General features: G+C 39.7%; 45 protein-coding genes, 1 tRNA gene, 5 pseudogenes and 2 riboswitches. Of the genes and pseudogenes, 18 read left to right on the forward strand and 33 right to left on the reverse strand.

The annotated features are described in order from the left end of the window. Positions 1-141: 141 nt before the first annotated feature. Positions 142-1,815: an alpha-keto acid decarboxylase family protein gene (locus tag AC1DVK_RS06190; RefSeq protein ID WP_477626054.1), complete on the reverse strand. Its 1,674-nt coding sequence runs from the start codon at positions 1,813-1,815 to the stop codon at positions 142-144. 383 nt (positions 1,816-2,198) lie between these two features. Here AC1DVK_RS06190 and AC1DVK_RS06195 point away from each other — a divergent pair, with 383 nt between their 5' ends. Next, positions 2,199-3,602 carry a sigma-54 interaction domain-containing protein gene (locus AC1DVK_RS06195; protein WP_284472119.1) on the forward strand — a complete coding sequence of 468 codons (1,404 nt, stop codon included), beginning with the start codon at positions 2,199-2,201 and terminating at the stop codon, positions 3,600-3,602. A 64-nt stretch (positions 3,603-3,666) separates the two neighbouring features. On the opposite strand, the gene cobT is transcribed toward AC1DVK_RS06195, so the two are convergent. The 4 genes from cobT to AC1DVK_RS06215 all read right to left on the reverse strand — a co-directional run bounded on the left by cobT (position 3,667) and on the right by AC1DVK_RS06215 (position 6,943). After that, complete coding sequence (gene cobT, locus AC1DVK_RS06200; RefSeq protein ID WP_410861253.1) at positions 3,667-4,713, reverse strand: nicotinate-nucleotide--dimethylbenzimidazole phosphoribosyltransferase; 1,047 nt, start codon at positions 4,711-4,713, stop codon at positions 3,667-3,669. Positions 4,714-4,847: 134 nt separating this feature from the next. Continuing rightward, complete coding sequence (gene lepB / locus AC1DVK_RS06205; RefSeq protein ID WP_289320932.1) at positions 4,848-5,396, reverse strand: signal peptidase I; 549 nt, start codon at positions 5,394-5,396, stop codon at positions 4,848-4,850. A gap of 308 nt (positions 5,397-5,704) precedes the next feature. Next, the gene (locus tag AC1DVK_RS06210; RefSeq protein WP_477626055.1) at positions 5,705-6,412 is read right to left on the reverse strand and encodes a nitroreductase family protein; all 708 of its coding nucleotides are present in this window, start codon (positions 6,410-6,412) and stop codon (positions 5,705-5,707) included. Positions 6,413-6,526: 114 nt separating this feature from the next. Next, entirely contained in the window at positions 6,527-6,943 is a 417-nt protein-coding gene (locus tag AC1DVK_RS06215; RefSeq protein ID WP_089365044.1) for an RrF2 family transcriptional regulator, read from the reverse strand. Between the two features lie 459 nt (positions 6,944-7,402). Between AC1DVK_RS06215 and AC1DVK_RS06220 the strand changes: the two genes are divergently transcribed. Together AC1DVK_RS06220 and AC1DVK_RS06225 are read left to right on the forward strand one after the other, a co-directional pair. Then, positions 7,403-7,645, forward strand: a complete 243-nt coding sequence (locus AC1DVK_RS06220) for a hypothetical protein (protein WP_477626056.1) — start codon at positions 7,403-7,405, stop codon at positions 7,643-7,645. Between the two features lie 114 nt (positions 7,646-7,759). After that, positions 7,760-8,305 (forward strand): NADPH-dependent FMN reductase, encoded by a 546-nt coding sequence (locus tag AC1DVK_RS06225; protein ID WP_284471646.1) that lies wholly within the window; start codon positions 7,760-7,762, stop codon positions 8,303-8,305. A 128-nt stretch (positions 8,306-8,433) separates the two neighbouring features. Here AC1DVK_RS06225 and AC1DVK_RS06230 read toward each other — a convergent pair whose 3' ends face one another. Together AC1DVK_RS06230 and AC1DVK_RS06235 are read right to left on the reverse strand one after the other, a co-directional pair. Beyond that, on the reverse strand, positions 8,434-9,219 hold the full coding sequence (locus AC1DVK_RS06230; RefSeq protein ID WP_477626057.1) for an SDR family oxidoreductase: 786 nt from the start codon (positions 9,217-9,219) through the stop codon (positions 8,434-8,436). A 15-nt stretch (positions 9,220-9,234) separates the two neighbouring features. Next, positions 9,235-10,089: a RhaT/GlcU family sugar-proton symporter gene (locus AC1DVK_RS06235; RefSeq protein ID WP_061461839.1), complete on the reverse strand. Its 855-nt coding sequence runs from the start codon at positions 10,087-10,089 to the stop codon at positions 9,235-9,237. Between the two features lie 383 nt (positions 10,090-10,472). Between AC1DVK_RS06235 and AC1DVK_RS06240 the strand changes: the two genes are divergently transcribed. Next, entirely contained in the window at positions 10,473-10,655 is a 183-nt protein-coding gene (locus tag AC1DVK_RS06240; RefSeq protein ID WP_477626058.1) for a hypothetical protein, read from the forward strand. A 335-nt stretch (positions 10,656-10,990) separates the two neighbouring features. On the opposite strand, the gene AC1DVK_RS06245 is transcribed toward AC1DVK_RS06240, so the two are convergent. The 4 genes from AC1DVK_RS06245 to AC1DVK_RS06260 form a co-directional block, all read right to left on the reverse strand. Continuing rightward, on the reverse strand, positions 10,991-12,817 hold the full coding sequence (locus AC1DVK_RS06245; protein ID WP_284471649.1) for an APC family permease: 1,827 nt from the start codon (positions 12,815-12,817) through the stop codon (positions 10,991-10,993). A 134-nt stretch (positions 12,818-12,951) separates the two neighbouring features. Next, positions 12,952-13,095: riboswitch (cyclic di-AMP (ydaO/yuaA leader) on the reverse strand. A gap of 409 nt (positions 13,096-13,504) precedes the next feature. Then, a complete protein-coding gene (locus AC1DVK_RS06250; RefSeq protein ID WP_410861261.1) occupies positions 13,505-13,960 on the reverse strand; it encodes a GtrA family protein in 456 nt (151 codons plus the stop codon). After that, on the reverse strand, positions 13,920-14,942 hold the full coding sequence (locus AC1DVK_RS06255; RefSeq protein ID WP_089364585.1) for a glycosyltransferase family 2 protein: 1,023 nt from the start codon (positions 14,940-14,942) through the stop codon (positions 13,920-13,922). Before AC1DVK_RS06255 ends, AC1DVK_RS06250 begins: the two co-directional genes overlap by 41 nt. A 15-nt stretch (positions 14,943-14,957) precedes the next feature. Beyond that, positions 14,958-16,628 (reverse strand): DUF6044 family protein, encoded by a 1,671-nt coding sequence (locus tag AC1DVK_RS06260; RefSeq protein WP_410861263.1) that lies wholly within the window; start codon positions 16,626-16,628, stop codon positions 14,958-14,960. A gap of 173 nt (positions 16,629-16,801) precedes the next feature. Between AC1DVK_RS06260 and galU the strand changes: the two genes are divergently transcribed. The 3 genes from galU to AC1DVK_RS06275 all read left to right on the forward strand — a co-directional run bounded on the left by galU (position 16,802) and on the right by AC1DVK_RS06275 (position 20,005). Beyond that, complete coding sequence (gene galU, locus AC1DVK_RS06265; protein WP_089364586.1) at positions 16,802-17,662, forward strand: UTP--glucose-1-phosphate uridylyltransferase GalU; 861 nt, start codon at positions 16,802-16,804, stop codon at positions 17,660-17,662. A 692-nt stretch (positions 17,663-18,354) separates the two neighbouring features. After that, a complete protein-coding gene (locus AC1DVK_RS06270; protein ID WP_477626059.1) occupies positions 18,355-19,752 on the forward strand; it encodes a cytochrome P450 in 1,398 nt (465 codons plus the stop codon). Between the two features lie 79 nt (positions 19,753-19,831). Then, complete coding sequence (locus AC1DVK_RS06275) at positions 19,832-20,005, forward strand: hypothetical protein (RefSeq protein ID WP_477626060.1); 174 nt, start codon at positions 19,832-19,834, stop codon at positions 20,003-20,005. Positions 20,006-20,080: 75 nt separating this feature from the next. On the opposite strand, the gene AC1DVK_RS06280 is transcribed toward AC1DVK_RS06275, so the two are convergent. After that, positions 20,081-20,251, reverse strand: coding sequence for a YjcZ family sporulation protein (locus AC1DVK_RS06280; RefSeq protein ID WP_410861268.1), 171 nt, complete (start codon positions 20,249-20,251; stop codon positions 20,081-20,083). Between the two features lie 1,522 nt (positions 20,252-21,773). On the opposite strand from AC1DVK_RS06280, the gene AC1DVK_RS06285 reads away from it, so the two are divergent. From AC1DVK_RS06285 to AC1DVK_RS06295, 3 genes and pseudogenes are all read left to right on the forward strand, one after another. Further along, positions 21,774-22,451, forward strand: a complete 678-nt coding sequence (locus tag AC1DVK_RS06285) for a FadR/GntR family transcriptional regulator (protein WP_477626061.1) — start codon at positions 21,774-21,776, stop codon at positions 22,449-22,451. A gap of 14 nt (positions 22,452-22,465) precedes the next feature. Then, positions 22,466-23,704 carry a CynX/NimT family MFS transporter gene (locus AC1DVK_RS06290; RefSeq protein ID WP_477626062.1) on the forward strand — a complete coding sequence of 413 codons (1,239 nt, stop codon included), beginning with the start codon at positions 22,466-22,468 and terminating at the stop codon, positions 23,702-23,704. A 202-nt stretch (positions 23,705-23,906) separates the two neighbouring features. Next, positions 23,907-24,252: pseudogene (locus AC1DVK_RS06295) on the forward strand (transposase); the annotation flags it as partial. A gap of 238 nt (positions 24,253-24,490) precedes the next feature. Here the strand turns inward: AC1DVK_RS06295 and yhbH are convergent. Both yhbH and AC1DVK_RS06305 read right to left on the reverse strand, forming a co-directional pair. Next, a complete protein-coding gene (gene yhbH, locus AC1DVK_RS06300; protein WP_477626063.1) occupies positions 24,491-25,660 on the reverse strand; it encodes a sporulation protein YhbH in 1,170 nt (389 codons plus the stop codon). A gap of 516 nt (positions 25,661-26,176) precedes the next feature. Next, positions 26,177-26,356: a hypothetical protein gene (locus tag AC1DVK_RS06305; RefSeq protein ID WP_089364592.1), complete on the reverse strand. Its 180-nt coding sequence runs from the start codon at positions 26,354-26,356 to the stop codon at positions 26,177-26,179. 118 nt (positions 26,357-26,474) lie between these two features. On the opposite strand from AC1DVK_RS06305, the gene AC1DVK_RS06310 reads away from it, so the two are divergent. Continuing rightward, the gene (locus tag AC1DVK_RS06310; RefSeq protein ID WP_061461829.1) at positions 26,475-26,684 is read left to right on the forward strand and encodes a hypothetical protein; all 210 of its coding nucleotides are present in this window, start codon (positions 26,475-26,477) and stop codon (positions 26,682-26,684) included. A 154-nt stretch (positions 26,685-26,838) separates the two neighbouring features. Here AC1DVK_RS06310 and AC1DVK_RS06315 read toward each other — a convergent pair whose 3' ends face one another. The 3 genes from AC1DVK_RS06315 to AC1DVK_RS06325 form a co-directional block, all read right to left on the reverse strand. Further along, on the reverse strand, positions 26,839-28,734 hold the full coding sequence (locus AC1DVK_RS06315) for a PrkA family serine protein kinase (RefSeq protein WP_061461828.1): 1,896 nt from the start codon (positions 28,732-28,734) through the stop codon (positions 26,839-26,841). A 545-nt stretch (positions 28,735-29,279) separates the two neighbouring features. Beyond that, a complete protein-coding gene (locus AC1DVK_RS06320; protein ID WP_061461827.1) occupies positions 29,280-30,914 on the reverse strand; it encodes an APC family permease in 1,635 nt (544 codons plus the stop codon). A 199-nt stretch (positions 30,915-31,113) separates the two neighbouring features. Then, positions 31,114-32,124 carry a glutaminase gene (locus tag AC1DVK_RS06325; RefSeq protein ID WP_061465973.1) on the reverse strand — a complete coding sequence of 337 codons (1,011 nt, stop codon included), beginning with the start codon at positions 32,122-32,124 and terminating at the stop codon, positions 31,114-31,116. 314 nt (positions 32,125-32,438) lie between these two features. On the opposite strand from AC1DVK_RS06325, the gene AC1DVK_RS06330 reads away from it, so the two are divergent. Beyond that, complete coding sequence (locus AC1DVK_RS06330; RefSeq protein WP_284149580.1) at positions 32,439-33,758, forward strand: sensor histidine kinase; 1,320 nt, start codon at positions 32,439-32,441, stop codon at positions 33,756-33,758. 4 nt (positions 33,759-33,762) lie between these two features. After that, a complete protein-coding gene (locus AC1DVK_RS06335; RefSeq protein ID WP_061461826.1) occupies positions 33,763-34,710 on the forward strand; it encodes a response regulator in 948 nt (315 codons plus the stop codon). A gap of 98 nt (positions 34,711-34,808) precedes the next feature. On the opposite strand, the pseudogene AC1DVK_RS06340 reads toward AC1DVK_RS06335, so the two are convergent. The 4 genes and pseudogenes from AC1DVK_RS06340 to AC1DVK_RS06355 all read right to left on the reverse strand — a co-directional run. Further along, positions 34,809-35,390: pseudogene (locus AC1DVK_RS06340) on the reverse strand (FecCD family ABC transporter permease); the annotation flags it as partial. Positions 35,391-35,683: 293 nt separating this feature from the next. Further along, positions 35,684-36,433: an oxygen-insensitive NADPH nitroreductase gene (nfsA, locus tag AC1DVK_RS06345; protein ID WP_410861281.1), complete on the reverse strand. Its 750-nt coding sequence runs from the start codon at positions 36,431-36,433 to the stop codon at positions 35,684-35,686. An 86-nt stretch (positions 36,434-36,519) separates the two neighbouring features. Then, complete coding sequence (gene trmL / locus AC1DVK_RS06350; RefSeq protein WP_089364594.1) at positions 36,520-37,008, reverse strand: tRNA (uridine(34)/cytosine(34)/5-carboxymethylaminomethyluridine(34)-2'-O)-methyltransferase TrmL; 489 nt, start codon at positions 37,006-37,008, stop codon at positions 36,520-36,522. A 67-nt stretch (positions 37,009-37,075) separates the two neighbouring features. After that, positions 37,076-37,939: an amidase domain-containing protein gene (locus tag AC1DVK_RS06355; protein ID WP_317778574.1), complete on the reverse strand. Its 864-nt coding sequence runs from the start codon at positions 37,937-37,939 to the stop codon at positions 37,076-37,078. A gap of 272 nt (positions 37,940-38,211) precedes the next feature. Between AC1DVK_RS06355 and AC1DVK_RS06360 the strand changes: the two genes are divergently transcribed. Beyond that, a complete protein-coding gene (locus AC1DVK_RS06360) occupies positions 38,212-38,904 on the forward strand; it encodes a DUF421 domain-containing protein (protein WP_477626064.1) in 693 nt (230 codons plus the stop codon). Positions 38,905-39,367: 463 nt separating this feature from the next. Here AC1DVK_RS06360 and queG read toward each other — a convergent pair whose 3' ends face one another. Further along, positions 39,368-40,507, reverse strand: coding sequence for a tRNA epoxyqueuosine(34) reductase QueG (gene queG / locus AC1DVK_RS06365; protein WP_061461821.1), 1,140 nt, complete (start codon positions 40,505-40,507; stop codon positions 39,368-39,370). 105 nt (positions 40,508-40,612) lie between these two features. Here queG and AC1DVK_RS06370 point away from each other — a divergent pair, with 105 nt between their 5' ends. After that, positions 40,613-41,281 carry a B3/B4 domain-containing protein gene (locus tag AC1DVK_RS06370; protein WP_477626065.1) on the forward strand — a complete coding sequence of 223 codons (669 nt, stop codon included), beginning with the start codon at positions 40,613-40,615 and terminating at the stop codon, positions 41,279-41,281. 584 nt (positions 41,282-41,865) lie between these two features. On the opposite strand, the gene AC1DVK_RS06375 is transcribed toward AC1DVK_RS06370, so the two are convergent. From AC1DVK_RS06375 to mgtE, 5 genes are all read right to left on the reverse strand, one after another. Further along, positions 41,866-41,939 (reverse strand) — tRNA-Gly (locus AC1DVK_RS06375). A gap of 185 nt (positions 41,940-42,124) precedes the next feature. Beyond that, the gene (locus tag AC1DVK_RS06380) at positions 42,125-42,538 is read right to left on the reverse strand and encodes a YbjN domain-containing protein (protein ID WP_061461819.1); all 414 of its coding nucleotides are present in this window, start codon (positions 42,536-42,538) and stop codon (positions 42,125-42,127) included. Between the two features lie 155 nt (positions 42,539-42,693). Then, positions 42,694-44,640: an FUSC family protein gene (locus AC1DVK_RS06385; RefSeq protein ID WP_477626066.1), complete on the reverse strand. Its 1,947-nt coding sequence runs from the start codon at positions 44,638-44,640 to the stop codon at positions 42,694-42,696. Between the two features lie 383 nt (positions 44,641-45,023). After that, complete coding sequence (locus AC1DVK_RS06390) at positions 45,024-46,052, reverse strand: NADP-dependent oxidoreductase (RefSeq protein WP_477626067.1); 1,029 nt, start codon at positions 46,050-46,052, stop codon at positions 45,024-45,026. Positions 46,053-46,552: 500 nt separating this feature from the next. Further along, complete coding sequence (gene mgtE / locus AC1DVK_RS06395; protein ID WP_410861290.1) at positions 46,553-47,911, reverse strand: magnesium transporter; 1,359 nt, start codon at positions 47,909-47,911, stop codon at positions 46,553-46,555. 281 nt (positions 47,912-48,192) lie between these two features. Continuing rightward, positions 48,193-48,358: riboswitch (M-box (ykoK) riboswitch) on the reverse strand. Between the two features lie 348 nt (positions 48,359-48,706). Here mgtE and AC1DVK_RS06400 point away from each other — a divergent pair. Both AC1DVK_RS06400 and AC1DVK_RS06405 read left to right on the forward strand, forming a co-directional pair. Continuing rightward, positions 48,707-50,044 (forward strand): alpha/beta hydrolase family protein, encoded by a 1,338-nt coding sequence (locus AC1DVK_RS06400; RefSeq protein WP_410861292.1) that lies wholly within the window; start codon positions 48,707-48,709, stop codon positions 50,042-50,044. 479 nt (positions 50,045-50,523) lie between these two features. Further along, positions 50,524-50,805, forward strand: a pseudogene (locus AC1DVK_RS06405) (transposase); the annotation flags it as partial. On the opposite strand, the pseudogene AC1DVK_RS06410 reads toward AC1DVK_RS06405, so the two are convergent. After that, positions 50,802-51,167, reverse strand: a pseudogene (locus AC1DVK_RS06410) (transposase); the annotation flags it as partial. The pseudogenes AC1DVK_RS06405 and AC1DVK_RS06410 sit on opposite strands and share 4 nt — an antisense overlap. 1 nt (position 51,168) lies before the next feature. Between AC1DVK_RS06410 and AC1DVK_RS06415 the strand changes: the two are divergent. Beyond that, positions 51,169-51,348: pseudogene (locus AC1DVK_RS06415) on the forward strand (transposase); the annotation flags it as partial. Positions 51,349-51,572: 224 nt separating this feature from the next. Here AC1DVK_RS06415 and cuyA read toward each other — a convergent pair. The 5 genes from cuyA to AC1DVK_RS06440 form a co-directional block, all read right to left on the reverse strand. Then, positions 51,573-52,568 (reverse strand): D-cysteate sulfo-lyase, encoded by a 996-nt coding sequence (cuyA, locus tag AC1DVK_RS06420; protein ID WP_477626068.1) that lies wholly within the window; start codon positions 52,566-52,568, stop codon positions 51,573-51,575. Between the two features lie 91 nt (positions 52,569-52,659). Next, complete coding sequence (locus AC1DVK_RS06425; protein WP_061465969.1) at positions 52,660-53,037, reverse strand: Rid family detoxifying hydrolase; 378 nt, start codon at positions 53,035-53,037, stop codon at positions 52,660-52,662. A gap of 98 nt (positions 53,038-53,135) precedes the next feature. Beyond that, positions 53,136-54,614: an amino acid permease gene (locus tag AC1DVK_RS06430; protein ID WP_477626069.1), complete on the reverse strand. Its 1,479-nt coding sequence runs from the start codon at positions 54,612-54,614 to the stop codon at positions 53,136-53,138. 239 nt (positions 54,615-54,853) lie between these two features. Beyond that, on the reverse strand, positions 54,854-56,299 hold the full coding sequence (locus AC1DVK_RS06435; protein WP_410861297.1) for a sigma-54 interaction domain-containing protein: 1,446 nt from the start codon (positions 56,297-56,299) through the stop codon (positions 54,854-54,856). 62 nt (positions 56,300-56,361) lie between these two features. After that, on the reverse strand, positions 56,362-57,543 hold the full coding sequence (locus tag AC1DVK_RS06440; protein WP_477626070.1) for a MalY/PatB family protein: 1,182 nt from the start codon (positions 57,541-57,543) through the stop codon (positions 56,362-56,364). Positions 57,544-57,671 lie beyond the last annotated feature (128 nt).

Here is a 57,671-nt window from a genome sequence, read left to right on the forward strand (position 1 = left end):
CATAGTGGGCTCGTAGAGCCCCAATCTCTTAACTTCAGGCAAAAATTCAAAGGGAATCTCAAAAAGGGGTTCGGAATTTTTTAATTCCGAACCCCTTTTGTCTACAAACTGAGGCCTTCTCCGATAGAAGGCCTATAGGTATTAATTTTGTTTTTCTTGCGTCTCAAGATACTGCCTTATTTTATTAAGATACTCTGGTCCATCCATTTGATCTTTCACGATCATTTCTATAAGGGAAAGTTTTTCGGCGTTCATTTCCTGAGCCTTCTTGATGGCATCATCCAGTTCTCCATTCGTCCTGACTCTCGCAGTGAAGGCCTCCTCGCCAAATGCTTCAGCTAGCTTTGTATATTCCCACTCTGGTATCTCGTTATATTCCTGTTTTTCTATATCGACTTTTACGTTTAAGAATTTTTCTATCGTATAGCCGTTATTGTTGAGGATGAACACGATGGGTTTGCAGCCGTTCTCCAACATCGAGCTTATTTCCTGTGCTGTCAGCTGTATCGAGCCGTCACCAGTAAACAAAAGTACACGACGGTTTCTATCCGCTATACAAGCCCCAAAAGCAGCGGGTGTCGCATAACCAATACTCTGCCAGCCTCCCTGAGCTATATAGGTCGCCCCTTTTGGCAATCTAACCTGTGACATACCATAATAGAATGTTCCTGTTTCAGTGACCACAATGTCATGTTCCTTCAACATTTGCTGAATTCGAGGATAATAAGAGGCCGCTTCCAGTGGTGCTGTTGGGTCTCCGACCATTGTGTCATACGGAAACGAGGTTGTTCCAACAGATTCCTTCTGCCGGTAACCAATTTCTTTTAGAGCATTTAGAACATCTTCACCATTGACATTCATATAGCTGGCAACTCCCACTTTTAAGGAGTCAGGTTGAACCTCTATCATTTTCAGCGGATTAAGCTTTGCTGTGCCTTTGGATGTATTGACGTCTGACCAAACAGCACCTACTGCAATGATACAATCCGCTTCCTCAACGGCCTGAGCTACCTCCTTACTTCCAAAAGCTCCGCCGTATACACCAATATAAAGGGGATGACTCTCATCAAACACGCTTTTCCCCTGCATTAACGAAGCGACTGGAACATTTAACTGCTCAGCCAGTTGCTGCACGGATCCTTGCAAGTTATAACGAAGTGTTTTCATATCTACAAGCAGGACTGCTTTTTTCACATCCTCTAACATTTTCCTTATATGCTCCACTGCTGACTGCAATGCATCGTCATTCGTTTTGGTCTTATTTTGGGAAGGTTCGGTGTGGGAAATCACCGGTTTTGTAATGAGATCGATGGCCACTACCAAATAAACGGGCTTTTTCTTTTCCTTCGCAATTCTGATCGCTTCCGGTATCTCCCTACCCGCGTTTTCTGGTGTAAGAATCGCCGTATAACTGGTGATATGCTCATAAACCTTACGGAAAACATCAAAATCTCCATCCATTAACGTATGATGGGCAAGCTCTTTCTCCTTTTGGATCATGGACTTTGGTGAGCCGACAATATGAATGAGCGGCACATTTTCACTGTACGCACCAGCGACTGCATTGCATGCACTCATCTCACCAACGCCAAAGGTGGTGATAAGTGCCGACATGCCCTTCACCCGGGCATAGGCGTCCGCAGCGTATCCAGCATTGAGTTCATTTCGTCCATTTATGAACTCAATCCCATCGTACTCTTCCAAAGTATCTAGCAATGAAAAATTATAGTCTCCGGGTACACCAAAAATCTCTGTAATGCCCTCTGCTTTTAAGCAGTCGTATAAATATTGTCCCAAGGTTCTGTTTCCAGCCAAGTCAATCACTCCTTCAATTGATTCATCTTACTTTATTAATACCCAAACATAAGTAGGTTAACCGTATAAGTATCCATATAAATAAGAGCTGCCTTCGCTAACCTACTAATCTATTTTGAACTTTGAGGGTGATATTGTCCTGGAATGGTGTGGAAATCTTTAACCACTCAAAGGGAAGAGGATGCTTTTAAAGGTGTTGAAGAAAATTCATTATTCCCAACCATTCCAAAAACGAACTGCTACCTCGGAGCTACTGCCTCCTATAAAAATGCGGATTTCAAAAAAAACGATTCAATTCCAAATCAAAGAATCTGAAAATTCTTGATTTCACCTCTAATTTTGATTTATATTTGAATCAACCGAAAAAGCGGACAAGGGGGAAAATGATGAGTGAAAACAATGTAAAAAGAGTTTTGGAAACCATCATCAGCACATCGAATAATAATATTACCGTGACTGATGAAAAGGGATTCATTTTATTTACGAATCCTAACCATTGGTGGATTTATGGAATTGAACCCGACCATTATCTTGGAAAATCCGTATATCAGCTCGAAACGGAAGGAATACTTACGCCTTCAATATCTGCCATGGTATTGAAAGAGAAAACACCTGTTCAAATCATGCAGCATACGAAGACGGGAAAGATCGTCATGTCGACTGCCTATCCCATCTTTGATGATGATGGTGAATTGATTCGGGTCGTCAGTTATGCCCAAGATCAAACTGAAATCAGAAACCTCCAGGACCAGTACGGTCAATTGGAGAAAAAGATTCAAGAATATCAATCGGAGGTCGAGGAACTGAGGGAACAGGAGGAGCTGATCTATCGCAGCAAGGAAATGCGGCAAATCGCCAAAACGATACTCCGTGTTTCCAAAACGGATGCTACTGTCATGCTTCTTGGGGAATCGGGGGTGGGCAAGAGCGTTTTCGCCCGCCGGCTACATAATCAGAGTTACCGCAGCAAAGAGCCATTCATCGAAGTCAACTGCAGTACCATTCCAGAAAGTCTCTTTGAATCTGAAATGTTTGGATACGAAGCGGGATCCTTCACCGGTGCGCAAAAGCACGGTAAGCAAGGGCTGATTGAACAGGCAGACAATGGAACCTTATTTCTGGATGAAATCGGGGAGCTCCCCCTGGATATGCAAGTGAAATTATTAAATGTCCTACAGGAGAAGACTTTTAAAAGGGTGGGCGGAAAAAAAGAGCATAAGATAGATTTCCGGCTTGTAACCGCAACGAATCAAAACCTTGAGGAAATGGTCGAAAAGGGCACATTCAGGCTCGATTTGTATTACCGCTTAAATGTGATTCCCGTCCATATACCGCCTTTACGGGAAAGAAAAGAAGATATTGCCATTTTAATCAATCATAATCTCGAAATCATCAACAAGAAATACAAAACAGATAAGAAGTTGCATCCTTCCACTTACGAAATCCTGATTCAGCATAAATGGTCAGGGAACGTGCGTGAATTGGAAAATCTGATTGAACGGCTCATTCTGACCTCGGAAGACTCCATCATTTTCCCAGGCTTCCTCCCTTCCCATTTCCATGGACAAGTATCTATGGAGAAAAAAGATGATACCTTAATGATCGACCAAATGATGGTTGAGGACCGTGATCTCAAAACCGCTCTTGAACAAGTGGAAAAATGGATGATGATGAAAGCAAGTAAACAATGTAAATCCACATATGAAATGGCAAAATTCTTAGGTATAAGCCAGCCTTCAGTCGTTAGGAAAATGAAGAAATATAAAGGTCAATTACCCATTACGTAAAAGTAAACTAAAAGAATATTTCACTGCTAATAAGAGACCTTCACATGAAGGTCTCTTATTTCTCTTATTTATTTGACACGCCTGCCGAGTCAAATGTTGCCATTTCTTTAAGGACCAATGTCGCTGCCTTTAGGATCGGGTATGCCACTGCGGCCCCTGTTCCTTCTCCGATTCTCATTCCTATATCGAGGATCGGCTCCTTACCAAGCAATTGTATGGCTGTTCTATGACCTGGTTCAGCCGATCGATGTCCAACAAACATATAATCTGCTGCATGTTCAGAAATGAGGTTGGCCAATACAGCGGCCGTGGTTGTAATGAAACCATCAACAAGAATGGGTATACGGTTATTCGCTGCAGCGATCATGGCCCCTGCCATACCTGCAATTTCGTATCCACCGATTTTCATCAAAATATCGATTGGATCATCAGGACTAGGTTTTCTTAACGAAATCGCTTTTTCAATTATTCTTTGCTTATGTAAAATGCCTTCAGACTTCAAACCTGTTCCCTGTCCCACTAGCAATTCGGAGCTTTTCCCGCTTACGACGGAAATGATGGCGGAACTGGATGTCGTATTTCCGATTCCCATTTCACCAAGAATCAGGCAGTTCACTCCACGGGCAATCATTTCCTGTGCACGATCATATCCAATTTCAAGCGCTTGAAGTGCTTCTTCCTTTGTCATCGCATCTTCTTTATAAAAGTTTCTAGTTCCACGGCGGACTTTTCTCGAAGTTAATTCCGGAGCCTCGATATCTGCATCGATCCCTATATCGACAATGTCCAAGTAAGCATCTATCGCACGGCTGAGTACATTGATGGCGGCTCCATCATTCAGGAAATTGAGTGCCATTTGTTCCGTCACTTCTTTTGGATATGCCGACACCCCTTCTTCCGTAATTCCGTGGTCGGCTGCAAACACGATAACACCCGGTTTAGAAATGTCCGGAAAGGCCTCTCCTGTCATCTTGGCCAATTCGATTATCCATTCCTCAAGTCGTCCTAAGCTTCCCTGAGGAACCGTCAGTGAATCGACATGGCCTTTTACCTGCCGTCCCATATCCTCATCCAGCATCGGGATGGAAATGGCGGCTAACCCATTCGTCATATTAAAAACCTCCATAATCCAAAATGAAAAACCTTAACCATCGGAAAAGGTTCTTATCCATCATTTTCTATAAATACAACTTAGTCAATATAATTATCCTCTAAACTTTAACATGTGTACACACTAAGATCCATTTACTTTGGGACCCCTATTTCATTTAATGGATAGATGCGAAATTCCACTTTGCCCACAAGTGATTCCTCTGAAATAAAACCAAATCTTCTTCCATCCCAACTTTTCCTGCGATTGTCCCCCATGACAAATAAGTGACCAACAGGTACCTTGGATTTCCCAAGTAAATCATTCAAGGTGAAATTCTCCGTCAGATTTTCTTCAGGTGGAATTTCCTCTTTTTTCGTTTTCAAATATGGTTCTGTATACTCTATTCCATTAATAAACAGCATATCATCCTTCATTTCGATACTGTCACCTGGTAAACCGATCACCCTTTTTATATACTTCGCATCTGCGTCCGGTGCATTAAATACAACCATATCGAAACGTTCTGGCTTTCCGATTTTAGTTACCACGATCCGGTCATCGTTTTCATAAGTCGGCTCCATTGATTTACCCTTGACGGTAACTGGCGTAAATAAAAACTGTTGGCAAATAAACACGATCATAAAAGCGAATAAGATAGATTTCAACCAAGAGAACACTTCAGTTTTCATATCATTCTTCATAGCGACTCCCTCCCATCTATTGTGAACGGCTAACATTTGAAACCAATGCATGCAGCGTCAAGACCAATTTTTTAGCTCTGTTACTCCCTTAATGCTGAGTTTTGCCGGTCGGTGTTCAGAGGAGATATCCTAAAAGAAATATCTGGAAAAATTGTAACATATCCATTTATCGCTTGCGAGAATTAATCATTTTTATTATCGGGGGCGCAAAGCAAATCTAAAAATATATCGAAAAAAGGATAGCGAATTTCAGCTATCCTTTTACTTGGTATCTAATCCTTGCTCCAAAAATCCTTATATGTTGAACCTTAGTATTTATTCCAAGTCAATAAAGTATCTAGTGGCAAACGGACTTTTTCAAATCCTGCTTTAGTTCCTTTTCCAAGGGAGATTAACATGACAGGTTTGAAGTTTTCCGGTACATTGAATGCATCCACAAATTTGGCTTCATCGAACCCTCCCATTGGGACTGTATCGTATCCTTTTGCTTTTGCTGCTAACATGATCTGCATGGAAACCAAGCCACCGTCAATCATGGCTACACTTAAAGCCTTTTCAGCAGAAAAGTTACCGTAATTATGGATGATGGAAGCTACAAATGGCTCTTTGATTTCATTCTTCATGATCCCTTTATCCACCAATTCACCATAAATTCGCTCTGCATTTTTGTAGCCTTCTATATCAGCTAAAACGGCAATGACCGCAGAGGCATCAACAATTTGTTGTTGGTTATTTGCGATGGGCAGCAATTCTTGTTGGGTTTGCTTATCTTGAATCACAAGGAATCTCCATGGCTGTAAGTTTGAAGAAGACGGCGCTTGAATCGCAACCTCCAGGATTTCTCTAATTTCTTCTTCAGTCATCATGTATTCAGCATCGTATTGGCGAACAGATCTCCGTTCTTTTGCGACCGTAAGGAAGTCTGTATCAGTAAGGACCTTTGGCTTTTCTAGCGGTATATTCAATTCTTTCGATTTATTTAGGTACTCTTCTTTACTCATTGTATTTTTTGTCATTTATAATGACCTCCATTTAACTGTGTTTATTACAGGAACAGTATATTACGAATACTGTTCTTTTGTCAAATACAGTTTAAGAAAAACGAAACCCTATTAGTTTCGTTTTTCACTTTAAGATTTTGATAGTAAATCAGCAATCGTCTTTTGTTCCAAGCCTTGTATAATCCAGCTCTCCATCTCGTTTTTCAAACCGCATAAAGCGTCGCGAGAAGAAGGCTGAAAGCATTTTTTATCATTCACATCAAGGAAGCCCTTTGAAAAAGGTTCGGATTTAATTGCAGCGTATATATCTGCAAGTATGATTTGTTCGGGATTTTTGGCTAGTGAATATCCGCCATCCCTGCCTTCTTTAGCTTGAATCAGCCCTGCCTTAACTAAATTACTTAATATTTTTCTGAGAAAACCCGACTCCGAATCAAGCTTATCGGCCAATTTAGCACTATTACATAATCCATCCTGATCTGCAAGAACGAGCAGAGCTTGCACTGCAAGACTAAACCACATTATACTGGATACCTTTTCAGACATTTCTTTCACCTCTCCTCTACTTTAAACTATTTTTCAATGAATATAAAACGCTGCATCGAACAATTCTTCCTAAAACCTCTTTTAAATGAACAGCCATGCGGAAAAGCTTGCAGACCCTTTTAGACCGATCGGAGTTTTTCGGAGCAGTGATAGTAATGGGAAGCGGAATCTGTCACCAAAATGATGGATAAACACAGTACTCCCACTTGGCGTATTTTATATCACCTTCCATTAAATGCTTTTCCCCATTTTACAAAAACCAGGAAAAAAATGGACTAGTTATTTGTCCAAAATAGGTTTTTTGGGAATATGGTAAACTAACTTAATAGAATTTTCACTCAGGAAGTGTTAATGAATGATGCTAAAGACCCTCTCATCACGACTATAAGCTGGTTATTGGCTTGGAACGGAAATTAATGATCATGGCCCTCTTGGTTTTGTTCATAGCTGCTTCAGGGTATGTCCATTCTTGGGTGGTCGGTAAAATTTTCAAGATGGGGAAAGGGGGATATCATCACCTTGACATTTACAGGAGGAATGCCAAGCATCAGTGCAGGATCCGTTCTTGCGACTACCTATTTCCCTGCTGCCGTCGCTGTACCCCTTGTACTTGGTATGCTTTTTCAGCAAATGCTCGCTTCCTTTTTTGGCTTCATTATGGAGAAGCATTCCACCGTTGTTCGAAAGAAGGGTGATCAGTGAAAGATTATTTCCTAAGCATCCTTTTTCCCTTTCATTTAATTTCCAATTATAATAGACTAGTGGAGCTTATTAACATGATTATCCATGAAAAATAAACAATCGGAGGTAATGAAGATGAAAATTGTTGCAATAGTGGGAAGTATTCGTAAAGAGTCTTACAACCTAAAGCTTGCCAAATATATTCAAACTAGATATCAAGATCGTTTTGATCTCGAAATCTTAAACATTCGGGACCTTCCTTTTTATGATCAAGATATTGAAAATGAGCCTCCTGCAGTCGTGAAAGAATTTAAAAGCAAAGTGGCTGATGCAGACGCAGTCCTATGGGTAACGCCTGAATACAATGGGACGATTCCAGGCGTATTGGGCAATGCCATCGATTGGTTGTCACGTGTGGATAAAGTCTTGATTGGTAAACCTTCATGGATCATGGGTGCGTCAATGGGGCAATTAGGAACGGTTAAAGCTCAATTGCATTTACGTGAAATCCTATTCGCTCTAGGCATCTCCTCCCCGCTCCTTCCCGGGAATGAAGTATACGTCGGAGCCGTGCATGACAAAATCAATGACGAAGGCAGTCTTACACATGAGTCGACTGTCCAGTTTATCGATACGGTCGTCGATAACTTCATTAGCTGGTATAATCATCATACTCGTTAATGCTTTTAAGACAAGAATCCCAGCAGATCGCTCTGCTGGGATTCTTGCTGCTTCATTCATGAGTTAAATGAGCCTTGATGGCAGTGCTCCTTCTCGATTTAAATCCTGCCTTTTCCAGGCAGATACATTCATCCTCTTCCAGCTTGGAATGAAGGATATTTCGTCATCCCGCCATCAGCAAATAAAGTGATGCCCGTTACATAACTGGATTCCGAAGATGCCAGCCATACGGCAACCGAGGCAATCTCCTCAGGCTTTCCGATATACCCCATTGGAATCATGCTTTCCAGATCCTTTTTCTTTTCGGGATCTTCAAGTTTGTCGGCATTAATTGGCGTGGCGATGGCTCCAGGTCCAATGCTGTTCACACGAATCCCTTTCGGTGCATATTCAAGCGCCAGGGTTTCCGTAAGCAACTTCACACCGCCCTTGCTTGCCGCGTAATGTACGAATAAAGGCCAGGGAATCATCTCATGTACACTGGACATGTTTATCACATTCCCTTTAACATTGTTCTCGACAAAATACTTGATCGCTTCACGGCAGCCTAAGAAATTACCGGTTAAATTGGTGTCGATTACCCTATTCCAGTCGCTTAACGGCATCTCGTGAGATGGAACGGCATTTTCTACTCCTGCATTATTAATGAATATATCAATTTTCCCGAATTCCTTTACCGCAGATCGAACAATGTTAATCATATCTTCTTCAACCGTGACATCACATTTCACTGCAATAGCTTCCCCACCATTGTTTTTGATTTCTTCCAATACACTGTCCGCTTCCTCTGATTTAGTGCGATAATTAACCACGACCTTTGCCTTTTCCTGAACAAAGCGAATGGCCATCGCCTTTCCTAAACCAGTGGATGAACCGGTTATAACAACGACCTTACCCTCTAAATCTGTATACATTTAATCACCCTCCAATTAACTTTTTGCCAATCCGAGCATAATCCCGGCTATGATAATCAAGATAATTCCTATAACGATTCCAATTAGTTGGCGCTTCGTTTTCTTTTCACGTAATATGATGATCCCGCCGAGAGTTGATATGACTATGCCCATTTGAGAAAGGGAAAAACTCGTAGCCACTCCAACACGGGGCTGGGATATGAATAAAAACATGTTCCCTGCAGCCCATATCAGTCCGGGAATGATATTGCGGATCGTATATTTGTTAAACGGTTTATGTTTAAAGGTCAATAATAGACCGCCTATCACCATCCCGATCGCTTGAGGGAATAATGCTGACCAGCCATTAACATTGAAAAGCCGGGCTACGACCACATAGACCAAATAACCGAACGTCGAGATGAGGAGAATAATGATACCTTTCTTCAAGTTTCCCGATTTGCCCTCTTTTGATTCTTTATCTTCCAAGGAGGTCAAAACAATTCCTATAATAATGAAAACTAGTGCCAAAACGCCTAAAATGACCGCTTTCATAGTAGACCATTCGTGAAAAACAATGACCCCGAATAAAGTCGTTGAAATGAGCTGTAATCCAGTTGATATCGGCATCGTTTTGGAAACACCCATTAAATCAATGCTCTTAAGCTGATTAGCTTGTCCAACGGCCCAAAACAATCCAGAAACGATCCCGACGCCAAACACCAAAAGTGACAACTTGATATCGGCAAAAATATAAACACCAATTGAGAAAATCAAAGCGCCAATCGTTGTACCTAGTGTTTGACTATAGGGTCCCCCCCCAAGTTTCACATTAAATAAAACGATGCTTCCCCAGAATAATGCAGGCAAGAGAGCTAATAATATATCCATCTTCAACCCCCATATACGTATGTACTAACGGAAATTTCATTTTATATTCTCTTAATATGTTGTTCGCATTATTTGAATTGAACCTAGGTAATTTTATCCAGTTCCCGCAGAAATAGTGTTCAACACAAAAAGGGCTGCAGTCTCAGCCCTTTTTGACGATAGTGATATTAATTGTGTTATGATGTTGCATGTCCATTTCCTAATCATCACTACCTTGAAATAATCACTTTCCTAAACAGCCGTCGTACCGATAAAGATGAGGGAGAACAAGAGAGTCACAAAGAAAGGAGCAAATCCCTCCCGCTTTTTGTTTCTTTTACATCCTCTCTCTTTATATAAAAAGTCACAAAGAATATACTGGGAAGGTATTCAGATTCACCGAAATGATCATGAAAGTTTGTGAATCAAGAGCCAGCATGACCCCAAGCATGGATCCTATCAGTGTTGTTGATAGAGACTCCATAACCGCTGTTAAACCGAATGGCCTTCCGCTGATTGATGCTGCCACTGCACATATTGAGATGGCCAGAACGGTAAAACCGCAGCTTGCCGGGCAACAGGAATGACAGCATTAAACTTGCCGTTATGCTTAACATCATGACCATGCATTTACCCAGGCTAACACCAATATGATTATGGTGAAATATTCTAGTTAGCAAATGCAAAATCCAGTAGCCTATATGTTATGAAAGATGAAGTATCCTTGCACCTTACTGAGCAATAATAGTTATTGTGAATTTAATGAGTTATTAATGAATGATCTTATTATATCGGGGGCGTTAGTTGGAAAAAAACAGCTGTAGTGCTGTCTTTTTATTATGAGATTATAAATATATACGAACAGAGCCCAATAAAAAAGCAAACCATATGTAGGTTTGCTTCTTTTCTTAGATAATGGAACTTACTTCTTCAAATGATAGGGAACTGTCGCAACAACTACATTTCTTCTATAAAGCAAGTAGGCCTTAATCAGTAAACTTGATTGGTTATGAAGAATATTGTGCCAGCCTTTCTTCGGAATAAATTGCGGGATTATTACCGTAACTTTATAGTTGGATTCACTCGCTTTATGTTCAACTGTATCCACGAATTTAGTTAATGGCTGTATGATACTCCTGTAATAAGAGTTTAGTGTGACGAGTCTAACATCTGGCTGCCACTTTTTCCACTTTTCTTCAAATTTCTTTTCATCTTCTCTTTCGAAAGCAACATAAACGGCAATGACCTGATGTGCTGATAGAGATTTAGCATAATTTAAAGAGTTCTCAACCACATGAGTTATACCGGCCACAGGCACAATAATGATATTCCCTTCTATTGGCAAGATAGGCTCACAAGTTGTAATCCTTAGCTGGTCTCCGACTGCTTCATAATGCTTCCTAATTCGATGAAAAATTAAAATGATGATAGGTAAAAAAATCAAAACAGGCCAAACCTGAGTAAATTTGGTTAAAAAGAATATCATCGTGACGATAAAACTAATAGTGGCACCAATTGAATTAATGGTTAATTTCATGATCCAGCCTTTTGGCTTTTCGCGTATCCATTTGACAATCATCCCTGTCTGGGAAAACGTAAATGGAATAAATACCCCTACCGCATAAAGTGGAATAAGATTTTCTGTATGTCCCCCAAATGCGACTATTAAGATGATGGATGCAAGTCCTAGTATGATAATTCCATTGGAATATCCTAATCGGTCCCCTCTAATCGTAAACGCCCTTGGTATGAATTTATCTTTTGCAAGATTCACCGCAAGCAAGGGGAAAGCGGAATAGCCAGTATTGGCAGCAAGAATCAAGATCAATGCAGTCGTACCTTGAATGAAGAAATACATGAAATTCCGACCAAAGATCTCTTCAGCAATCTGCGAGACGACCGTTACCTCTGCGCTAGGAACAATGCTTAAATAGTAGGCTAAGAATACGATTCCCGTAAATAATACAGCCAGTAAGGAACCCATAGCTATTAAAGTTTTTGCAGCATTATTCGGAGCTGGGTCTTTAAAGTTCGGAATCGCATTGGAAATCGCTTCGACTCCTGTCAATGCGGAGCTTCCTGATGCAAATGCCCTTAGCAGTATGAATAAACTGATGCCCGCTACTGGAGTCCCGATTGGCGCGTGTAATTCCGGTGAGACTCCACCTGTCAGGATTTTGTAAATTCCTACACCAATCAAGATGAACAACGCTAAAACGAATAGATACACCGGATAGGCCAAAACAGAGGCCGACTCTGTAACCCCTCTTAGGTTAAGGATGGTGAGCAGAAATACAAAAACGATGGCTATGCCTACATTATATGCATGAAGGCTGGGAAAGGCGGACGTGATGGCATCCGTACCTGCAGAAACACTTACAGCTACAGTTAAAATATAATCGACCAATAAGGATCCTCCAGCTATCAACCCTGGATTGATACCTAAATTGTTTTTTGAAACCACATAGGCTCCCCCGCCATGAGGATAAGCAAAAATGATTTGTCTATAGGACAAGATCAATGCAGCCAACAGTAACAATACTCCGATGGCGATGGGTATGGAATACCAGAATGCCGCAGCACCGACCGTGATCAGAACGATTAATATTTGCTCCGGTCCATAAGCAACCGAAGACAAAGCATCAGAAGATAATATTGCCAAAGCCTTGGTTTTGTTAAGCTTTTGATCACCTAGTGCATTTGATTTTAAAGGTCTCCCGATCAAAAACCTCTTTATAGAAGATAACATCAAGAATTCACCACCATTTTTAAGTTATAAGTTTATATTACCCAGCTATAGGAAAAACAAAAAAATGGAAAAATGCCCACAAGTCATAACTAAATAGACCTGTAGACATCCACTTTTTTGTCTAACAAGCTCCACTTCCCTCTCATATAACGCTTACGAGGTTAGCTGTCGGATTCGGACCTAAGAGTAGCCCTACCTTGAAAGGATTCACCCCTTGGATTGTTAAAATAATCCCATAACGGGTCCCCCGTACCATAAGGTTTAAGCGATTTAGAAATACGAAACTGTTGATTATCATACTCCGGTGAAATAGAAAAGTAAATGAAAATTTTGCACAGTAAAATAATAATTTATTTTGAGTGAGGCTTTGTTCTGACTTATATAACATAAGTCATCCAAGTGCATGATTCGAAGGTAGGAAAAAGGTGAATAACTTGTTAAAAAAGAGAAACTTCCCAATCAATTTTTAAGAAATGAAAGAACAAAACGGTGGGTACTTAAAGGGGAAAATTACCGAATTACGAAACTGTTTAAATCTCTAATTTATTAACGGTTCACCTTTCTTATTAAAAGGATCTGCCCCCGCTTGGATAGGTTTGCAATATATAAACTCCACGCTGAAAATCAAAAATTCGCTTCATGAAATCCACTTTGATTTCCATCCAAAGGGGCATTCTTTGATTCTAATCAGTTCCTTCCTTCTTGAATTGTTCCCAAATTGCTTTTTTTAAAGACAAAGTATTTCTGGCCAATATAGTTCAGTACTGTATAAAAGATTGTTCCGATAAGTACAGCCACATTTTGCTGAATGGAAAAATGAACGGATGCTTCCAAGGATTCTGCAATGGCTTGTCCTAAAGAATAAGCGGCGTAATAACAAATCAGGATGACGCAAAAGAAACGGGCAACCCCTCTCCGCCAATCTATATCGCTTCTAAAAGTAAAAGTCCTGTTCAACAGAAAACTCGTTACTGCTCCCATACCATTGCCGAAAAAGGTAGAGATCCAGTAAGATAATTCAAGAACATTCATGAGGAAAAGCATGATGGAAAGTCCAACCCCTGTATTGACCATTCCAACCAATAAAAAGCGGATAAAGGAGTTAGTGTGTTTTAGATAGTTTTTCAATACTTGTCCGTTCATTATCTAGTTGCTCCCGTTTATTTAAATCGAGTGGATTAAATAAATCCAGATCCACAATATATTTAGGCCGGCGTTTGGATTCATTATAGATTTTACCGATATATTCCCCAATCAAGCCGACAGCAATCAACTGGAGTCCGCCGATCAACCAGATGGAGGTAATTAATGAAGTCCAACCAGTTTCGGTCTGCCCAAAAAACTTTAACCATAAAAAGTATGACCCAAAAAGTAAGCTAATGAAAAAGGAAAGACATCCTAGCCATAATACAAGCCGGATCGGTGTTACTGAAAAGGAAGTAATGCCATCAAGAGCAAAAGCAACCATCTTCTTAAATGGATATTTCGTTTCCCCTGCCAATCTTTCTTTGCGGTCATAATAAACAGAGTCCGTCTTAAACCCAATAAGCGGGACGATTCCCCGTAAAAAAAGATTCGTTTCTTCAAATCGTTCCAACTCCACGATCGCCCTTTTGCTCATTAGCCGGAAATCTGCATGATTATAGACAAGGTTGACCCCCATTTTGTTCATCATTTTATAAAAACCAGTTGCAGATGTTCGTTTAAAAAATGAATCAAGGTCCCTTTTTTGGCGGACGCCATATACAATTTCACATCCTTCAGTGAATTTCCGAATGAATTCAGGGATGACTTGAATATCATCTTGTAAATCTGCATCAATTGAAATCACACAATCCGAGGCTTCCTTGGCTGTAAACAATCCGGCAAGGAGGGCATTTTGGTGGCCTGCATTCCGTGAAAGCTTCAGTCCACGAACATATTCATTGTTAATCGTTTCCTTATATATGATCTTCCATGTTTGATCTTTACTTCCATCATCAACCAATAGAATTTTACTTTGACCAGACACAACATTTTCTTCGACTAAACCCCTCACCAATCCACAAAGCTGGGAAATGGTATCCTGTAAAACACTTTCTTCGTTATAACAAGGTACAACAATCGTCACTATCGGTGAATTCACAATATCCCCCCCTTTTCAAATGACTCTGTATAAATGAATTTTCCATACGGTCCCTTTCTTTGTGAAAATCCTATCCAGTTCCAACCCGTTTTCCTTCGCGTTGTTGATTGGTATGGCAGAAAATATATACTTGCCGCCTAATCCTTTAAACGCATCTACATTAATCTCCAAATTATCCAACTCTTTCTTCGAGCTTTTTTTGAACATATAATGCTTACCAAGCTCATCGGCAAATAGGTAACAACGTCCTCCCCATTCATCAAAGTAGATTCTGATGGTTTTATTCTTTGCCAATTCGTTTTCAATTATTTGACGAAATTGATGTTTGTATGTAAGCGGATAGAAATTGTTATAGCTATCGAGCGTGTAAAACCCATTAAATTGGGCGATAGCAGGATGTAGACCGATGCTTGCAACCCGATATTCTTCCTGTGGGAGGCCAATATGCTCTTCTATATCCTGAAAAAGGCTTTCTGCATAGAACTCTTTAAAAGATGGTTTTTTATTGTTAGTGATTTCTTCATTGAAACCCATTAAAACCATGATTTGAACGGCAATGAAGATTAAAAGGGTTTTCTTAGCAAATTCACTGTATTCCCAGATGATTTTTATGGCGAGGGCAAACCCCAAGTAAATCACCATCGGCCTTAAAAAGTGAAATCTGGCAAAATTAAAAGTATCCAAGGTATGGAACCTTTCTGTTAAAGGAAGCCAGCCTTTATAAAACCAAAATGCATACCATGCGGAGAGCATAAAATTCAAACCGAACAAAAAAACAAAAACCTTTTCCTGTCTCCACAGTTTTTTGATCAAAATAATATAAAGGGCAAAAGCTGTAATCGGCAGGATGATAAGCGCATGTACAGTCATGACATGCGTATGTCCAAGAACGAAATTTTTGAAAGTAAGCTTAATGACCCACTCGAGCGGCAGCCTTGCGTGAAAATATTCATCCCTGCTGTTTGGCTCCGAATCAAAAATGAAAGAAGCAACCAAACGATACTCCACAAGACCAAAAATGAAGGTCATATAAACGATTGAAAGAAAAAACCTTAAATTCCAACCTTTTCTCCTAATCACATCCGTTATCCAAAGAAGGCCCATTGCAACCAGGAAAAAGAAAAAGCCAAGTACGATGCTTGAATATAGAGGTAAAAGTGTAAGGACCAAATAATTCTTCCACGAGTGGTCCTTGTTGCGGATATTCAAAAAAGCCCAAAGGGCTAGCGGCATCCCAAGCGTGCTGAGCATTCCCGATGGCCAAAATGGAGTAAGGGCAAAGGCTAAGGATGTTCCAACCCTAATCCATCCCGATTGGCTCCCTGTAATGAAATGTTTTTTTAATAGGATATACATACCAAAGAAAGCAATAAATCTTGTTAATGCCTGGCTTATTGCATATGCAACCATTGTTGGAAAAAGGGCATGCAGCCAAACGATAATACTGAATTCACTGCCAAACGCATTTCGGGGCAGCCCATTCATAATCTGTGGAATTTTGGCGTTTATTGAACCAAATAACTCACCGCTTTCTGAAAGCACTTTATACCAGGCAAGGTTGGAATCCAAATTATCATGTACACGAATATGTGCATTTTCTCCAAGGATGAGTAGAGGAGAGAGATATAAAATTATGACGAGTAAAGCAAAAAGGATTTGTTTTCGCTCTTGATTTTCAATTGGCAAAATATACACCTCTTGACGAAATTCATATATCCATAATATTTACTTCAATGGTAAATCTATTCTTTTTCAGGGATTTATTTTCACCTTTTTTTGATATAGGTCAACCAATGACTACATAAAATGAAGGGTAGAACAAAAAGCGGAATAAAAGAACCTTAAAAAGGGGCTAGGCTATGATAAAGAAAGCCGTAATTCCAGCAGCCGGTTTAGGAACACGATTTTTACCTGCTACAAAAGCTCAACCAAAGGAAATGCTGCCGATTGTCGATAAGCCGACCATTCAATATATTATCGAGGAAGCGGTACAATCAGGGATTACAGATATTATCATCGTTACGGGGAAAAACAAACGTGCCATTGAAGATCATTTCGATAAATCCATAGAGCTTGAAATGCTACTACAAAAGAAAGGACAAAATGATCTGCTTACAATCGTGGAGAACATTTCCAATATGGTGGATATTCACTATGTAAGACAAAAGGAACCATTAGGTCTGGGGCATGCAGTTCTATGTGCCAAAACTTTTATCGGAGACGAACCTTTTGCCGTCCTATTAGGTGATGATATCGTGGATAGTCGTGTCCCAGCCTTGAAACAGCTAATGGAACGGTATAACAAGGTTCGAGCAAGCATTATCGGGTGTAAGGAAGTGTCACCTGCCGCTGTCTCAAAGTATGGGATTGTAAATTTCCAAGAACAATATGAGGATTTATTTCTGGTACGAAACTTAGTGGAAAAGCCAAAAGTTGAGGAGGCTCCATCAACACAGGCTATTATTGGCCGATATATTTTATCACCTGCCATTTTTGAAACCCTTGAAACCGTACAGCCCGATTGTAAGGGGGAAATCCAGCTTACCGAAGCTTTAGACCTTTTGCTGGAAAAGGAACCAATATATTCGTACATCATCGAGGGAAATCGATATGACGTCGGGGATAAATTCGGCTTTCTTCAAGCTTCAATAGATTTCGCCTTGAAACGACCTGAGCTTCGCGATCAGCTAATATCTTATTTAAGACTGTTGTTTCCTTAATAAGGTTCATAAAAGCCTATGCCCAATTACCAAGATGTGATTGGGTCATTTTCATAACTTCTTGCATTTTTAATTCAATGGAAAGATTTTTTGAGTTTAGTCAGCTCCAGGTACATTGTAATATGACCCCAATAACATGTTCCCGTTTCAAAAGCTTAAGATCTATGAATATGAAACTGTTTATTAATGGCAAATCAAGTGAAAATTTTGAACAGAAAAAGAATAATTTATTGTTAGTGAGGTTATGTTGATAAGGTATATCAAACATATGAGATCCAGAAAGGATTACAGAGAATCACATGCATAAAAAAAATAATCCGATAATATCCGATGAATTTTTAGATAGTGTAGTTAAGGAAATCAATGACCTATTTGGTGGACCCATTAATGAAAAAAATGATCGTTTCCAGAATGGGGACGATCAAGAAAGAAATTGAATCCTCCTTATCCACAACAAGGAGTTTCCTCTACCGGGAAATTACCCCACATCTTCTGAATTAGTCTCAAAAAAACTCTGGCGGTTTTTATCCAGAGTTTTTTATATGGCTAAATGCAGGCTGACTCCCCTTCTTTTCCTATATATAGCAATATCATAAGAAATTTAAATGTTCATTATGACTTGTCCAAACAGATTTAGCTTATCCTCATAGAATGAATATATGTAACTATTAAAAGAAAGGGGTCAAGCAACATTGAGCCACACTGATGATGGCTTCCGCAATTCTCAAAAAGTGCCAAAGGGAAGGCTGATTTCCGGACATACAAAGGAGTTTCAAAAAGATGTCCTTGGCTTTCTTACCCGATTGGCCAAGGAATATGGGGAGGTCGCAAAATTCCGTTTTGGACCATTCCAAAATGTTTACCTCGTTTCCAACCCTGATTTAATAAAACAAATACTAGTAACAAAACAAAAATCCTTCGTCAAATCAAAGGACCTCAAAGCTTTAAAACCACTTACCGGTGAAGGTCTGCTTACAAGTGAAAAGGACTTTCATATGCGCCAGAGAAGGCTTATTCAGCCCTCTTTCAAAAACAATCATATTAGCCATTATGCCAAGGATATAATTGATATCACAATGGCTTATATATCAACTTGGGAACATAATGATGAACGGATAATTACAAAGGATATGATGGACATCACTCTGGGGATAGTCAGCAAGACCATGTTCAGCATAGAATTCACGGATGGCTCTGAAATTGTAGGGAAATCGCTGGACACTGTATTAAAAGCTGCAGTCAAAAGGATGAGATCGATTTTCCGGTTGCCATTATGGGTACCAACCAAAATCAACCGTGAATATAAAAAGGCGATAAAAAGCCTTGATAAAGTGATTTACGAAATTATTGAAAAACGGAAGACCGACACAGTAAAACATGAAGACATGCTTGGAATCCTGATGGATGCACGTGATGCCGAAGACGGATTAGGAATGACCAACCATCAGGTACGTGATGAGTTAATGACCATTTTTCTTGCAGGTCATGAAACGACAGCAAATGCTCTTTCTTGGGCACTGTACGCACTTTCAATGAATCCTGAAATTCAATCTAAGCTTTTCTGTGAAGTGGATAGCATAATTGGTCGTAGGACACCCAGCCCTGACGATTTCATGAAATTACCATACACTCAAAATATCATACAAGAAACACTTCGAATGTACCCGCCAAGTTTTATGATATCCCGGGATGTGGAGGAGGATGTCGTTATAGGAGGATATCACTTTAAAAAAGGCGATATGATTATAATAAGTTCTTATGTGATGCAGCATGATCCAAAGTATTTTGAACAACCGGATTCTTTTATTCCTGAACGATTTGAAAACAACTTTTTGAAAAACCTGCCTATGTTCGCTTACCTTCCATTTGGCGGAGGACCCCGGGTTTGTATCGGCAATCATTTTGCCATGATGGAAGCAGTGCTTGTCCTGGCTTGCATTTCTCAACGATATAGGATAAAGCTTGCACCTGACCATCATGAAGTAACCCCACTTCCGTCCCTTACGCTCAGGCCTAAGCGTGGGCTGCGCATGGTCGTAGAAGAAAGAGAAGCAGAGGCCTTTGCACCTGAATCATCAACTTTTAAATGAATATGAATGATTCCCCATGAACAAAACATTTTTATCTCCTTTAAGAGACTGGCCTATTTTTTGAAAGGAGGGTTGAAAAATGTATATGCACCATTTACCAAAGATGGGTATAATCCACACTGAATTACAATATTTAGGGATGGCCTCGCAGGTATATACCGGTTATTTAGAATTTATAAGGGAAATTGATCCGGTACAAGAATCAGAAGACCAACAGCCGCTTCCTCTCCCCTTTTTATATGAGAACGAGTAGTCCCATTAGCCATTTCCTGCTCTAAACCTTATATGTTATAGAAAAACCGACCTATCAAGGTCGGTTTTTTGTTATTCAGCAGTATGTTCCATAACCGTAACCCTGGGCGCACCCGCCGCCAAATCCAGCTCCGCCGCAAAAGCTAGCTCCCACAATCACTAAAAGGATAAACAAAACGACTATAAAGGCGAAACCTCCGCCAAATCCAAAACCGCCATCACAACCACAATCTGACATATATGACATCTCCTTATTCGTTTTTATTGAAGGACTTGAACTAGTTACATCATCTTATTCACTACCAAACAAAATGACAGTGAAAATGCGTTTTAAGATAATTTTTTTAACTCTCGTCTCTTGTTCAATATGTATTTTTTTCGGAATGGATGCAAAATCGGCTTTTCCAAAAACCTCCGATTATTTTAAATAAAATTTCCCACATAATTTTTTCATTCCACTCTTAAAAAATCACTTATTATACTACTTTCCTTAATTTATTTCATAAAATTCAAATACTTTTAGATAATAAAGAACCTCTAAGGCATTTCTAAGAACAACCCAAAAGGGCATCCCATTTAATGGAATATCTTTAACTACATCATGTATATTTGGTGGTGTGTGTATTTATCCTATTTGACCCCAGATCTGATATTAAGCCACCTTATGGCCATCCCTTTCCTCACAGTTCTATTATTATGGATTAGTATTTGTTCGGTGCAATTGAAGCTGCGTAAACAATATACAATATAATTGGAACTACTGTATGCCTGGTCACTTTAGCAATACTTATCCTTATTTCTTTTATTATCAAACAAAAAAAGAAATAAGGATAATCCCTGAATTTATTGGATTTCAGGGATTGAAATTCTTGTTTTTACGGTTCCAGAAGTTGAAGTGTTAAGGATGGAGACGATTCGTAAAGCCCCGAATATGGTTTTATTCGACAATCAAAGGCTAGAAAGTGAAAAAGAAGAATTAAAAGGTCGTATTAGAGATTTAGAGAAAGCGTGGCTCTAAATCAAAAGGTATAATATACCTTTCTAAAAAAGGCTCTTTTCGTAAAGATTGTTGTTTTTAAAACGAAACTATTTAAGGTTAATTGGAGCGGAAGTGCGAGACTCCTGCGGGAGCAGCGGGAAGCGAACATCTGGAGGGGAAATCAACCACAACTCACTACCTGGTAAATAGCAACAAAGTATGTGAAAACAGCCTTAAAAAAAAGACCCCCGTTCTGAATGAGCCCCCCTATTTAATGACTCCAGGCAAAAGTGTTTATCTAAAAGGTAAGACAAAGTTGATTGGAGCGGGTGTTCGAGACTCCTGCTTAGAAAAGCGCGTCTAGGGGAGACACCAAAGGCGAAAGCCGAGGAGGCTCCCCGACCGCCCGCGGAAAGCGAGTGCCCTACGTTCCAATCAACGGCCAAATTGTACAACTCATAAAAAATAGACAAAGTCGACAGCTGTTTTTTATAAAAAGTTTAGCAACAGTATATTGTTTCCTTCTTTCAAATTTACAACTAAATATGCTAATTAAAAGATAAAAAAAACCCTTTTTCTCCATCAATTCTTTTGGAAAAGGGGTTTGTCTACACTCTGAATCCCTGAATTTATTGGAATTTAGGGATTTTTTCTTTTCCAAAATTCTTATGGGAAATTGAAATTTGATTTTACAAAATACTCGTATGCAACAAACATTCTTGTTATATATTAAACATACATGTTAAAATAACCAATGAACCAATCATCCTACAAATTCGAGGTGTATATATTGTCCATATCTAAAACAAATCGCTTATCCCTTGTAGAGCAAGTGGTTTCCCAAATCGAATCGTTAATCGAATCAGGTGAATGGGAAATTGGAAATCAGATTCCTCCTGAAATGGATTTGATCCAACAATTCGATGTAAGCAGAAATACATTAAGAGAAGCTGTACGATCACTTGTTTATGCAGGCCTTTTAGTGACGAAACAAGGAAAGGGAACATTTGTAAAGTCCTCAAGTGCCTTGGGGGCGGCATTTCAAAGAAGGATCCAGCAGTCAAGTTTATTAGAAACGTTAGAGGTCCGCCATGCCCTTGAAAGAGAGGGAGCTCAGTTAGCGGCACTGAGACGTAACCAGGGAGATATAGAAAGATTACGGCTTCATATAACAGCTTGCAGTAATGCGGCAAAAGCAAAGGATATCAAGGCTTACGAAGAAGCGGATATCCAGTTGCATAAATCGATTATGGGTTCATCACATAATGATTTATTGATTGATTTGTACGAACATATGGAAGACTCCCTCTATGATTCCATCCATCAGATAGTCGAGATGAGTTCTGATGCGAACCTTCATCTGAACATCCATTGCAACCTTGTAGATGCAATCATCGAGCAAGATGTGAACCGGGCAATCGAAACAGTGAATGAATACATTGCACAATTCAAAAAGTCTTTAGAGTAAGTACGGAGGAGATTATGAGCATTCATCAAGCGGCAAATCAACTAGAACAAACAAAAATGGATATTAAACCCAGGTTAGGACTTCTCATCATCGGGATCATTCTTCTTGGTGCCAATCTGCGGGCTCCCTTAACATCTGTTGGCCCCCTTGTCACTTCGATCCGGGATAATTTAGGAATTTCCAATACACTATCAGGTTCCTTAACGACATTGCCTTTGCTTTCTTTCGCATTATTATCACCATTTGCGCCTAGGATAGCACGGCGGTTTGGAATGGAGCTCACCCTTTTCCTTTCCTTGATATTATTAACGATCGGGATTGGGATACGCTCTGTTGGCGGCGTATTGACATTGTTCATTGGGACCATTTTAATCGGGTTGGCCATCGCAATGGGCAATGTATTGTTACCCAGTCTGATAAAACATAACTTTGCTAGGAATATCGGTTTAATGACAGGGACATATGCAGTTTCCATGAATTTATGTGGCGCAATAGGTTCCGGGATCAGCATTCCCATTGCTACATCATCGGGTTTGGGTTGGGCTGGTGCCCTTGGATGCTGGGGAATTTTATCTCTTATTGCGGTTTTCTTTTGGATGCCGCAATTAAGACGGCCATTCAAGTCAGGTAAGGATATACAAACGGCTCAAAAGGTTAAAAACATTAACTTATGGCGTTCTGGATTAGCCTGGCAGATTACTTTTTTCATGGGGTTGCAATCGTTTATCTTCTATACAGTAATTACCTGGATGCCGGAAATCCTGGAGCAAAAAGGCCTGAATGCTGATGAGGCTGGCTGGATGCTATCCATTATGCAGCTTGCCGTCATTCCCATAACATTCATTGTGCCAATTTTAGCTGGACGCTTACAAAGCCAGCGCCTGTTAGTGGTCCCACCTGTCACCTTCCTTATTGCAGGGATATTCGGCATATTATACGGAAGCACTATATTCATACCAGTATGCATGATATTGATCGGAATTGGCGTCGGAACCATTTTCAGTTTATCCATGATGTTCTTTAGTCTTCGAACACAAAGTACCCATGAAGCGACGGAATTATCAGGAATGGCTCAATCATTCGGTTACCTCTTAGCTGCCATCGGACCGGTATTATTCGGATTGCTTCATGACGTTACACATAGCTGGACAATTCCCTTATTTATGTTGGTCGTTATTTCGGCACTTATTTTCATAGTTGGAATGCGTGCAGGAAAAAATGAATATGTAACTACAAATGAAAGTCTCTCATGAATTTTGTAAAAAAGAGCATACTTACATGATAAAGAACCTGTGAAAGCGTTAGAACGACGTGTTGTCGAATTAACGAAACGAATGATATAAGTTTAGTGTATTTGAAAAAAGCCATTGCTCCTGTTGAGCAATGGCCTAGACAGTGGACAAACTCGATTAAAATCAAGTTTGCCTACTGTTTTTTTATGGCTTGTACAATTTGAAAGAGGGCTATCGCCAGTACAAATCACCAAAACACATTTGTGTGACATGTCATTTTTATCAAAGTGTACCGAAAGTAAAGATATCAAAAAGTAGTGACACGTCATATTTGGCACGATTATATGATAGAAGCAGATCATCTGCGTCATCATCAAGATGTAAAAAACCTATCTATGCGAAAAGTAAAGAAACGATTGAGCGTGTTTTCGCAGATGAAAAAAGAATAGCATGGTGCGTTGGACTACTAAGGGGACTTGAAAAATTGTCCATGCAGGTGATGCACTTTCGCTGCCATGAATGTAAAGAAGATGGCCAATTGGACATGGGAAGGTCAAAAAATGGCCTAACATAGTGGGCTCGTAAAGACACAATTCCTTAATATTGAGCAAAATTCAATTTCAAAAGGGGTTCGGAATGTTTTAATTCCGAACCCCTTTTATCTGAGCCATTGCTCTTGTTGAGCAATAGCCTTTTCGTATGTAATTCCTGAATCTGCAAAATGAAAAAAGACGTACAATGTGAATCGCACGCCTTTTTGCCTACAATTATAATGACTTGAAAATCGCCATCTCCAAGTTCTCTTTTTTATGCATACTTCTTACTTTCCTCGTCTTTAAAAAAGCTCTTCATTGCATGGAAAACATCAGCCTTTTGCTTAAGGATATAGTACCTGAATTTTTCATTATCGATGTTCTTATAAGCTGTCATCAATGTCGAATGGCGATTGTATTGATTGACTTCCCCGTATCCGAACATATTGGAAACCTTCATGAGTTCTTCAACAAGCTTAACGCATCGGACGTTATCGGATGTTAGATTATCACCATCGGAAAAGTGAAACGGATAGATATTAAACTTCGCGGGGTCATATTTATGATCAATAAGTTCTAATGCTTTTCGGTATACGGACGAACAAATCGTACCGCCGCTTTCCCCTTTTGAAAAGAAATCCTCTTCCGGAACCACTTTCGCTTCTGTATGATGGGCAATGAACTCGATTTCCACGGTTTCATATTTTGTCCGCAAGAAACGGTTCATCCAAAAGAAAAAGCTTCGAGCCATATATTTTTCCCACAACCCCATACTTCCGGAAGTATCCATCATTGCCAGCACGACTGCTTTGGAATCAGGTTTCTGGATCTCATTCCAGGTTTTGAATTTAAAGTCTTCCTTATAAATAGGATGAAAACCTGGGTCCCCCCTTAAGGCGTTCCGTTTGAATGCCGATATCATCGTTTTCTTTTTATCGATATTTCCCATTAGGCCTGTCTTGCGGATGTCGTTGAATTCAATATGTTCAAGCGTGTGCTCCGCCTGTTCTTTCTTCTGGAGATTAGGCAGTTCCAATTGACTGAACAGGGCTTCCTCCAATTCCATCATCGACACTTCGGCTTCATAATAATCCTCGCCGGCCTTGTCACCTGCACCTTGGCCCTTACCGGCTCCGGCATCGGACGGTGAGCCATCCCTTGCAACCACATCCCCCACTTTACTGTCTCCATCGCCTTGCCCTACATGTTTGTTCTTATCATAGTTATAACGAATTTTGTATTCATCCAAGGAGCGAATGGGGATCTTGATGACATCCCGGCCATTGGACATTATGATGCTTTCTTCTGAAATTAGATCAGGCAAATTATTCTTGATCGCTTCCTGCACCTTTTCCTGATGACGTTGTTGATCATCATAGCCTTTCCGATGGAGGGACCAATTTTCCTGTGAGATAACATATTGTTGATTATTCTCTTCCGACATTCTCTTCCCCCCTTAAAAATGTTTGCACGCTTTTCATCATTCCTTCATATAATAAATTAGTGTGGGAAAGCCCACATCATTCCGGTGTCCCAATGAAAAATACTATGCGAAAAAACGGATTAAAAGAAAAGTATTACTCTATCTTATGCAGCGGTGCAGGATAATTTACCACAAAATTCAATAATGGACGTTTGCCTATGAACTAGACAAGTCATGACATGGACATAGGGACCCTTGAAATATTTTTTTCTAATGTTACTGCAAAATAAGTATTTATCTAGAAAACGAACAGACTTATCAGTCCTGTTCGTTTTTCAGCAGGCTTCATTTATCGGATTAGATTTTTATAAGGTAACTTAAAATATCTTTTTGATGTTAGCCGTGTACAAAATCTAAAAGCAGAGACATGCAAATACATATCAAAAAATAGCAGCAATAAACCACAACAAAAGGGTGCTCCAGTAATTTTCTGGACACCCTTTTACACAGATAGAATGATTCTGGTTGTGATATTCGTCAATCTTTATCTTCCTCAATTTCATGTTGCACTGTACCTGGGCGTTTGTCCCGCTCTTTCAATTCTTCATTCGTCCTTTGATTTTCCATCTGCTTCCCAAGTTCTTTCATCTCTTCATAATCCTTAGCCATGGAGCTGTTTTCCGGAACATGCTCTCTTTTCAATTCTTCTTTACTCATTTGCTATCACCTCCACTTATTGATACCCAATATTTCCAAATCCAAAACGTAACATATCCAATGGGAAGATGGGGTATAGATAAGACATTATGATCAAACCAAAGGAGGTGTAAGAAGTATGCAAACAACTACACTTTATGTAAAAGAAGCAACGTCAGAAGGTCCGATTCTAAATCTAGAGTCCATACTTTTAAAAACGGAAGGCGTGGAACGTGCGATCATCGATGTTGATGATGGGGAAATTAAAATCGATCATAGCGAAGACGAACTTTCCCCCGACCAACTTATCACACTTATTGAACAGTATGGCTTGAATGTAACCAAATAGGAATCCAAAGTGCCGGGCTCCCCCTAGTAGGGCCCGGTAATTTTTTTGATTTTTAAATATCCGATACCTTGTCACCTTTAACAAATACTTTACCTTTCCTAAAAAAGGATATAAACCCCTGCCCAATAGGGGGCAGGGGCAAGAAAGCATGCATTTACCGATTTAACAAGCTGCCCACATAGCGCAGCAAATCATTGGCCGAAGTGGAATTATAACCGTGCTCATCGATAAGTCTCGTAATAACTTCGTTCACCTTCTTCAGTTGCCTTTCGTCTGGTGTTTTCGTTGAAGTAGTGATCTTGACGACATCCTTCAAATCCGCGAATAGCTTCTTCTGGATTGCTTCCCGTAAACGATCATGTGAATTATAATCGAATCGCTTTCCTTTACGCGCATATGCAGAGATACGAATCAATATTTCTTCGCGGAATGCTTTTTTTGCATTCTCGGAAATTCCAATTTGCTCTTCAATCGAGCGCATCAATTTTTCATCCGGATTAATTTCTTCCCCTGTCAAAGGATCGCGCAGCCTTGATTTATTGCAGTATGCTTCGACATTGTCCAGATAATTATCCATGAGGATTTTCGCAGACTCTTCATATGAATAGACAAATGCCTTTTGCACTTCATTTTTTGCAATGGCATCATATTCTTTACGTGCAAGGGAAATGAAATTCAAATACCGCTCCCGAAGTTCGTTCGTAATGGACGGATGCTGATCAAGACCTGCTTTTAATGACATAAGTACATCCAATGCATTGATGGACGGATTTTCCTTACGAATGATCGTAGAGGAAATTCGGTTAATCACGTAACGTGGATCGATTCCGCTCATGCCTTCGTCCTGATATTCTTTCTTCAATTCATTGATGTCTGCGGAATTAAAGCCTTCCACATTTTCCCCATCATACAGCCTCATCTTTTTCAGTAAATCTATATCGCCCTTTTTGGGATCCTTCAAGCGGGTCATGATGCTGAAGATTGCCGCCACCCGTAATGTATGCGGGGCAATATGAACATCTGAGACATCACTTTCATGAATCATTTTTTCATAAATCTTTTCTTCCTCGGTAACCTTCAGATTATACGGAATAGGCATGACGATGATCCGCGAATGCAATGCCTCATTTTTCTTGTTGGAAATGAAAGCTTTATATTCCGTTTCATTCGTATGGGCCACGATAAGTTCATCTGCACTGATCAATGCAAAACGCCCTGCCTTAAAATTCCCCTCTTGTGTCAATGAAAGCAAATGCCATAAGAACTTCTCATCACATTTAAGCATCTCCTGGAATTCCATCATCCCGCGGTTTGCCTTGTTCAGTTCGCCATCAAAGCGATAGGCACGCGGATCCGATTCAGATCCATATTCGGCAATCGTCGAAAAATCGATGCTGCCCGTCAAATCAGCAATATCCTGTGACTTAGGATCAGAAGGACTGAATGTTCCAATTCCAACACGCTTATCCTCTGAAAGGAAAATACGCTCGACCATCACATCTTCAATCCTGCTTCCATACTCCTGTTCTAACCTCATTACATTCAGCGGCGATAGGTTTCCTTCAATCCTGATGCCGTATTCCTCATAAAAATCACCCCGTAAATACTGCGGAATGAGATGCAGTGGATCTTCATGCATCGGGCATCCTTTTATTGCGTAAATGGCACCAGAATCCTTTAATGAATAATTTTCAAGTCCACGCTTCAGTAAAGAAACGAGTGTAGACTTTCCTCCTGAGACCGGACCCATGAGAAGCAAAATCCGCTTACGGACATCCAGCCGCTTTGCCGCCGGATGGAAATATTCCTCGATGAGCCTTTCCAGTGAATCTTCAAGCCCAAACAACTGACCGCTGAAAAAATTGTATTTCTTTGACCCATTTACTTCCTCTATCCCTGCATCTCTGATCATGTTGTATACACGTGAATGAGCAGATTGAGCAACTAATGGCGTTTCTTTCAAAATTTCTAAGTACTCTGCGAAGGTGCCTTCCCACTTCAGCTTCTGTTCATCTTCTCTAAATTTTTCGATTTTCTTTAAAATATCCATTTAAGGAACCTCCCCCTGTCACTTTCAGAGAATACTTAAATCTATGCTCTAAGTCTGACAAACATGTCAGACTTTAAAAAGTGTCCGGGCATTGTTTAGAAACCTCCTGCACGCTCCATATATCGAAAAAGGCTTCATCATTGAACAATTGATGACAAATCGGCTGACAAGAAAAATAGTGTACACTACTGCTAAAAATTAGGGTATACTAAGCCTATACTTAAGTGGGACAATATGGGTAAAGGGAGGTCACATTATGGGCACAATTATTATCGTTGCAGTTGCTATTACATTTTTAGCCGCTATCTTTACTGCTGGTTATGAAGATAAACCGGGTGTCAAATAAAGAAAATATTAAGGCCTTTCTTACATTCCAAAAAAGGGGACAGCAAATTAAATTTGCTGTCCCTTTTCTTTGCACACCCATCCATATAAATAGAAAAAAGTCCTTTCGAACCCAGGAAGGATTTTTTACTTTTAAAATAAATTAATAAACCCTTCATTGATTCCATGCAAGCATGAAATCAATGAAGGGTCTTCATATTTTAAACAGCGTTCTTTTTTTCCGTTTGAGATTTGGTATTGTCGTTCTCCAATGATCTCAAGTCGTCGTTTACTTTCTTTCCTTGTTCCAAATATTCTGTTTGGAATCCACTCTTTATTGCCCATCTATAAAACACCAGTGATAAACATGTAATGAGGGCCATATCCCAACCAAATGGAATTACGTTAAGTCCACCAAACTTTTCACTGCCTAAATATGAAATGGCCATCATACAGATTAAGTAAACAACCATCCAAAGTCCTGCCGAAAAGTTTTGACGGAATCCCTTCCAGTTTATTTTTGCTTGATAATAGAAATAAACGGGAAGACCGATCATTATGATAAATAATACTTGACCTGTCAGTGGCCATCTTGCCCAATAAAGAACCAAAGAAGCAAAAACAAAGCCAAGTGGCGCAATGATGCTTAATCCTTTTAGACGTAATGGTCTGTACAAGTCCTTACCTGTGCGTCTTAGCGTCATAACAGTAACTGGACCTGTAATATAAGAGACTAAAGTGGCAACCGAAATTACCTCTGCTAGTACTCCCCAGCCCCTAAACATGAATAAAAACAGGAAAGATACACCTAGATTTAAAAACATGGCTTGACGCGGGATACCATAAAGAGGATGAAGATTTCCAAACACGCTTGGTAAATATTTATTCTTTTCCATTCCATAAATCATTCGTGATGTTGTCGCCGTGTATGTTATTCCTGTCCCGGAAGGGGAAATAAAAGCATCGGCGTATAGTAAAATGACTAACCAGTTTATGCCTAAAACAATTGCTAAGTCAGCAAACGGTGAATTGAAATTCAAATGATGCCATCCGTTCACAATCATGGACGGATCAACTGCTCCAATAAACGCAATCTGTAATAAAACATAGATAACCGTTGCAATTAAAATGGAGCCAATCACTGCAATTGGGATCGAGCGTCCAGGATTCTTTGCCTCACCCGCCATATTAATCGGACTTTGAAAACCGTTAAACGCAAAGATTATTCCAGAAGTCGCTACTGCAGTAAGCACACTTGCCCAACCATTAGGTGCCATACTTCCTGCTGACGTAAAATTGGATGCATGAAAACCAGCAAATAAAAGTGATCCAATCGTAAGTCCAGGTATAATAACCTTAAAGACTGTAATAAATGAGTTAGCTTTTGAAAACAAACTAACTGTCCAGTAATTTAATAAAAAGTAGACGATAAGTAATCCAGAGGCAATTGCCAAGCCTCCCCCTGTAAGCCTTCCATTTTCCACTAAACCATGTGTCCACTTCGCCCATTCCCATGGCCATGAGCTCATATATTGGACTGAAGCAATCGCTTCAACTGGAATTACGGAAACAATTGCAATCCAGTTTGCCCAACCTGCAAGAAACCCGATGAACGAACCATGAGAGTACTGCGTATATTTTACCATTCCCCCAGCTTCAGGAAACATTGCCCCTAATTCACTGTAAGAAAGTGCAATAAATAATATTACCACCATTCCTATAATCCAAGAGATAATGGCAGCTGGTCCTGCGATTTGTGCCGCTCTCCAAGCTCCAAATAACCAACCTGAGCCAATAATAGACCCGAGTCCTACCATCGTTAATGAGAACGTTCCCATCTTTCGCTGTAAATTCATATGTCATCACCATGCTTTCCAAAAATTCATTCCTTTAAATAACGTTTAAAGTAACTGGATTTATGATTTGTGCTAGTGTACGCCCAAATAAATCTTAATGTAACTGCTGTATTCAGATCACCTCTTATTAAGCGCCTAACTTTTTGATTGGAATATCTTAAGGTTGTCCCCTTTATGAGAACAAATATTTTCTGCTTTTTTAGAAAATGCTTAGATCCCATTCTTCTGCCATATGTTTCAATAGCATACTACCTGTCACGCTATTCCCATATTCATCAATTGCCGGCCCATAAATACCAATACCACATCCACCTTTGAAGGGCATTCCGCTTCTGGCACTTGGAGGAACTGATGCCATAATTCCACCCGATACTCCACTTTTGGCTGGCACCCCAACAAAAGCCGCAAATTTCCCCGAAGCATTGTACATTCCACAAGTAAGCATTAACGCTTTGGCTAGTTTAGCCACTTTTTTAGGGAGAACTTGTTCTTGACGTATAGGATGGTAACCATCTAGTGCGAGGATCAATCCAATCAGGGCTATGTCTTCTGCAGTCACTTCTATGGAACATTGCTTCAGGTAAACCTCTAAAGCCTCCTCTACATCAGATTCTAAATAATTCATCTCTTTTAAATAATGTGCTAAAGCTCTATTTCTATGAGCGGTTAACATCTCAGATTGAAATACTTCCTCATTGATGATTGGGCGCTTCCCTAACAGATTTTCAAATAATGCAAGGAGAAATTCCAATTTTTTTTGTGAAGACTCCCCTGGCAGAAGCGAAGCTACAGTAATCGCCCCAGCATTAATCATAGGATTAAACGGTTTTCCTGGCTTATGCATTTCTAAACGAATGATTGAATTGAAAGCATCCCCAGTTGGTTCCACATCTACCCTATCCAACACATAAGAAATGCCGCAACCCAAGCATGCGGCTATAAAGCTGACCACTTTTGAAATACTTTGCAACGTGAAAGGGACTTCCCAATCTCCTGACTTTATCATGTTTCCACCTGGCTCTAGTATGCAAATACCTAACTGCGATAAGTGTGTATTCCTCAACGCAGGTATATAATTGGCGGTTTGTCCTTCAGTAGCATAGGGTTTGTAATTTGCTACCCATTCATCCAAGCAGGCTTGCTTTTGATTATTAACATGAATGTTATAATCTTTTGTTAATTCTCCAACCACTTTCTTCCACCTCTTCATTGTTGTGCTTAACTTTAATGGATTAGATGAAAACATAATGAATATTCTAAATATTGTTAAGCGCTTTCAAAAGTTTTTACCTACCTTGAATTTTAAAACGGGAACTACATAATCTTACAAAAACCTACAAAATCTAAAAAATAAAAATCCTTTAAAATCAAAAACGTGATTCTTTTCACATGTTTTGATACTATTTTTGTGGATAGAAAAAAAGATTGTTTTTTCCGTATTTTTACTAATACGTTCTATTAAGCAAAGTAAGCATTGTATTGAAGCCGCTGAAACTGTATACTGATTTTTTAAACAATTGGGAGGTGAACGCCCTGAATCTCGGTACGTTAATGAAAAAAGAGGTCAATATCCTTGCTCTGATGTTGTTAACAGTCCCATTAGCTGGTGAATTGAGTTTTTATCCTTTAAATGAAACGTTTCGGATAAGTTTTGGTCCGCCTGCACTTTTCTTTTTTTTACTATTATTACAGAAAACACCTGCTATTTTATCAGGTGCCTTGACAGGAACGATGGTTGTGTTATTTCGTATCCTAATAGACTTTTTCACAAATGATAATTTTCACTGGGCGTCCACTTTTCAAGAACAGTATCCCAGTTTTTTCTTTTATTTCACCTATTCCTTTCTTTTTTCTTTAGTGAAAATCAACCGCTTTCAAAACCGGTCTTTGATTATTGGATTTATTGGCCTCATTATCGAAATATTATCCGACACTGCAGAATTAATCATTCAATATTTTGTATTAGAAACAACAATTACGTTAGGTTCATTAAATGAGATGATCGTGATCGCATTCGGACACAGTTTTATCGTTTTAAGCTTTTTTAATATGATGAAACTTTATGAGGCACAATCAAGAGAAAGGCAAATCAGAAAACAAAATGAACACATGCTGATGCTCATTTCCAATTTATACGAGGAAACGATTCATTTAAGAAAAACATTAAAAAATGCAGAGAATATAACAAAGGAATCGTATGATTTGTATCGCGATTTAAAAGAACGGGAAAAACGGGAAAAGCAACCCCATGTTCTTACACAGCAATATAGTCAAAGAGCATTGCGCATTGCGGGTGAAATGCATGAAGTTAAGAAAGATAATCAACGAATTTTTGCTGGTCTCTCTAAATTGATTTCTAATGAGAGTTTTAAGGATTATATGGAAGCTGCTGAACTTATTCGATTAATTATCCGAATTAATGAAAAATATGCCTTATCACTTGGAAAGGATATTCAATTTGAATACTCTTTAGATGGAAACACCGATTCACATTATCATGTATATACCGTATTATCTCTTTTCAATAATTTAGTCGCTAATGCAGTGGAGGCAATTAAAGAAAAGGGAATCATTAGTTTAAGTTTGAGTGAACTTTGCGATAATGTAGAATTTAAAGTTGCTGATAATGGACCTGGGATCCCTAAAAAATATCAGACCGTTATATTTAAACCTGGATTCACTTCAAAATATGATCATTTCGGGACCCCTTCAACAGGGATTGGACTCTCATATGTTAAAGAAGTTGTGAAAGAACTGGGAGGGGATATCCTATTAGAGAGTAAGATTGACGGCGCTGTTTTTTCTATAAAGTTACCAATCCATAAGTTGATACAGAAAGGATGATTTCATGCGTTTTTTTATAACAGATGATGATTGTGCTATACGTTCGAACTTAAGCCAAATTATAGAGAACGAAGATTTAGGAGAAGTGGTAGAGGAAGCGGAAGATGGCAGTCAATTAGAAGGACATATTTTGAATTTAAAACAAATTGATATTTTATTTATTGATTTATTAATGCCCATCCGGGATGGCATAGAGACACTTCGTCATATAAAAAGTACATTTAATGGAAAAATAATAATGATTTCACAGGTTGAATCAAAAGAGCTGATTGGTGAGGCATACTCACTCGGAATCGATTATTATATTACTAAACCAATTAATCGCATTGAAATATTAACAGTTATCCGAAAGGTCATGGAACGTATTCATTTAGAAAGATCGATCACTAATATCCAAGCCTCTTTAAATAGTGTATTGAATTTTGAACAGCCTAAGGCTGATAAATCAAATAATTTTAATGAAAAAAGCATAAAAGAGGTGGGCGAATTTTTATTATCGGAATTAGGGGTTGTGGGAGAAAATGGGGCAAAGGATTTAATTGAAATGCTTCAGTATTTATTCATGTATGAACGGACATTTACTTTTGAACAGCATTTCCCGACTCTTAAAGATATCTTTGAAGAGATTACAAAAAAAAAGCTCGGAACATCAGCTGGGCAAGTTGATATTAATCGAGAAATGAAAGCTGCCGAACAGCGAATACGCAGAACGATCAACCATTCGTTAAATCATTTTGCTTCGCTCGGTTTAACGGATTTTTCAAATCCAAAGTTTGAAAATTACGCTTCCAAATTTTTTGATTTCACAGTCGTTCGCCAAAAGATGAAAGAACTGCAAAAGGATTCAACGATCGTCCTTACTCCTACCCGGGTAAATACAAAAAAATTCATTCAAGTGTTTTTTTTCGAAGCGAAACGATTGAATCCAGAGGAAATAAATAGATATAGATAAATTCCATAAATAACAATGGAATTTTGTTTGATTCCACAAAAGGAAGTGAAAAAAGCGTAAAATCCCCTGAAAGATTTCAAGGGATTTTAGCAATGAACTCACTTCTTCAACAATAAATACATGAAATAAGGAGCACCGATCAACGCTACCATGATACCTGCAGGAATCCCCTCAGGTTCAACAATATTACGTCCTATCGTATCGGCAAGCAACAATAGCCATCCACCGAGTAAAATGGCAACTGGAATGAATAATTGATTTCGAGATCCCACCAAAGATTTTGCTATATGTGGGGCCATGAGTCCAATGAATGCAATTCCGCCTGTAACAGAAACGGCAGCCGCAGCCAGTGCGACAGCTGTGATTAGCAATACGATCCGTTCCTTTTCAATCGATACACCCACTCCAATTGCGATTGGTTCACTTAAACCAAGCAGATTCAAACGATTTGCTTTATATAAAGTGAATCGAATGAGGATGATTAACCATGGAAGAATAGCCCAAATGAAGGGCCAATCCGTACCCCATATATTTCCCGCCAACCATTTTGCAATGAAATCGACTTTTGCCCGTTCCGCTGTTGAAATGAGGACAATCATCAAGCCTGAAAGCGCCATTGAAAATCCTACGCCAATCAAAACTAACCGAACAGGTTCAAGGCCAGCCCTTTTCTTAAATGAGAGTATATAGTTGCGATGATTGGTTTACCTTTCTTCCTCCTAATCGTGCGTAAAGGAGGTAAAGATTCAATTGAAAATGATTATCATTACCACTACTTTAATACTATAATTCTATCTAAATATATTGTCAATAGTTAGTTCATCGGCATATAAGAAGACAACCTTTTAGATCTATTGCCTGAAAAGTTTTACCAATTGATAAATGAAAACAGTGAAGATCCCGGAAATATTTCCGGGATCTTCACTGTTTGGCTCATGCTCAGGATTTTGAAAGATGTCCCTTAAGTCATCAATCAATGTTTCTTAAATCCTTGCTTTTCCACGTAATCTTTCATGTACAGCCTGCTTTTCTTTCCAAGCATGCCAGCCATTTGCTCGGTCCAGGTGTCTTTTCGTTTACCTTTAGTCCGGCGTTCGTAATAACTGGAAATCGTTTCATTGTACTCTTCAAGTTGTCCGATGAACTCCTGCTTATCCTCCTGATATCCATTTTCATGATAGATATTGGACTTCGGCAAACGGGGCTTTTTATCCGAACGGTTTTTCGGATATCCAACCACTAAAGCGAATAATGGAATAACCCGGTGCGGTATATTCAAAACCTCAGACACTTCCGGGAGATTATTGCGTATCCCGCCGATATAGCAAATGCCAAGTTCCATCGATTCTGCGGCCAATGCTGCATTTTGAGCCGCCAGAGCAGCGTCAATACAGGCAACCATGAATTTCTCCGTACTTTCAATCGATTCAGTCAGGTCCATGTTTTCCATTTCGGAAACCATATCCTGACGATATAAATCGGCGCAAAAGACGAATAGATGTCCATTCTTCTCTACATAAGCTTGTGGTCCGGCAAGTTCAGCAAGCTTGGCTTTCTTTTCCGGTTCGGTTATCCCTATGATTGAATACGCTTGAATATAACTTGAAGTCGATGCAGCCTGGGCGCATTCCACAATCGTATTGATTTGCTCCTCAGACAATGGCTTGTCCTCAAAAGAACGAATGGAACGGTGATCTAAAATCTTCTCAATTATTTTATTCAAAGCTCTCACCCCTATTGAATATGTATAGTGAAAAATCCATCATCGGGGCTGTAATTCCCCCGATGACAGTAAGCCAGTGATGACACTCAACCTTTTGTTTTCAAATCCAATTCACGGTAATTTTGCTGTCTCAATGCTTCATAAATCAAGATGGCAGCCGTGTTCGACAGATTAAGGGAACGTACTTTATCCGTCATTGGAATCCGAAGGCACCGATCCATATTTTCTTGGATCAGCTCTTTCGGGAGGCCCGTCGTTTCACGGCCAAAAATGAAGTATATCTCACTGTCTTGATCACTGTAATCGAAGCTGGAATGCGGCTGCTCGCCGAATTTCGTTAAGTAATAAAATTCACCGCCGGCATTCTTTTCGTAAAACTCTTCTAACGAATCATAATAATGGATCTTTACATTCTCCCAGTAATCGAGCCCAGCCCGTTTGAGCTGTTTGTCATCCGTTGAGAAACCGAGCGGGCGAATGAGATGTAAAGACGTATCCGTCCCTGCACACGTTCTTGCAATATTGCCTGTATTTGCTGGAATCTGTGGTTGATATAAAACTACATGTATTGCCACTTCTTATTCACCTCTAGTTTGAACTTCACCTTAATTATAGCATTAAACAAAAAAGACTAAAAACCAATCACCCTCCATCCAAAATCACAAAGAATTTATAAACGATGTTCGGTGTATATCTAGTCGAATCCTCATACGTCCAATACCGGTGACGGCTATTCATCGTATGGGCATTCACAAGCGGCATCCCATCCTGATCCTTCGCGGTTACAATCAAGTTATGATCAAACCGTCCGTCCCCTTCAAAATCTATACAAAGGATATCACCCAAATTCAATTCCTCTGCCGTCTCCACCTGCTTTGTCCTGATGGCATTCCCGGATTTTAGCAGATGATATAAAGAATGTGCCGTCGTCCAAGTGTAACTCCAGCTTTTTCCTCTTATCCACCAGCCCTTACTTTTGTTTGGCGCCCCCCACATCGGAATTCCTCCCGCATGTAGACATTGTGAAATGAAATTCGTACAATCATCAGTGAATTTATGATACCTTGGATTGAATTCATTCCACCAACGCTCGGCATATTGGACGGCCTTCATCCGCTCATACTTATATGCAAGTCGATTTGCGCCGGGATCACATTTTGGCTGTACCTCTTCCGTTTCAAAGCTGGGAACCAGCTCACATTCATCCACTATATACCCATTTCGAAATCGAGCTTCCCTTTCTTCCATTTCTTCTTCAATATAAAATGAATCCTCCTTTTTCAATAAATATTGCAGGTGCACTTGATAAGTCAGGACTGTATCCATGTCTTCCTTTCTCTTCGAATGAACCTTGCCTGCTGCATTCACCCGAACAATTTCCGCTGCACGGTTCCTCATCAATTCCTTTTTCAGATGTAATTTCCTTTCACTCCGTTCCTGATTATCGGAAGTATAAAACTCCACTCTTTCTTGTAAAAGGCGTTGCAATTGTTCCCTCAAGTTCATGCCCTCCTTCTTACTATCTATGCTAATGTGTATGTTCGAAGGGGATTAAAATGCACCTGACGATTTCCTCCCGCCTTTTTTACGATTTTAAAGGGCAATCCAAACAACCCTCACATTCATAAATTTTAAAGTCACGTGTGAAGCCTTTCCGTATGGATCGATTACAGTATGGCTTTTTTTATCCTGAATTATAATCAAAGTAATATTGGGGAAAATATAAGAATGAATACACGATTATCTAACCTGATTAGACCAGATTGGAGACGGAAATTTTGAGCTTTATTGAAGTGTTAAGTAGGGTAGTCGCTGCTTTTGTGGTTTTACTATTGATGACTCGAATTATGGGAAAAAAGCAAGTAAGTCAGATGACTTACTTTAACTATATTACAGGTATCACTATCGGCGCGGTGGCTGCTTCCATCACAATCGATACAAGTATTGATATGGTTGACGCCTTCGTTAGTTTAATCGGTTGGTCCGTACTCACTATGCTTGTAGGCTTTATTAATTTAAAATCTCCAAAAGCTCGTATAATACTTGACGGCGAACCTACAATTGTAATCAAAGATGGAAAAATCCTAGAGAAAGCGTTGAAAGGGGAAAAATTAAACATGGATGACCTTAGCATGCTATTGCGAGAACAAAGCATATTCTCCATGCAAGAGGTAAACTATGCCGTTTTAGAACCAAATGGTCAATTGTCTGTCTTAAAAAAAGTGGATAGCCAGAATGTTTCCAATAAGGATATTACTTATGTGAAACCATCATACATACCTACAGAAATTATTGTGGATGGAAAAATCGTTCCTCATAATTTAAGTAAACTGAGCTTAAACCAAAGCTGGTTGGAAACGCAATTACAGCAGTTTGGTGTATGCCTGCAAGATGTATTTTATGCTGAAATACAAAGTGATGGCACTTTGTATATAGATAAAAGACAAGATGACCAGTTTCCTCCACGTTAAGAGGAAAAGGGGGAACTCAAGTCATTTAAATTTGGACAGTTATACTTTTAGAGCTAAGGATTTGCTGATAACAGCCCAATAATCTCTCTTTTTAGGTACCCGCAGGTTATATATAAACAAATATATTCACCATAAGGAATAGCGTAGCAACTAGTTATTCAGAATGGCAAGTGTCCGAAAGAAGTGGTCTGCAGCTCACCTTAAGTATGAATTGGTAGATGCCGTAACAAATATACCCGTATAACAACAATCTTATTACGGGGATGTAAGTACTGCTGATAGTCGGTACTGGTTTTATCCTCTGTTCAATAATGTATTTACTACAAAAGACTACTACTTAGTGGTTACAAATTGGGAGCTATCCGGTTAACTTTAGTGGTAATGTCTATAACTAGAAAAAAAGAGAAAGAAGCTGTTCCAAAAGTCATTTACGACTTTTGGGACAGCCACTACATCTTAAATATCATTTTGTTTCCAAGGTAAACTGCAGTCCCTTTTCAATTTCCGCCAGTACCTCTTCATCCGTTTCCTTCATTCGTGCTTCTTCCAGTACGGAAACGGACTGCCCCCGGCCAATTTTCCCAACCGCCCAGGCCGCCGTTCCCCGTATGACGGGCCGCGGATCATCCTTCATAACCTGGATCAGTTCGGGCAATGCCGTTTCGTCTTTGAAGTGGGCCAATGCTAAAATGGCATTTCTTTGGATTGGTTTCTTACCGCGCCAAGAGCCAGATACATGGCCGTATGTCTCCTTGAAGTCCCGATTTGAAATCGTAAGCAGAGGTTTCAGCAGCGGTTTCGCTAACTCGGGGTCAGGTTCCATTTCTTCATGAAAATGAAAATCCATTCCTTTGTTTTTCGGACAAACGGTCTGGCATGTATCACACCCATACAAACGATTGCCTATTTTCGTCCTGAACTCATCCGGCAGGAAACCCTTTGTCTGGGTTAAGAATGCAATACAACGCTTAGAATTTAGCTGGCCACCCTGAACGAGCGCACCTGTCGGGCAAACATCGACACATTTATTGCATGTCCCGCATTGATCTTCCATCGGTTGATCCGGTTCAAATGGCAGGTTGGTAATCATGTCTCCCAAGTATACAAAAGACCCGAATTCCGGAGTGATGATCATACTGTTTTTTGCACTCCAGCCAATTCCTGCACGCTCAGCCACTGCCCTATCTGACAATTCGCCCGTATCTACCATTGACTTCACCACTGCCCCTGGCACTTTATCTTTAATGAAACCCTCAAGTAACTGCAATTTATTACGAAGAACGGTATGATAGTCCGTTCCCCAAGAAGCCCGGCAAAAGATCCCTCGCCGCTCACCTTTTGTGCTTTGCGGAGCATCCTTCAATTTTGATGGATAAGCAAGTGCAATCGAAATGATGGATTGCGGTTTTTCGAATATCAATTCAGGCCTGACCCTTTTTTCTATATCGCCTTCTTCAAACCCTGACTGATAATCCAGTTCCTGTTGACGTATCAGCCGAGCCTTCAATTCGGCAAAAGCCGTGGCCGATGTAAAACCGATTTTATCGATGCCGATCTCTTTACTATATAAAATCACTTCTTGCTTGAATGCATTCATATCCATATTAATCACCTACGTTCATTCAGTATTCCGATCGAAGCTTGTATCCATTTCAAACCATTGCTATCTATGATAAACTAATTGCAATCATTTTTGGAGGTGAAACGCTTGGAAATTACCGTATCAGCTAATCTTAGCAGTAAAATCCCCCAATTCAAAGTTGGGATCATTACATATGAAAACATCGAAGTAGGTCCCTCCCCGCAAATGGTGAAAGGGAGACTTCAACTATTTCAAGAAGCTCTTTTCTTCGACCTTGAAGAAAAGGAATTGACCGACTTTTCCGGCATTAAAGTGTGGCGAGAGACTTTCAAGGCTGTGGGGACCAACCCGTCACGGTATCGCCCCTCCGTTGAAGCCCTGTACCGCCGCGTAAAAAAACAGAATTACTTGACACCCATCCATTCAGCGATAGATTTGAATAACTTCTTCTCCCTATTATATGAAGTTCCGATCGGCATTTATGATGCGGAAAAGGTATCAGGAGACATCTTGATTAAGATTGGCGAGGGAACGGATGGTTATGACGGTTTGAACGGCCGCTTGAATTCCATGGAAAATATGATTACATCAGCCGATCATGAGGGCGCATTCGGAAGCCCATACGTTGATTCAGAACGCACGAAAGTCACCGAAGAAACAAAAAAAGCCATCCAAATCATTTATTTACAACCCAATACTCCAATCACAGAAGCACATCAGCTAACAAAATCCTTGATGGACATGTTCCTTGAAATCCACGGTGGTGAAGGGACTTACTCGATTGTAGAAGGCTAATCAAAAATGAACGGAAATAAACCCTTTCCACAATCGGAAGGGGTCTTTTCGTAAACTTTCCAAACCTTTAAAATAAATTATATTCCTATCGATCCATCCCTTCAGCTTTGGATAATAACTTGATATGCGTCCCGGCCCCCGTATGATTTAATGATTCTGATAACCCCATCCACCTGAGAAGTTAAATAACACCCGTCATCATAAACCTAACCGGTTCACTGTTTTTACTAAAACCCCTGTACCGCTGTTTAGGCATTTATCCAAAAATGAACTTATTTTGTTATCCCCTAAGGCTGAATAGCTTTGATTAACGCTTTTTTTCGGTATAATACATGGCAGCTAATATAAAACTCCGGTTTTAAATACGGTATGAATGCCATGGAGTTCGTATTGTCATTTCTCTGATAGAATAAAAATGATAATCAGATTAACCTTTAGCTCATTCAACCCCTTCCCGAATTTCCGCCCCCATAAAATTTGGACAATAAAAAAAATCCCACTGTAAACAGTAGAATTCTTGTAATAATATTTAAACGCAAAGCTTCGTTCTCCAGGTAACGAAACCCTACGTTATGAGTATGTATTGGAGCGGGTGAAGGGAATCGAACCCTCATCATCAGCTTGGAAGGCTGAGGTTTTACCACTAAACTACACCCGCATGTCATTGTAGAACTTTGTCGAATTACCAACAAAATTAATTATATAGTTTAATCTAAAAAAATGCAATAGTTCTTTTAAAAAAATTATTAATTAATGTATTGTAACGTTAATATATTCATTCACTCTAGAAAAGATGTTAAAAAGCCCCCTGTTTCAGAGAACTTTTTCATCCTATATAATGATTTAAGACCAAATGACTTCCATTAACCGCGGATAAACCTGCTGTGCCGTTTCAAGCAGCATGATTAACTTCCTGAACGCAAGATCCGGTACGATATCCCCCTCAATGGAGTATGAATACCGAATGGAAATGGTCCCATTTTCTTCATAAAGCTTGGAGTACCTAAAATTAGCATTATATTCATTCAACAGTGTATGAACATCCTGTTTCTTTTCAGGATTCTTCAACTCGGCGACATTAAAGCAAAATAAGTCCGCCACATTTTCATCTTGATTGAATGCAAATACTAAAAGGACCTTCCACCCGTCCTTTAACTTTTGCTCAGCTCTAAAAAAGGTGGTTCCATCTTCATTCAACTCATTCATATAGATTTTCTCACTAGTTAAAAAATCACGAAATTCAGCAACGTTTGACATGGTTCATCACCTTTCTGTTTGTAAGTACATTTTATAATGAAAACTGGCATTTTTACAGACTTTTCTATAACCCTTCCAATTTCACCCTATTAACAGAGGCATGAAACACTCATTAAATGAATGGGAGTCAAATATGAACTCCCTTAATAGATTAATTAGCCGGTTGTTTCTCCGCAAAACTGAAGTGCTTCTTGAAGGTCCAAAATTTCCTGGCGGACTTTTGAGTATCCTTCAATTTCAGGCACTTCTTTATTAGTATGTGATCGACCTTTATCTGCCGCTATCGCCATGGTTTCGAAAACATACAGCAATTGAGCGAGCTCCCGCTCTGAAAGGACTGGCCGTTCATAGGATTTCAAGCTGGCATTTAGATAATAGCCCAACTGTTCTATCGAAAATATAACGGGCCAAAGAGATTCCAGTCTAGCCTTGTTTTTGAATATCTCACCAAGGGATGCATTGTAAACCGTTAATAGATTCACCATATTTGTTTGCATTTTGTTCCTTTCGCTGCTTTCATCAATTGCAAAGTCATTATCTTTTTCAGAGAACGCCATCAATAATAACTGTCCCTGACTTCGAATCGTTTTGGCTGTTAAATGATTGAGAAGACTGGATGCCGAACGACTTCCGAGTAACAGCGACCCAATAAGACCTATCATGCTTCCAACGACGATATCTGTTATTCTTACTGTCGCAAAAAAACTGAAATCATAGATTTGAGTTGAATATTCCGCCATGATTAATGCTGAAGGAGTAAAAAACATCGCCGCTAATCCATAGTTCCGAACGATGAAAAGCTCTGTAATGAATGTCAAACATAAAATGATCAGAACGATAATGAACTCGTTATGAACCGCTGCTAGAATTAAACTTGCTAGCAGGAGTCCGATGACCGTCCCGAAAGTCCTTTGGACCGCTCGATGGAATGTGGCGATGATGGTTGAACCCGACATAACGGCCGCACAGGATAAGGGAATCCAGTACGAACGGTTAAAATCGGCGGAATATGCGATGATGGCAGCAATGGTAAGGATTGTTCCATATCGAACGGAAGCCCGGAAGACAATTGAATTCTTATCGAACGCCCCAAGAAAAATTGTTTTTAAAGAAGGCTTTGAGATGGTTGCTGCATGATCGATTTTCTGGACAGGTTCAATCATGATGGCATCCGCATTATAAATCTTCATGAATAACTCTTCCACCTCTTCGGTCATTTGGTCAGGTTGAAGGATCTTTTTTTCATTCTTTGTTTTAGATGCAATGGAACCGGCAAGGGCACGAACGGATTGACCTAATTCTGGCGGCAGTACGATATTTTTGTTCAAGGAAATTTCCAGAGCCTCCAAGAATATGGCATTCGCATGTTCATTCAGTAGGAACAACCGCTTTAACTCATCTCGGCTTCGCCTGTTTGAAAACCCGGCTAATAGTGTATCTTCAGCCTGTTTCATCGCCAATACCGTTCCCTGTCTTGCTTTATTGTATTTCTCGGTTCCCATGGAATCAAAGAATGCCCCCAATTCTCTGTACACCTTTTCCACCGCAAGCGATTCTGGTCCATGAGGGTTGAAAAACCACCCTAACATACAGATTATCCAAGATAGTGCACCACCCATTAAAACGAGGCCCCCACGCAACGGAGCCAGACTTTGATCAACGGGCATACCTGTCGCAAGCGCAAAGCTCAAGACGAAGAATACCGCCGAAGGACCGGTAATCTTTAATGCACCAAATATAAAAAAAACACTTGCCCCGATGATCCCCATCATTATGGCTGTTCCCAATTGGTATGGAGCCAAAAGCGTCCCTAATACAACAGATAAAGCAAGACCCACCATCACAAAGAAAATCTTTATAGTTCTTTGGTGATACGGTTGGTTAAAAACGTATAAATAAGTGAAACCTCCGATCCCTGCCAGTAAACCGTACGCTAAATTCCCGAATAATAAGCCAATGAAAACAGGTAAGGCAGCAGCTATGCCTGCGCTTAGTGCTTTTATCCAAGGAAATGGATTCTTCTTTATTTCAAAAGCCTGTTTAAATGTCGTATGTATCGCATCTGATTTCAGAGATTCGGAAGGTTGCTTATTTTCACTCATTTTCAATTTATCCTTTCATTAATGATTCTATTAACTCTGCAGTGAAAGCTACGGATAAGATGACTTCTAATAATTAATATCCTTCATATGGATAAAAAGATACCACTAAAGGTAAAAGCAAAGTAGATTGGAACGGGTGTGCTAGACTCCTACGGGAAAAGCGCGTCCAGAGGAGACCCCGCAGGCGTAAAGGCACCTGGGGCGGATTGCCTGCGCAAAGTGAGTGCCTGTAGGCAACGTTCAAATTTTCCTAAAGGCTGGGATATCTTATTATGAAAAGGAAAACGGCCTTTCCCCGATTGAATATCGAAAAAAGGCCGTTTTTATTATAAGCTGATTAAAGTCACAACAAAGGACCTTCCTCAGCTTTATTTCCATAATACTTAGAGTTGAGCGAATTCAGGTTCCGCAACTTTTACAAGCTGCTTACCGAGGTTCGTTCCTTTAAACAAACCTAAAAATGCATCAGGTGTGTTTTTGAACCCTTCAATAATCGTTTCTTCATACTTCAGCTTTCCTTCTTGAAGCCACTTACCTAAATCCGTCGCACCCTCTTGGAATCTAGCGGCATAATTTCCAACTGTGAAACCTTTCATAAGTGCACTCGTTTTGATCATCGCCGATTGCAGACGCGGTCCTAGATCTTTCCCTTCTGCATTATACGAGGAAATCGCTCCGCATAATGGAATTCGGGCATTCGCATTCAAAAGTGTGAAAACAGCATCTGTCACCTCGCCGCCCACATTATCGAAATAAACATCGATTCCATCAGGAACAGCATTAGCTAAATCTTTCGCAAAACTATCACTTTTATAATTTACGGCTCCATCAAATCCGAGCTCTTTCGTTAAGTACTCAAGTTTTTCATCTGAACCAGCGATGCCAACAACCTTCGCACCTTTTATCTTAGCAATTTGTCCGACTACTGAACCAACTGCTCCAGCCGCTCCGGAAACAACTACAGTTTCACCTTCTTGAGGTTTACCAATATCAAGCAAACCAAAGTAAGCTGTCAAACCGGTCATTCCAAGAATCCCTAAATGCGTTGTGATCGGAGCCACCTTGGGATCAATCACGCGGATTTCCTTTTCAGTGACAACTGTATATTCTGCCCAGTCGATATTCCCAACAACGACATCCCCTTGTTTGAAAGAATTCGATTTGGACTCAACAACTTCAGCAACAACGCCACCCGTGATGACTTTATTCAATTCAAATGGGGCAATGTATGATTTGGTATCTTGCATTCTGCCACGCATGTATGGATCGACAGATAAATATAGCGTCCGTACTAAAATCTCATTATCTTTTGGTGTGGGAACTTCACTCTCAACAAAGTTAAAATCTTCTTTCGAAGGCATACCTTTTGGACGGTTTGCCAGGGTGATTTTTTGTTGTTTTGTTTGTGTCATCATTCGTTCCTCCTTGATTTTGAATGCGTAATATCGAAAAGAAGCGTATCACTGTTGAAGTTCATAGGTCAAAGAATATGATTGCCTTTTGCTTCCATATCACTCTTTATGTAGCCTTTCTTGAAAGTCCTAAACTTGCTACGACCTATTATGCCCCATGTTTTTCATTCATATAAAGGACATGAGGAAAATGCTTTGTCCTACAATGTTCGTTTTAAGCATAAATAATGTACGTCGACTTCTACACTACACGGTTCGCTTCCTGGAAATTTAACGGCCTTTCCCCGTTTGGATACCGAGAAAAGGCCGCAGCTTGAAATACACTATTTTTATTGATCTGCTTGGCAAATGGTCAAGCTCAGCAGCTACTTTCTTTCTTCTTCTTATTTATATCCCTGATTTAAAACGTCAGCCTGGACAGTTTACACTGCAATCATTGAGGCTATGTTCGCCCTTGAAAAAACTTTGCAAACATATGTGAACTTGATTTAATGGATGGTCTACATCAATTTTGAAATAAACATCGTCGCAATTCCAAAGTAAATAAGTAACGAGAGTATATCATTTAGTGTTGTAATTAATGGACCAGAAGCAACTGCGGGATCGATGTTGAGTTTATATAAGATTAGAGGAATGATGGTCCCAGCTAAGGTCCCAATAATTAGGGTCATGACTAACGAACTTCCAACCACTAATCCCAGAACGGGATTTCCCTGCCAAACATAAGCTATGATGGAAATTAATATTCCACAGGTAATGCCTATTATCAATCCAACTTTCAGTTCCCGTATAATAAGTCTGGTTACGACTCCCTTATCCGTATCACTAGTGATTAGGCCCCTTACAACAACAGCTAAAGATTGGGTACCTGTATTTCCAGTCATCCCTGCGATCATCGGCATAAAGAAAGCAAGTGCAACAACTTTGGACAATGTTTCTTCAAAACTGCTTATAATAGTTCCAGACACTAATCCGATAAATAAAAGTAAAATAAGCCAGGGGAGCCGACGATATGCGGCCACATGGGCCTTCGTGTCAAAATCAATGGCTTTACCGGATGCCGATAGTTTTTCAATATCTTCGTTTGCTTCTTTAATGACAACATCAATAATATCATCAACGGTTACAATTCCTAATAACTCATTATTTTTTTCAACAACAGGGATTGCTAAAAAATCATAACGCTCAATAACACCGGCTACCACTTCTTGATCTTCATAAGCCGATACGGAGATCACTCGGCTGTACATAATATCTTTAATTTTTTCAGATTCATCATTTATTATTAAATCCCGATATGAGACAACACCAACTAATTTTTTATCATTATCAATTACATAAAGATAGTTAATCGTTTCCGAAAACTCCGCAAATATTTTAAGTTTTTCAACTGATTCACGGACCGTATAATGTTGGGGGATCCATACAAAACGGTTTGTCATTATTCGTCCCGCTGTTTCAGGGGGATAATTCATGATATTTTGAACGATTTTAGATTCTTCTTGTTTCATGCCTGAAAGAAGTTCTTCAATTTTCCCAGGGGATAGGTTCTCTAACAATGAAGCTAGGTCATCATTATCCATTAAATCCATTACATGCCCGGATTTCTCTATTCCTAATTTACTAAGAATCTTTAATTGATGTACTTTTTCAAGCTCTTGAATCAGTTCAGCGATTTGTTCTGAATTAAGGAACAGCAAGAAACGTGTATGATGTTTTTCTGGGAGTCCCTCAAAAATCCGAGCAATGTCATATGGATGGAGTTCTTCTAATATTGCTTGAAATTCTTTCTTTTTTCCTTCTTTTAAAACTTTTATGATTTGTAAAGTTATTTGGTCTTCTGTCAAGACTTTTATCATTTTTGCCACTCACTCCTTTTTAGGGGAGCAAAAAAATATTTCCTTAATAAGAGTAAAAAAAATATTATTATTCCCCTTCCAAAATCTTGTGTTTATTCAATTTTCACTAAGTTTCGAGTATATCGTCGCGAATAAGGATCCAAATCCTCACCTCCAGGAAAAAAATAAAAACACCTCCATTACAAATGAAGGCGTCAAAAATACGGTATATATGCGGTACATTGTCTGGATGACAAATAAAACAGTCGTATATGACTGAATGACAAATACATAGCATAAATCCAGTTCCTCCATTCGTAGAGCTTTAGCACTGTGTGGCATAGGACAAAGCCAGCTACATTAAAAACCACCTTATGTCGATGGTTTCTGTTGACCCATTGGCGTCTTTCGACATTTTTGGGCAGTAGCGTATCTCCTACACAGGAGCCTCACCTAACGAGGATATTTAATTTACACATCTACTCTAAAAGAGTTTCTTTTAGAAGTCAATGTTTGTTTTATAAAAAATTCTGATATTGACCTAATATCGCTACCGCTATAATTTTTAAAAAATCCACTTTGAGAACAGCACCGTCCTTAAGCATACCGATTTTAGACACAGCCTCATTAGTCATTAAATCTATTATGTACACTTTTATGGAAAAATAAATACCACCTTAAGGGAAAAAATTGGGAATACATATTAATATATATTTATAATGAAGACTGATAGAAGTGATTCAAATATCAATAATGAAAGAGTGACTGAAACAGAAAACGACAATAAAGTTCTAATAAAGAAAGGGAGTTGCTCAAATGAAAAGACCTTTTACGATTATATGTATCATCGTAAGCGCTTTTGTATTAATGGCAGGTTGCAGAATCAAGGAGGCGGAACAGGTGGATGAGAATTTGAAGGAAGTGAGCTCATTGAAAGATATTGAAGGTAAGTGGGAAGGAGATATAAAGATTCCCAATCAACCCCTTCCAATTATTGTTCATTTCACGAAGGAAGATGGAACTATAAGTATTCCTGTACAAGGATTGAACGAATTCCCCTTAACAAGTGTTAAGTTAAGTAAATCAGATTTATTTTTTGATATGAAAATTCAAAATCAGCAAATAACGTTTGATGGGAAAGTCGATCAGGAAAAGATTTCAGGAACATTTGCTCAGAATGGGCAAGAGTACCCCTTTGAATTGCTTAAGAAATCCAATCAGGAAGTTGCAGAAAAAGAATCAGGTGAAGTTGTGCAGGCCGACTTAAAGAACGGAACAATTAATGGCCTTTTAAAAACACCAAAAAATGAAGGCCCTTTTCCTGTGATGATTATAATTGCGGGTTCTGGTCCGACTGATAAAGATGGGAACACCATTGCAATTCCCGGGAAAAATAATAGTTTGAAAATGTTAGCCGAAAGTCTTGCGGAAAAAGGTATTGCAAGCATAAGGTACGATAAGCGCGGTATAGGGGAAAATATGAAATTAGCAGGAAAAGAAGAGGACCTGAGATTTGAACAATATATTGATGATGCAGCTGCTTGGGTTCAATTTGCTAAGAAGGATCGGCGTTTTTCCAAAGTTGGCATCATCGGCCATAGTGAAGGTTCTTTAATTGGAATGGCAGCTGCAAAGAAAACGGAGACAGACATATTCATTTCATTAGCGGGTGCAGGCGAACCTATAGACCAAGTACTTGTTAAACAGCTTGAAGAGCAGTTGACATCGGCGTTATTAACGGAATCCAAGGATATTCTGACAAATCTAAAACAAGGTAAACAAGTCGAGTCTGTCAATGCAGACTTGTATAGTGTATTCCGTCCTTCTGTTCAACCCTACATGATTTCTTGGATTCATTATAATCCGATAGAATTAGTAAAAGAACTAAAAATCCCTGTTCTGATCGTAAACGGGAATAGAGATATCCAAGTGGCGCCCAATAATGCAAAAGCTTTGCACAAGGAAAAAGGCGATTCTGAATTACTTATAATCGAAAAGATGAATCATGTATTGAAAGAAGCCCCTGCAGATCGAGAAGGAAATCTAGCAACCTATACAAATCCTGAACTACCGTTATCACCTGGATTGGTGAATGGAATTCTTGAATTTTTAAACAAACATGACATCACCAGTAATGATGATCCATTAAATTGATATTTGAGAATTGGGTCTCCCGGGGGTTGCAAAAATGTATCAAAGATCAATATTAGGGTAAATACTGAAAGTCCCTAGCTAAGATAAAAAATACAAAACTTCAGCAAGGGTATTCTTTATTGCATTACCCTGTCAATAATTTGATAATGATAAATTGTATTTTTTAAATAGGAACAGGGAGCCAAATTTATTGGCTCCCTCCTGACTGTAGACAAACTCGATGAAAATCGAGTTTGTCTACAGTTTTTTTGAGGGTTTTAAAAATTCGAACGTTGATTGGAACGTAGGGCACTCGCTTTCCGCGGGCGGTCCGCCCTTGGCGCCTTTGCGCCTGTGGGGTCTCCCTTGGACGCGCTTTTCCCGCAGGAGTCTCGCACCTTCCGTTCCAATCAACTTTGTTTTAACAATTAGATATAACCGCTTTTGCCTACAGTCTTTTTTGTTTTAAAATAGGAATATTAAAACTTGAGGTGATGACGATGCTTTCGAAACATAATTCTGTTCAGCGAGATCAACTTGAAATGATTACTTTGGATCAACTGGTGCCAGCGAACCATTTGGTTCGTAAAATTGAGGCGGCCATTGACTTCACTTTCATTTATGACTTGGTGAAAGTTATGTATTCAGAGATAGGGCGCCCAAGTATTGATCCAGTTATTTTAGTTAAATTGACACTGACTCAATAAACCTTCGGTATTCGTTCGATGTGTAAAACAATTGAAGAAGTTGAAAAGAATATGGCTTACCGTTGGTTAGGTTTTACATCTTGATGATGACGCAGGTGATCTGCTTCTTCCATATTTTCTTGCCAGATATGGCGCGTCACCACTTTTTGATGGTCTTTGCTTTCTGTACACTGTGATAAAAATGAACATGTCTTACAAATGTGTTTGGGAGATTTGTACTCACGATATCCCTCTTTATTTGTTGTTGAGTACTTTAAAATCTCGCCCTGGGCAAAGGTAACAGTCAAAATGTTCATCGTAAACATACTCATGTTTGCGGAAGAATCCTTCTTTTGTTCGTGGCCGTGTATAGGGTAAAGCCGGTGTGATTTCTTGTCAAAGAGGTAGCTTGTAATGGCTGGTGTTTTATAAGCTGCATCTGCGGCAACGGCTTCAGGCTATGCGAAACGCAAGGAAACGATTGAGCGTGTATTCGCAGATGCAAAAGAAAAGCATGGTATGCGTTGGACTACTTTAAGGGGACTTAAAAAATTGTCGATGCAAGCGATGCTTACTTCCGCTGCCATGAATGTAAAGAAAATGGTCAATTGGACATGGCAAGGTCCAAAAATGGCCTAACATAGTGGGCTCGTAGAGACCCAAGCTCTTAATCTTGAGCAAAATTCCAAGAATATCAAAAGGGGTTCGGAATTAATACATTCCGAACCCCTTTTGTCAACAAACTGCAGGGAGCCAAATTTATTGGCTCTCTCAGTTTGGAGTTTATTCCCTATAAAATAGGATATCCCCTTGCCCATCTTTCTACTTGTTTTGATGGTTACACTATATAATGTAATTATACTTCAATAAAAGAGGGAAGTATTGGCGTATAACGAAGAGGCGCCGCCAGAGTGTACGAATAGAATGTTATCATCCGGCTTAAATGTGCCTTTTTTTACTAAATCAATGAGTCCCGCTGCCGCTTTACCCGTATAAACCGGATCCAGTAAAATCCCTTCTGTTCTGGCCATGAGCTTGACAGCTTCCACCATTTCAGGCGTAGGTAAAGCATAACCAGGTCCGACATACTCATCAAAACACACAACAGCCTCACGAGGGATTGAATTCGGAACGCCGATGTGTGCTGAAGTTTCTTTAACAAGCTGAAAAACTTTCTCTTCTTGTTCGGCTTTTCCTCTGCTTACGTTTATTCCGATTACCGGTATTTTACTTTGATTTCCATAAAATCCAGTCACCAAACCTGCATGCATTCCCCCGCTGCCGCTTACACAAACAACAGCATTCACATTGACTCCTTGATCGAAGGACTGTGTCAAAATCTCCTGAGCACAAGCAACATATCCCGTTGCACCAATGGTATTCGATCCCCCTACCGGAATTATATAAGGTTTATATCCCTCTTCCGTTACCTCTTTAGCTACTTTCTGCATTTCTTTCATCAAGTCTGTTCCATTAGGAACAACCTTGATTTGTTCAGCGCCCAATAAATGATACAGAAAATAGTTACCGTTAAAATCCGGCTCTGAACTTTCAGAAAGGCCCTCTTCCAACACAAGGATGCAATTCATTTTCTCTTTAACGGCAGCGGCTAGTGTTAAGCGGCAATGATTTGATTGAATGCCCCCACATGTAATTAACGTATCCGCACCTTTTTCCATTGCATCGGCTACAAGGAACTCTAGTTTTCTTGTTTTATTTCCACCAGCCGTCAGCCCAAGTAAATCATCTCGTTTAAGATAAATGGAAGGGCCCCCAAGTACTTCAGAAAGATGATGTAATTTCTCCATGGGTGTATTTGTTGGTGTATATCGACGTCTGGGAAATTGCGCTAACTTCATATTAATTCTCCTCCTGTATTCTCTGTCTAGGACTACCCTATGTAAGTAAAGAAAAGAGAATATCAATTTGACGTTCTCTTTTCAATTATTATTAGATTATAGCAATTGCTTCGATTTCAATCAAAGCGTCTTTAGGTAAACGAGCAACTTCAATCGCACTTCTAGCAGGATAATCATCCAAAAAGAATTCTCCATATACATGATTCATTGCAGCAAAGTGACTCATATCGCTTAAAAAAACCGTTGTTTTTATTACCTGCTGTAAGTTTGCTCCCGCCGCTTCTATAACTTTCTTAAGATTCTCCAATGACACCCTTGTTTGCTCCTCAATATTATCAGGCATTTCTCCAGTTTCTGGATGAATCGGAAGCTGCCCAGAAGTATACACTACGTTTCCTACTTTAATACCTTGTGAATAAGGACCGATAGCCTTTGGGGCTTCATTGGTTATGATTGTTTCTTTTAACATATAAACCACCTCTTTTTTTTTTGCAATCCTATTAAAAAACGGAATTGAATTTAATTCTCCTTTGAATAAAACACTTACATTCACACAAGCCTTCCCTCTTATTCTTTGCGCTCAAAATCACACTCCATCAGAGGAACTATTTTTGTTTTCTTAATGATTTTATAACCAAGCCAGAGAAGCAAGAAAATAGGAAGACCTATATACGTCGCTATAATTTCTGCCCAGCTAATTTGATCTCCGTAAAAAAAAGTCTGCCCAAAAATGAAAACCACAAAAAATAACAGCGTGATGACCGGGCCCAGCGGGTACCATTTGGCTTTAAACGGCAATTCATTTAGATCTCTGCCTTGGGCTACATAGGCTTTACGGAAGCGGTAATGACTAACGGCAATCCCGAACCATTTGATAAATCCGGTAAGGGCTGAAGCATTTATCAACCAAATGAAAACTGAACCATTTCCAAAAAGGGAAGCCAAAAAAGAGGCAAGTCCTATAAAAGCAGTTGTACAAAGGGCCCACATGGGAATTCCCTTCCTGTTAAGCCGTGCAAAGATTCGTGGTGCCTTTCCTTCTTTCGCCAGTGCCCATAGCATACGTGAAGAAGCATACATTGCTGAATTTGCTGCTGATAAAACAGATGTAAGAAGCACGGCATTCATGACGGAAGCGGCTAATGCCAACCCAGCTCTTTGAAGAACAAGCGTGAAAGGGCTGATAGCTACATTTTGAACACCCGATTTAAGCAGGTTTGGATCTGTATAAGGAATAATTAAACCGATAACAAAAATCGTCAACACGTAGAAAATAAGGATTCGCCAGAAGATTGATCGAATCGCTTTCGGTACGTTTTTCGATGGATTTTCAGTTTCACCGGCTGCCGTCGCAATCACCTCAGTTCCCTGGAACGCAAAGCCCGCGATGAGCACTACACTAAAGATAGATACAAGCCCGCCATGGAAAGGAGCATCTCCTTGTGTAAAGTTACTGAACCCGACCGCATGTCCTCCCATAATTCCAAAAATCATGGCAACCCCAATAACGAGAAATACGATGATCGAGATGACCTTAATGCCGGCAAACCAGTATTCACTTTCCCCATATGCCTTGACTGATAAAACATTTAAGATTAGCAACAAACCCAGAAATAGTGCACTCCACAAGATAGAAGGTGAGTCCGGAAACCAATACTTCATAATAAGAGTAGAGGCCACCAAATCTGCAGGAACCGTTATCGCGGTTGTATACCAATAGTTCCAACCTAATGCAAAGCCTAATGCAGGATCAATGTACTTTGAGGCATAGATGTCAAAGGCCCCCGGGAGCGGTAAGAAGGCCGATAGCTCTCCTAAACTATTCATAACAAAATAGACCATGATCCCTACCAGAATGTATGCAGCAAGCGCTCCCCCCGGCCCCGCAGTGCTAATCGTCGATCCGCTGGATACAAACAATCCAGTTCCGATAGCGCCACCTATAGCCATCATCGTTAAATGTCTGGATTGCAGCTTCCTTTGTAATGATCCTTTTGAATTTCGCTCTTCTATGGTGTTACTTATCTCTGCTTCTAATTTCCCCATAGTGTATCCCCCTTTTTACTCATCGTTCAAATACAATTTGTATGCAAGGTTTATCTGGCTGTTATTTCAAAAAATCTCTTTATCAATCATTTACAGAACTTTCAGTTATTTTATGAAATATCTCTATACCTTCAGCTTTTGTCCTCACCCTTCTAAAATTCAGGCGAGAAAATGATATGCACTCTCCCGCTTTTATTTTAAGAAACTTTAATTGAGAAAAATAGATATTTTCTATGAAGTTAACATAATTTATATTTTTCCAACTTGCGATAAAGAGTAGAGAGGCTAATCTGTAGTTCCCGGGCAATTTGTTCCTTATCATGCCGATATTTTTCAGCCAGGAAATAGCTCTGGATTACGTCTTTTTCATATTCAGAAATCATTTGTTCTAAACTTAACCCTCTACACTCTACAGAAAGAGGATCCTGTTGAAACAGATAGTCAGGTAAATCATGAAAGGAGACGATATCTGATTCAGCCATATTTGCCATATATTCTACGGCGTTTTCCAACTGCCGTATATTCCCCGGCCAATCATAGCTTATAAGCCATCGTTCCAGCATGGGGTCAAATCTCAATGGGTGTCTTTGCATGATCTTACAATGTTTATGCATGAAATGTTCAAGATACAAAGCGATATCATCACGCCGCTCTCTTAAAGGTTTGGTATGGAGAGGGATGACATTGAGACGATAATATAAATCCTCGCGAAAAGTGCCGTTCCGCACCATTTCCTCCAGGTTTTGGTGAGTGGCTGCAATCACCCGTACATTAATCTGGATTGCTTTTTTTCCACCGATTCTTTCAATCTCTCTTTCTTGTAAAAACCGTAATAACTTTGGCTGCAAGAAAATCGGCATATCGCCAATTTCATCAAGAAAAATGGTCCCGTTATGTGCTAATTCGAATTTCCCCAGTTTCCCATTCCGCTTTGACCCGGTAAATGAGCCACCCTCATAACCAAACAACTCACTTTCCAACAAGCTCTCAGGAATGGCAGCGCAATTAACTGCCACAAATGAATGCATCCGCCGCTTGCTTTCAAAATGAATCGCTTTGGCAATTAATTCTTTCCCCGTTCCGCTATCTCCCCTGATCAAAACAGTGGAAGGGCTGTTTATAATCCTTTTAGCTTTCTTAATAACATCTTTAAGCCCGGAATCTTTTCCAAGAATGTTTTCAAAAGTAAAAACCTTCGGGGGAATCGGAATCTCTTCTTGAATTTTGCAACCCGGTTCCTTCTCAGGGTCCAGCATTGCTAATTTATTGACCAACAATGTACTAACATAGCGTAAAAACTGTATAAGATTCTCTGATTCTATAATCATTTTCTCCTTTTGTTCATGGGAAAAACCAATCATGCCGATGACGCCAACTGGTTTGTCTTGCTTTACAATAGGAAACCCGATGGTAGCGAGTTCTTTGCATTGATTCACGAATTTACAACTCCTGCACTGCGACTCATCTCTTTTCACGTCGTAAACCACTCCAGGCTCCCCTGTTTCCAATATCATTCTGAAAAAGGAGCCTTCCGGAGCGGTTTTGCCAATGAGATCTTTATAGTAGCCAGTTCCGCTAATGCGAACGCCCTTTTCATCAAGCACGGTTATATCCAGACCAAGGATTCCTGCTGTGTTCTCAGCGTAATCTTGAATAAACTGCTGTATGCCGATAAAGCCTGCCATATTATCCTCCTCTGCTATAACGTTATATGCAATAATAAAATAATTTTATTATTGCATAAATTCTACGCTTTACACAAAGAGGAGATAGCTTTTTCTATGCCATCCAAAGCATTTTTCAACATCGAACGCGGACAGGCAATATTGAGCCGCATGAACCCTTCACCTTCCATACCGAAAATGAGCCCTTCATTCATTGCAACCCTTGCCTTGCGTAACATAAATTCATCCAATTCTTTAACTGAAAAACCCAGTTCCCGGCAATCCAGCCATACAAGGTATGTGCCTTCCGGCTGGATGACTTTAATTTGCGAGATGTTTTTGCTGAAGTAATTCAGAGTGAATTCCAAATTCCCCTGCAAATATTCAAGGAGCTGATCCAGCCATTCTTCTCCGTGTCGGTAAGCAGCCTCTAACGCAACAACGCCAAATATGTTCGGCGAACCAATGGATAATGTATTAAGTTCTCGATCATACCTATCGCGCAGTTGTTGATTTGGAATAATGATACTTGACGTCTGTACACCCATCAGGTTAAAAGTTTTGCTTGGCGCAATGCAGGTAAGAGAATGATTTGCAAACTCTTCTGATATAGAGGCAAAAGGAATGTGAGTATGTGTCTTATAAACAAAGTCACAATGAATTTCATCTGCCACAACGAGAATGTTATGCTTCATGCAAATCTGTCCCAATCTTGTCAATTCTTCTTTGCTCCATACCCTTCCAATCGGGTTATGAGGACTACACAAAATCAACATTTTTACCGTTGAATCCATCTTTGCCTCTAGGTCTGCGAAATCTATGGAATAATGTCCATTTTCAAGCTTAAGCGGATTGTTTACAATTTCACGGCCGTTCGCTTGAATCACACGGGCAAAATGATGGTATACAGGAGGCTGGATAATTATTTTGTCCCCTTTCTGAGTGAAGGACTGAATCGCCAACGATAGGGCTGGAATCACGCCTGGGCTGTGGGTAATCCATTCTTTCTCAATGGACCATCGATGTCTTCTTTTTAACCAACTTACAATCGATTCCATATAAGAGTCCGGTCTAAGTGTGTAGCCATATACACCGTGCTCCACACGCTGTTTTAATGCTTCGATGATAGGTTGTGGAGACTGAAAATCCATATCGGCCACCCACATCGGTATAACATCCTTTACCCCAAATTGACTTTCAAGTTTATCCCATTTTTCACAATCAGTGTTCAGTCGACGGATTTCTTGGTCGAAATTGTATTTCATCGAGTATCTCTCCTTCTCATGTTCGCTTGTGTACCTTGCCTCTTTATATATGCAATTGCCATGCCAACCCATTTCTTCTATAAAATCTCCTTATACCGCGGTGATTATTTAAAAAATTTTCCATTCTA

Source organism: Peribacillus sp. P4_B1 (assembly GCF_056402395.1).

Bases quoted from the DNA above. Each gene is read 5' to 3' on its own strand.
- AC1DVK_RS06195 (WP_284472119.1), top strand. From the start codon at position 2,199: ATGATGAGTGAAAACAATGTAAAAAGAGTTTTGGAAACCATCATCAGC.
- cobT (WP_410861253.1), bottom strand. From the start codon at position 4,713: ATGACGAATGGGTTAGCCGCCATTTCCATCCCGATGCTGGATGAGGAT.
- lepB (WP_289320932.1), bottom strand. From the start codon at position 5,396: ATGAAGAATGATATGAAAACTGAAGTGTTCTCTTGGTTGAAATCTATC.
- AC1DVK_RS06210 (WP_477626055.1), bottom strand. From the start codon at position 6,412: ATGACAAAAAATACAATGAGTAAAGAAGAGTACCTAAATAAATCGAAA.
- AC1DVK_RS06215 (WP_089365044.1), bottom strand. From the start codon at position 6,943: ATGTCTGAAAAGGTATCCAGTATAATGTGGTTTAGTCTTGCAGTGCAA.
- AC1DVK_RS06220 (WP_477626056.1), top strand. From the start codon at position 7,403: ATGTCCATTCTTGGGTGGTCGGTAAAATTTTCAAGATGGGGAAAGGGG.
- AC1DVK_RS06225 (WP_284471646.1), top strand. From the start codon at position 7,760: ATGAAAATTGTTGCAATAGTGGGAAGTATTCGTAAAGAGTCTTACAAC.
- AC1DVK_RS06230 (WP_477626057.1), bottom strand. From the start codon at position 9,219: ATGTATACAGATTTAGAGGGTAAGGTCGTTGTTATAACCGGTTCATCC.
- AC1DVK_RS06235 (WP_061461839.1), bottom strand. From the start codon at position 10,089: ATGGATATATTATTAGCTCTCTTGCCTGCATTATTCTGGGGAAGCATC.
- AC1DVK_RS06240 (WP_477626058.1), top strand. From the start codon at position 10,473: ATGATCATGAAAGTTTGTGAATCAAGAGCCAGCATGACCCCAAGCATG.
- AC1DVK_RS06245 (WP_284471649.1), bottom strand. From the start codon at position 12,817: ATGTTATCTTCTATAAAGAGGTTTTTGATCGGGAGACCTTTAAAATCA.
- AC1DVK_RS06250 (WP_410861261.1), bottom strand. From the start codon at position 13,960: ATGAACGGACAAGTATTGAAAAACTATCTAAAACACACTAACTCCTTT.
- galU (WP_089364586.1), top strand. From the start codon at position 16,802: ATGATAAAGAAAGCCGTAATTCCAGCAGCCGGTTTAGGAACACGATTT.
- AC1DVK_RS06275 (WP_477626060.1), top strand. From the start codon at position 19,832: ATGTATATGCACCATTTACCAAAGATGGGTATAATCCACACTGAATTA.
- AC1DVK_RS06280 (WP_410861268.1), bottom strand. From the start codon at position 20,251: ATGTCATATATGTCAGATTGTGGTTGTGATGGCGGTTTTGGATTTGGC.
- AC1DVK_RS06290 (WP_477626062.1), top strand. From the start codon at position 22,466: ATGAGCATTCATCAAGCGGCAAATCAACTAGAACAAACAAAAATGGAT.
- yhbH (WP_477626063.1), bottom strand. From the start codon at position 25,660: ATGTCGGAAGAGAATAATCAACAATATGTTATCTCACAGGAAAATTGG.
- AC1DVK_RS06305 (WP_089364592.1), bottom strand. From the start codon at position 26,356: ATGAGTAAAGAAGAATTGAAAAGAGAGCATGTTCCGGAAAACAGCTCC.
- AC1DVK_RS06310 (WP_061461829.1), top strand. From the start codon at position 26,475: ATGCAAACAACTACACTTTATGTAAAAGAAGCAACGTCAGAAGGTCCG.
- AC1DVK_RS06315 (WP_061461828.1), bottom strand. From the start codon at position 28,734: ATGGATATTTTAAAGAAAATCGAAAAATTTAGAGAAGATGAACAGAAG.
- AC1DVK_RS06320 (WP_061461827.1), bottom strand. From the start codon at position 30,914: ATGAATTTACAGCGAAAGATGGGAACGTTCTCATTAACGATGGTAGGA.
- AC1DVK_RS06325 (WP_061465973.1), bottom strand. From the start codon at position 32,124: ATGAAGAGGTGGAAGAAAGTGGTTGGAGAATTAACAAAAGATTATAAC.
- AC1DVK_RS06335 (WP_061461826.1), top strand. From the start codon at position 33,763: ATGCGTTTTTTTATAACAGATGATGATTGTGCTATACGTTCGAACTTA.
- AC1DVK_RS06355 (WP_317778574.1), bottom strand. From the start codon at position 37,939: ATGAACTTGAGGGAACAATTGCAACGCCTTTTACAAGAAAGAGTGGAG.
- queG (WP_061461821.1), bottom strand. From the start codon at position 40,507: ATGGATATGAATGCATTCAAGCAAGAAGTGATTTTATATAGTAAAGAG.
- AC1DVK_RS06380 (WP_061461819.1), bottom strand. From the start codon at position 42,538: ATGTCAAACGTTGCTGAATTTCGTGATTTTTTAACTAGTGAGAAAATC.
- AC1DVK_RS06385 (WP_477626066.1), bottom strand. From the start codon at position 44,640: ATGAGTGAAAATAAGCAACCTTCCGAATCTCTGAAATCAGATGCGATA.
- AC1DVK_RS06390 (WP_477626067.1), bottom strand. From the start codon at position 46,052: ATGACACAAACAAAACAACAAAAAATCACCCTGGCAAACCGTCCAAAA.
- mgtE (WP_410861290.1), bottom strand. From the start codon at position 47,911: ATGATAAAAGTCTTGACAGAAGACCAAATAACTTTACAAATCATAAAA.
- AC1DVK_RS06400 (WP_410861292.1), top strand. From the start codon at position 48,707: ATGAAAAGACCTTTTACGATTATATGTATCATCGTAAGCGCTTTTGTA.
- cuyA (WP_477626068.1), bottom strand. From the start codon at position 52,568: ATGAAGTTAGCGCAATTTCCCAGACGTCGATATACACCAACAAATACA.
- AC1DVK_RS06425 (WP_061465969.1), bottom strand. From the start codon at position 53,037: ATGTTAAAAGAAACAATCATAACCAATGAAGCCCCAAAGGCTATCGGT.
- AC1DVK_RS06430 (WP_477626069.1), bottom strand. From the start codon at position 54,614: ATGGGGAAATTAGAAGCAGAGATAAGTAACACCATAGAAGAGCGAAAT.
- AC1DVK_RS06435 (WP_410861297.1), bottom strand. From the start codon at position 56,299: ATGGCAGGCTTTATCGGCATACAGCAGTTTATTCAAGATTACGCTGAG.
- AC1DVK_RS06440 (WP_477626070.1), bottom strand. From the start codon at position 57,543: ATGAAATACAATTTCGACCAAGAAATCCGTCGACTGAACACTGATTGT.